This window comes from Halomonas qinghailakensis (assembly GCF_025820815.1).
In the GTDB taxonomy this organism is placed as follows: domain Bacteria; phylum Pseudomonadota; class Gammaproteobacteria; order Pseudomonadales; family Halomonadaceae; genus Vreelandella; species Vreelandella qaidamensis.
The window spans coordinates 3,682,744-3,740,414 of sequence record NZ_CP096973.1 but is presented as its reverse complement, the minus strand read 5'-3'; the positions used below and the strand labels follow the sequence as shown (position 1 = coordinate 3,740,414).

Genomic DNA, 57,671 nt, shown 5'->3' with positions numbered 1-57,671 from the left:
TTGCTTAACCGGATGATGCGCCGCTGGAACGCGGTACTTGAAGATATCACGCCAGAAAGTGACCCCGGCCAGGTGCTCAGTGATTTTATTCGCACCAAAATGGTACTTGGGCAGCGCTATCCTGAAGGTTCAAAGCTGTTTGCCGCTGAGATTTTGGCCGGTGCGCCGTTTTTAAGTGACTATTTATCAGGTGAGTTGAAAGAGTGGGTTGCTTCACGTGCGATGATTATTAGGCAGTGGTCTATCCAGGGGAAAATGGATAACGTCGACCCACGCTGGCTTATCTTTCTGATTTGGTCGGCTACCCAGCACTACACAGAATATAGTGCACAAGTAAACGGCATTTTAGGCTCAGAGGCGCTTAGTGAAATGGATCTTGAATCTATTTGCCAATTTTTAGAACAGGTCATTTTGAAAGGGTGCGGTATCCAGCCGCCAAATATATCAAGTAGTTAGCCACTGTCAGCGATCATCTTCATTATTTGACCGTACTTACTTTACGGCACTTATTGCCACAGCGCTTTAGCTCCACAGAAACCATTTCTATGCCTACGCTTCCAATTGAACAGCATCTGGTGCCACTACAAGCTGCTTTGAGTGCGCATAACCGGCTCATACTCGTTGCACAGCCTGGCGCAGGTAAGACGACACGTGTTCCGTTGACACTGCTGGAGTGCCCGTGGGCGCAAGGGCAAAAGCTCTTATTGCTGGAGCCTCGTCGTGTGGCGGCGCGTCTGGCGGCAACATTTATGGCTCAACAGCTGAATGAGCCCGTTGGTGGTACAGTGGGCTATCGTATGCGTGGTGACAGTAAGGTAAGCACGCAAACACGCCTGGAAATTATTACCCAGGGCGTGCTTACCCGAATGCTGCAGGATGACCCGCTGTTGGAAGGTGTTGCCGGGATTATCTTTGATGAATTTCATGAGCGTAGTATTGAAGCGGATCTAGGGTTGGCGCTATCGCTGGATATCCAACAAAGCATTCGCGATGACTTACGATTGATTGTGATGTCTGCCACGATGGATGTCGCAGCCTTAAAAAAGGTGCTGGGCGAAGAAACGCCAGTGATTGAAAGTACTGGGCGGCAATTTCCTGTGGAAACGTATTATCGGCCGGCCTCCGGTGATGAAAGTGTCGCATCGGCCGCTTTACGGGTCGTTGATGAAGCGCTGGCAAGGTCAGATAGTCGCGATCTATTAGTTATTCTTCCTGGGATGGCTGAAATTAACCAGCTGGTTCAGGCGCTGGATAACAGCCCACGAGAGATTGAAGTGCGGGCTCTGCATGGCAGCATGCCAATAGAAATACAGCAAGCCGCCCTCAAACCACATGCAGAGCGCCAACGTGTCATCGTGTCAACGGCCATTGCAGAGTCCAGCGTAACGGTGGATGGTGTGAATGTCGTCATCGATGCTGGTTTAGAGCGGGTTCCTCTGTTTCAGCCGCGCACTGGACTAACTCATCTAACCACGCGGCGGGTTAACCGAGCCAGCGCTGATCAGCGCCGGGGGCGCGCAGGGAGACAGCAGCCGGGGGTATGTTATCGCTTGTGGTCTCAGGAGCAGCCTCTTGTAGCTTACGGTGAGCCTGAGATACTACAGGCTGATTTATCAAGATTAACGCTTGAAGTTGCTATGTGGGGAGCGCGTTCGCCAGATGAGCTCAGTTGGATGACATCGCCGCCTAACGGCGCATGGCAAAGTAGTCAGGCTTTGCTTCGTCAGTTGGGTATGCTGGATTCAGCGGGCCTGTTAACGCCGCTAGGCAAGCAAAGTGCGCGTTGGCCGGTTGAACCGCGTTTAGCGGTAATGCTATCGAAAGCTGAACAGCTCAATACATTGCCACTTGCCTGTGCTTTAGCGGCTTTGTTAGAAGGCAGGAAGCGTATTAATGGCTCGCTGAGAGCTGCGTTAGTTCAGCGGTTTAGTCAACCTTCGCGCTTTCCTCAATGGCTGCGTGATGCAAAGCGCTTGGCAGGCATTGCCGATACGGCGTTGCCGCGAGGCATAGCCGAAGAGTCGTTAGGAGCGCTACTGGCGCTGTCTTACCCTGATCGTATTGGCCAGCTTATTAGCCCTGGCCGGTTCAAGCTTGCCAATGGCAAAACGGCTACACTGTCTATTCACCATCCTCTGGCGAACGAAGCGTACATTGTCGCCATTAGCGTCGAAAGCGCCAGTAGTGAAGCCGCTATTTATCTCGCTGAACCTCTTGCGTTGGCAACGCTTATTGACCTTTATCCTGCAACTCAACAGTGGGAAGAGCGAATTACTTGGTCAGATGTACAAGGAAAGCTTCTCGGCGAAGCTGTTCAGCGTCATGGTGAGCTTATGTTGGCAAGCCGTCCTTTGACGGAGCTATCTGCAGAAGCTGTACAGCAAGCATTGCTTCAGGCACTAAAGCAGCGACCTGGGGTGCTTTTTAATGACAGGTTTAAGCAGTTGCAGGGCCGAATGACGCTGTTGGAGAGTGCTTATCCTGGTGAATGGCCTGATTGGTCCGAATGTGCGCTGCTAGAAAGTTTAGACGTTTGGCTGGCTCCTTACCTAGCGGGTATAACACGCTTCAGCCAGTTAGAAAAAATGCAGTTCCATACTTATTTAATGTCAACGCTAAGTTGGGATGAACAGACGCGCTTTGAATATTTAACGCCGTCATCGATAACGGTGCCTAGCGGTAATCAGGCATCAATTGATTATAGACCGTGCCTAGTGGGGAGACCTCCAGTGCTTGCTCTGAAGTTACAGGAAGCGTTTGGTTGGCAGGATACTCCCCTCGTTGCGGATGGCCATATACCCGTCGTCATTCACTTGCTTTCACCAGCCAAAAGACCGCTTCAAGTGACTCAGGACTTACGCAGTTTTTGGTTGAACGGCTATCCAGAGGTGCGTAAAGAGATGCGTGGTCGTTACCCTAAGCACCCCTGGCCAGAAGATCCATTGACTGCGCAGGCAACATCGCTAACCAAGCGTCGTCTAGATTAAAAATATCGCCTGATAGTAAAAACATAGCAACGATAAGATCACTCTTTTTGAGTGTCAGGATTTTCTCCCGGTAGCCGATAACGAACCCCGTCAGCGCGCTGCTCTTCATAGCGACGGTTTTCTTCCTCTGGGGGCACTCCCAGCACCGTTTCTTGAGACCCATCTGGCCATGTATAAGTAGTGCATCCAGCCAAGGGTAGTAAGCCCACGACTATTAATGGGAACAACGAAAAAAATCCACGACATTTGGGCATATTAGGCTCCATCACCAGTCCAATGCTGCTTATAAAAAGCAGGCATAGTGTGAATGGCACGACAGTCAGCCGCAAGCTTAATCCAAACGGGTTAAATTTCTTCCCACAGACTACGTCTAAATTCGTGGGAAAGTTGAGACACGTTGGATAGGCGCTCAAGATTAGCGTCAGTCAGTGTTTTAACCATTTCTTGATAATGTTCAGTGAGTTCCTGAGCTGTGCAGTTTTCTTTGCTGTCGGTTAGGCACAGCGTCAGTTTTTCATTGCTTTTGGCAATAGCTTGAAAAAGCTCAGCTTCTAACGCCATAGCCTGCGTCACGTTCTCAAGCCATGCAATCTGACAACGCACTATAGGCATGGTGCTCAAAAGCCAATAACGGTGCCACCAAGTCAACAAATCTTGATTTGTTTCAGTAGCGGAGTTGGCCTGTTGTTTGTTTGAACTGTTCATCGCTTGCTCCTAACACGTTATACGATTTATGAGGCATTTTTTACTACGTTGCCTATCTTCAACTATAGCTAAGCAATGAGGAACAGTTGGCTATTTGGCAACGAAATACTTGGCATCGAGGAGCAATTTAATGTGGTCAGTCGTCAAGTCAGTTTTGTCAGCACTTTTGGGTGTGCAAAATGATCACCAGCGTCAGCAAGATTTTTCAAGTGGTAAGCCTACTGTCTTTATTTTGACGGGAATTGCGATCACTTTTCTCTTTGTTTTGATCTTGGTGGGGGTCGCAATGATCGCCTCGCGCTGAAGCGTTGAGTCAAACACGACGGTTGTTCGTGACGAATGCCACATGTTTTCTATACTGACGTTAATCAGTTAATCCTGAGCTAATAAAAGGGTTGGCGAGAACAACAATAATAAAGGAGGTTTCTATGCGCCTAACGTGGCAATGGCTGCTAACCATTATCAGTGCCTCAAGTATCTCACAGGTTTATGCCAATGGCTGGAATATGCCGGTAGGTGTCACTGATATCAGTCGAGATATTTTTGGCCTGCATATGGCCATTTTTTGGGTGTGTGTGGTGATCGGTGTGGTTGTGTTTGGGGTAATGTTTTACTCATTATTTAGATACAGACACTCAAAAGGGGCAAAAGCAGCACATTTTCATGAGCATACCTCTGTCGAGATTCTTTGGACCGCTATCCCGATTTTGATTTTGATTGGAATGGCTGTGCCCGCGACCGCGACATTGAAGAGTATGTACGACTCTTCAGAAGCGGATTTAGACGTGATGATTACCGGCCAACAGTGGCGCTGGCGCTACGAATACCTGGGTGAAGATGTTGCATTTACATCGAACATGAGTACCTCAAGGGAGCAAATTCGAGGAAGCGAAGCTAGAGATGAGCACTACCTGCTAGACGTAGATGAGCCATTGGTTCTACCGATTAACCGGAAAGTACGTTTTTTAATGACATCGGACGATGTCATTCACTCTTGGTGGGTACCAGAACTTGCCGTTAAGCAGGATACGATACCGGGATTTATCAATGAAAACTGGGTGAAAATCAACGAGCCGGGAATCTATCGTGGTCAGTGTGCTGAGCTTTGCGGCGTTAACCACGGGTTTATGCCAGTGGTTGTGCATGCGATGGAGGAAGAAGAGTTCGAAGCATGGTTGGCAGAACGTAAAGAAGCAGCAGAGCAAGAGGCAATGGGGATTGACCGAGAGTGGGAGATGGAGGATTTGATGGCGCGAGGTGAGTCTGTGTACCAATCCATCTGTTCTTCATGTCATCAAAGCGAAGGTCAGGGAGCTCCGCCGGCATTTCCAGCACTAGCCAACAACGACCAATTAATTAACGACCTAGATTGGCATATCGATCGAATTGTCAACGGCGTTTCCGGTGCTGCAATGCCAGCGTTCCGCAGTACCTTAAATCCTGTCGAAATAGCCGCTGTTGTCACTTTTACTCGTAATGCCTGGGGCAACGAGACAGGTGATGTGGTGCAGCCAGCTGCGGTGGCCGAACGTATTGCACAATAATTTAAGGTACTTACAACAATAAATCAGGCGGAGATGCTCATGGTGCCCAAACTACCTCCTCAACACCCGCTGCAACATAGCTCTACTGCAGCCGCTGGCGGTCATTCTCATCACGACCATGCGGCTCAGCCCAAAGGGATATTGCGATGGGTACTGACGACCAACCATAAAGAAATTGGTTCTCTGTACCTGATTTTTTCTCTCACCATGTTTTTTGTTGGCGGCATATTTGCCTTAGTAGTGAGAGCCGAGCTATTTCAGCCGGGTTTACAGCTTATAGAGCCAGAATTTTTCAATCAAATGACCACCATGCATGGTCTAATCATGGTGTTCGCTGCTGTAATGCCAGCGTTTACTGGGCTAGCCAACTGGATGATTCCGCTTCAGATTGGTGCGCCGGATATGGCGCTGCCCAGGCTTAATAATTTTAGTTTCTGGCTACTTCCGGTGGCGTTTACATTGCTACTTTCTACGCTTTTAATGCCGGGCGGCGGGCCAAATTTTGGCTGGACGTTTTATGCTCCTCTATCAACGACTTATGCTCCCGCCTCTACGACATTTTTTATTCTAGCTCTGCACATCGCAGGTATTAGCTCAATTCTTGGGGCTATCAATATTATTGCGACCATTTTGAACATGCGCGCACCTGGTATGCGCATGATGGATATGCCGCTGTTTGTATGGACATGGTTAATTACGGCTTTTCTACTGATTGCAGTAATGCCCGTTCTAGCAGGCGTCATCACCATGATGCTCATGGATATTAACTTTGGGACCAGTTTTTTTGACGCCGCGGGTGGCGGCGATCCTGTGCTTTTCCAACACTTATTTTGGTTCTTTGGCCATCCTGAAGTTTACATCATGATTTTGCCGGCCTTCGGTATTGTCTCAGCTATTATTCCCACTTTCGCGCGTAAGCCTTTATTTGGCTATGCGTCTATGGTGTACGCCACGGCAGCTATCGCACTGCTGTCGTTTTTAGTATGGGCGCATCATATGTTCATTGTCGGACTTCCGTTAACGGCAGAGCTATTTTTCATGTACTCGACCATGCTGATTGCCGTGCCAACAGGTGTGAAAGTGTTTAACTGGGTGACCACGCTGTTTCGTGGCTCGATCAGTTTTGAGCCGCCCATGCTGTTTGCTTTGGCTTTTGTCGTTCTGTTCACCATTGGCGGTTTCTCAGGGCTGATGTTGGCAATTGCACCTGCAGATTTCCAATACCACGATACCTACTTTGTCGTGGCGCATTTTCATTATGTATTAGTACCAGGCGCTATTTTTGCCATTATGGCTGGCGTCTACTATTGGCTACCCAAATGGACCGGTTATTACCCTAACGAGCGTCTGGCTCAATGCCATTTTTGGTGCTCTATCATTGGCGTTAACCTAACGTTTTTCCCCATGCATTTCGCAGGCTTGGCGGGTATGCCAAGGCGCATTCCTGACTATGCGTTACAGTTTGCAGACTTCAACTTGCTTTCCAGCATTGGCGCATTCTTTTTTGGCGCTTCGCAGCTGATTTTTGTAGTGGTGGTGGTGATGTGTGTGAGGGGAGGAAAAAAAGCGCCTGCAAAAGCTTGGGAAGGTGCAGAAGACCTTGAGTGGAGCGTTCCAAGTCCCGCACCGCTGCACACCTTCGAGACACCACCAATTTTTAACCGTACCCATCACCATGACCAATAAGCTGTGCCTCAGTGAATGGTCTAGGGGGATATATGGCATCAAGTAATGCGGTGCAATCAGTGGGGGTAAAACGGACGGTCATTCGCACGGTAGCGGCGCTAATAGGGATGTTTGCCTTCGCATTTGCACTTGTCCCTCTTTATGACGTGTTTTGCCGTGTAACGGGTCTTAATGGCAAAGTGGATACGACGGCTAAGGCCATTATTCATGAAGAAGTTGATCAATCTCGCTATGTCACCGTGCAGTTCATTACCCGAGGTAGCGCAGGCTTACCATGGAGAATGAGCGTCGAAAATCGCCAAATGCGCGTGCACCCTGGCCAAACAGCGGAGGTCGATTTTACCTTTACCAACAATAGTCGGGTTGAAAGTTGGGGACGGGCTGTGCCTAGTGTTTCCCCTTCAAGCGCTACGACTCATTTAAGAAAAGTCAGCTGTTTCTGTTTCCAAGAGCAGCAGCTACAAGGGGATGAGCGTTTGACGATTCCTCTAATATTCCAGCTGGCGCGGGATCTCCCAGAGGACATTAATACGATAACGCTAGTGTATACCTTGTACCCAGTTCATCACTTAGTAAAAGACATCTCAAAGAATGACAACAAGACAATAGGGGATTCAATATGAGTGGCGGCTACTATGTTCCAGCAACGAGTCGATGGCCTATTCTAGGATCGCTGGCGCTCGGGGCTATGATGGTGGGTACAGGGATCAAGTTGGTATACGACACGGGTACTCCGCTAATGCTAATCGGTATGGCTAGCGTGATTATTGTCATGGGTCTTTGGTTCAGAGAGGTTATTCGCGAATCAATGAGTGGCTTGTACGATGCCCAGATGGATCGCTCATTCCGGTGGGGAATGGGCTGGTTTATTTTTTCTGAAGTTATGTTTTTTGCGGCTTTCTTTGGTGCGCTATTTTACGTGAGAACGTTTGCCATTCCTTGGTTAGGAGGGGAAGGGGCCAAGGGGGTGTCTGCGCTGCTTTGGCCAGAATTTGTTGCACAATGGCCGTTGTTTAACCCGCCAGACAGCTCCGTAATTGGGCCTGAGCGGGTATTTAGTCCTTGGCAATTGCCGTTGGTCAATACACTGATATTAGTTACCTCTAGTATTACATTGACGGTTGCTCATGAGGCGTTGAAATCAGGCGAGCGTAAGACATGCAGGCATTGGCTGGCGGGTACAGTATTACTGGGCTGCTGCTTTATTGTCATACAGGGGGTCGAATACTACGAAGCCTATCATCACTACGGTATCACGCTGGAAGCAGGAATTTTTGGAGCCACCTTCTTTATTCTGACCGGTTTTCATGGAGTCCACGTTATTGTCGGCACGATTATCCTGGCGTGCATGTTAGTACGGATATGGAAAGGGCACTTTGCTAACGACCATCACTTTGGTTTTGAAGCATCTTGTTGGTATTGGCATTTTGTCGATGTTGTCTGGGTTGGGTTATTTATTTTTGTATACGTTTTTTAAACAATCAGCCTAATTCTCCAGACCAGAAGCCAATCACTAACAAAGCCATGAGTAAGCATGTTAGTCCAATGCGCCATTTAAGGGATGCTAGTAGCCGTCGAGAGTTGCTGTCATCCTTCAAGAGGAAGCCCGCGCCGGCCGCTAAACTAGCGACTATTCCAATAAAAACTAGGCCAATGAGCAGCTTTAACCACATGACGAAAACCTCTTCTGGGCCGCAACGTTTATACGTCTGGTGTGTATTTTGGGGCGTATTAGTTTCGCTGGGTATCTTACTAGGACTATGGCAGTGGGAGCGTGCCGCTGACAAGCGTGTTTTGTTAGCTGCTCGAGAAGCAGCACCTTTTGTTAAATCGCCTACTGTTATGCCAGAAGAAGGGTCTGAGCTGCATTTACAAGGAGAATACCTTGCTGATCACACTCTCTATTTAGATAACCGCATTGTAGATGGACGTCTAGGCGTTGCTGTGCTGACGCCTTTCCGAGACAGTTTTGATCAATTGTGGCTTGTTCAGCGGGGGTTTATTGAAACAGGGCCAAGTAGAGCAGAGCCTGAAGCAAATACTCCTGAGGGCAGCGTGACAGTCTCAGGAGAGTGGCAGGTTGCTCGCCCAGGTGGGCCGTTGTATGGCGAAAACAGGGAAGGGAAAAGACTGCAGCAGATCAGCTTAACCCCTTGGGAGTCAACATTGCCTGAATTTACTTACTCCGGATGGTTACATGCTGAGCAAGGCGATGGAGTGTTTTCGCCTTGGTGGGAAGCTAACGTAATGCCTCCTAGTCGTCATCTTGGGTATGCATTTCAATGGTGGGGGCTAGCGCTTGCTGCGGCAGTAATCATGGTATTAGGAGGTTATCGCTTGCACAAAGACAGTCTTACTGGTTACTGAGGGGAAAGCATGGAACAACGCCAGCCAGTTCGTTACCCGCGAGTTAAGCTGTTGCTTATTTTTGCAGCATTCGCTGCGCCTATTGTGACTGCGTGGGCGATGTTGACATGGCAAATAGGCATACCTAGTAATGATACTGCCCATGGGCAAGTACACGTCGGAGCACCATTGCTGGATGATTGGCCTTTAAGCGATAAACCTCAAAAAAACGATGTGTGGATATTAGTATTTGACTGCACTTCGCTCTGTGATGAGCGAATGGATGAATTGTGGCGTTTGCATCGTGCGTTGGGTCGAGAGGCCTCACGCTTAGAGCGTCTTAGAATAGGTGGGAGTGCACAAGCGCTACCTGGGGAGGTCGTTAATCGATGGCTAGTGGAGCCTGAATGGCGCGAAGAAAATGGTGTATGGCTAATGGATCCATTCGGCAGACCCGCGCTGTCATTTAACAATGCAGTACCTGCAGCTGATATTCTCGATGATATACGGCATTTGTTTAAGGTTAATCCGCTGTAATTAATACCCTATTGCTATTCTGGATGCTCGACCTAATAGGTCGTAAGGAAACAACGTGCCACATTCTACTGAGCGGCGTTTACAATGGCTGAAATACATCACCTTGGCCGGTACGGCACTGACAGCGCTAGTGATTCTAGTCGGCGCATGGACGCGCTTAGTTGACGCTGGTTTAGGTTGCCCAGACTGGCCAGGGTGTTATGGACGGTTGCTAGTCCCTGATAATGAACATGCTGCGCTACGCCATCCTGATGTGCCTCTTGAGCCTTTTAAGGCGTGGGTAGAGATGGCTCATCGCTATGTGGCGAGTTTTTTAGGGCTTATCGTGCTAAGCGTCGTGGCGATAGGCTGGTCACTACGCAAGAGTTCAGGATACCCATGGAAAGTTAGTCTTGCTCTACTAGTGGTTATATTGCTTCAAGGAGCATTTGGGGCTTTTACCGTTACTTTAAAGCTTTGGCCGCAGGTGGTTACTCTGCATTTGTTGGGCGGGCTAAGTGTGCTAACGCTATTTTTTTGGGTGCATATGCGAATTCGCCTTAGCTTAACGAGGCATTTGACTACCCCTAGCAATGCTATTTCATCTCCCAAAAGCTATGTCTCCCCAACTAGCAGCATGAATTTACTTTGGGTGATAGGGGTATCGGCATTGATTTTGCAGCTTGCCTTAGGTGGCTGGGTAACCAGCAACTATTCAGGCATTGCTTGTCAAGGGTTCCCGACCTGCAATACGCAGTGGTGGCCAGAAATGGATATAAGTGAAGGCTTTCACCTGACACAAACTGTTGGACCTAATTATTTACATGGGCAGTTACATGCCGACGCACGTACTGCAATACACATGATGCATCGCCTTGGAGCACTTCTTCTTGGGATAGCGCTATTGGTATTATGGTGGCGCTATCGAACGACTGTCTCTGTTGGTCGAGCGCTTACGCTGGTGGTTATGGCTTACGTTATACAAGTCATACTTGGCGTTGCCAACGTTTTGTTGTGGCTGCCGTTATGGCTGGCGCTGTTACATACCGCTGGTGCGGTTGCATTGACAATAAGCATGGGGTGGGCGGTTTGGTGCTGGCGTTATCAAGATAATACCGACTGAACCACGGGACGGCTTGTAAGAGCTGTAAGCCCCCATATTATGGGCAGCGCGCATTTTTATATACCCATAAATTGCTGGCTAATGATAAATAGGCCGAGTTGCCGTTAACTAATATTTTTTATTTTTATCATGCGGCATAAAATTTGCTTGCATCAATGAAAAAATAATTTTTATTAAGTGTGCTTCATGGTTGTTAATCTAACGAATGTGTTTCAAGATTTGAAATTAGTCTACTTGGTTCAATAGGGTGTATAGTTATTGTCAAATTCTTTTAAGACTTTGCGAGGACCGTTATGAGTACCACGCTAGCGTTAATATTGCTTGCGGCTGCAGTAGCGATGATTGTGGCTCTTGGTATTTATGCCTTTAAACTTCGTCAAGAAGTAAAGCGTCGAGAAGCCTTCAGAATCGATGAAGACCGACGAGCCCACCAAAATAGCTTGGAAAATCTCGATTACGTCGTCAGTGCGCTTGTTCAAGAGCAAGTCGACATTACGGAAGGTTCTTGGCGCTGCAAGGTGCTGCTGGAGATTGTCGATCCAAGCCTAGCGGAGCGGCCGGAATTTCAAGCATTTGCAGAAGTATATAACCGTACACGTCATCTAAAAACACACTCTGCACGAAATCAGCTAACACCACGAGAACGGATGCAAGAAGACAAAGAGCGGCTTGCTGTTGAGGATGAAATGCGTTCTGCAGTTCTGGCAGCAGCGCAGCAGGTAATCAACTGGAGATCTAAAGGGGGAGCAGGGCTTCATTAACGTTGTTTAACGAGCGTTATGATTAGTAAATGCGTTACCCTACGTTTTTTGACGCTTATTGCGTCAGCTTTGCTATGCTGAAATTGTCGGTATTGGCAAGAAGTTGATATCTCGGCATTGTTGCCTTCTCGTGATTAAAGGTTAATCATAGGCAAACGCCCAGCCTTACGGTGACCGTAGAATATCGCCATAGCGCTGGGCAGCGAAAAATGGATGCTCTCGCAATAAGAAGCATTGGATAGATTTGGTCTCATGACCATGTCAGCATTGGATCAAGAAGGAGTCTTGCATGAAAAAATCAACGACTGGCTTGCTAATCGGTTCCGCACTGGTAGTTGGCTTATCAGGCTGCGCCAGCTCAGCATCACAATCATCTGGCCAAACCAGCGCAAATAGTGACCGCGATTGGTATCAACATCCTTTCGTTTGTGGCTTAGCTGGCAGTGTCATCGGCGGCAGTATTGCCTACGCTACTAGTGGCAACTCTGATGAAGATGAAAATACCGCTATTGGTGCAACAGCTGGTGCAGCAATTGGGGGCTTGCTATGTGCAGACCGCACGCCTGAGCCAGTGGCTCCGCAGTGTCCGAGCTATGGTGAAGTGCCTGCAGGCGTTGCAGTTGATGCTGAAGGCTGCCCGCTGGACTCCGATGGTGATGGTGTTCCTGATTACCGTGACCAGTGCCCAGGAACGCCTGCTGGCGTATCTGTTGATGCCAATGGTTGCCCGCTGGACTCTGATAATGATGGCGTGCCGGATTATCGTGATCAGTGCCCTAACACCCCTGCAGGTGTTGAAGTTAACTCACTTGGCTGCCCAGAGAGTCTAGTGCTTCGTGATGTTAATTTTGAATTTGACTCTGCTCAGCTAACGCCGAACGCGCAGAACGTGCTCAACGGTGTTGCCGAGCGTTTGGTTAACAACCCGAACGTACGCGTAAGCATCGAAGGCCACACTGATTCGCGTGGTTCTGATCAGTACAACAAGAACCTTTCACAGCGTCGTGCAGAGTCGGTTGCTGCTTACCTGGCTCAGCGTGGCGTAAGTGCAAACCGTATGCGCGCCATTGGTTATGGCGAAGAGCGTCCGGTTGCTTCTAATGACACAGAAGAAGGTCGCTTCCAGAACCGCCGTGTTGAATTGGATGAGTGGAACTAAGCTACTCATTGATTCACCTTTATTAAGGGGCTAAATACGGCTGTTGATACTTGCCCTTTAAGTACGAAACGGGAGGCTTTTTGCCTCCCGTTTTATTTTACGGCTTGCTAAATTCTGGTAGGCTGAACGACTTTAAAAAACTCAACACTTTCCACCATTGATAGCGAAATGTGATCCTTGGTATGGATCACCACTGCGCTCAAGGAATACCTTAATGCCCATAGTAACATTGCCTGATGGCAGCCAAAGAACGTTCGAAACACCACTTTCTATCATGCAGCTCGCAGAATCGATTGGCCCTGGTTTGGCCAAGGCCTGTGTGGCTGGCAAGATTGATGGTGTGTTGGTCGATGCTGCTGATTTAATCGAGCATGATGCTGAAATAGCGATAATTACCGCCCGTGATCCAGAGGGCCTGGAGATTATTCGTCACTCTTGCGCTCACCTGATTGGGCATGCGGTTAAACAGCTATATCCTGATGCTAAAATGGCCATTGGGCCGGTGATTGATGATGGTTTTTATTACGATATTGACTTTGGTAAGTCTGTAACGCCTGAAGACTTAGATGCCATTGAAAAACGTATGCAATCGCTCATTGAGCGTGACTACGATGTGATACGCGAGTACGTTGATCGCGACAAAGCGATGAGTACATTTGTTGAGCGTGGCGAGACATTCAAGCAAGAAATTGTTCGCGATATACCCAAAGATGCAACAATTCGTTTGTATCACCATGAAGAATATACGGATATGTGTCGTGGGCCGCACGTGCCAAATACGCGACACCTTAAAGCTTTTAAGCTGACAAAGTTGGCGGGTGCCTATTGGCGTGGTGATGCTTCTAACCCAATGCTGACACGTATTTATGGCACCGCATGGGGCGATAAGAAGCAGCTCAAGGCTTATTTAAAACGCCTAGAAGAAGCTGAAAAACGAGATCACCGTAAACTGGCGCGAAAAATGGATCTTTTCCATTTGCAAGAAGAAGCGCCTGGAATGGTGTTTTGGCACCCCAATGGCTGGACGATGTACCAGGCCTTGGAAGATTACATGCGTAAAATTCAGCGTGCGCATGGCTATCAAGAGATTAAAACGCCGCAGGTGGTAGATCTTTCATTGTGGAAGAAATCTGGTCATTGGGGGCATTATAGTGAACTCATGTTTACCACTGAGTCGGAAAAGCGTGAATATGCCGTTAAACCGATGAATTGCCCCTGTCATGTGCAGGTATTTAATCAGGGGTTGAAAAGCTACCGCGATTTGCCGTTGCGCCTAGCAGAGTTTGGTAGCTGCCACCGAAATGAACCATCGGGTTCCTTACATGGTCTGATGCGTGTTCGTGGTTTTACTCAAGATGATGCGCATATCTTTTGTACTGAAAGCCAAATTCAGGCAGAAGCAGAAGCATTTATTGTGCTTACCTTGCAGGTTTATAAAACGCTCGGCTTTGAAGACGTTGAGCTTAAACTCTCAACACGGCCTGAAGATTTTCTTGGCGAAGCAGAGATGTGGGATCGAGCAGAGCATGGGCTTGAGGCTGCACTTAATGCAACGGGGCTTGATTGGGAACTTCAGCCAGGAGAAGGGGCTTTTTATGGGCCGAAAATTGAATTTGCCCTGCGTGATTGCCTGAATCGTGTTTGGCAATGTGGTACTCTACAGTTAGATTTTAATTTGCCAGGGCGGTTAGGCGCGCAATATGTAGATGAAGATGGGACGCGTAAGACCCCTGTTATGCTTCATCGTGCTATCTTAGGGTCCTTTGAGCGGTTTTTGGGAATCCTAATTGAGCACTATGCTGGCGCTATGCCATTGTGGTTGGCGCCTCAGCAAGTCGTTTTGATGACCATTACTGATGCGCAGCGTGATTATGCGCTTGAGTTGGAGCAACGGCTGCAAAAAAATGGTTTACGTGTCAAAGCGGACTTGAGGAACGAGAAGATCGGCTTTAAAATCCGTGAACACACATTACAGAAAGTTCCCTATCTCCTTGTGGTGGGAGATAAGGAAGTCGAAGCTGACTCAGTGGCCGTGCGAACTCGCAGCGGCGAAAACCTCGGCACAATGACAGTCGATGAATTCATTGACCGTTGCAGTGCGGAGCGAGCAGCCCTGGCGACATCGTCAATTGCCTAAGGAGACGGAGCAATCAAGCGAAGCAATCAGCGCGGGCGTCCACAAGACAAACGCCCACCAATGAACGAGAGAATTATCGAAGAAGAAGTACGTTTAATCGATGCTGAAGGTGAGCAGTTGGGTGTTGTGCCCACCACCGAAGCACTTGAGCGTGCCGAAGCTGCCGGTTTAGACCTCGTACAAATTTCGAATGCCGATCCGATCGTGTGTAAGATCATGGATTATGGCAAATTTGTTTTTGAGACGAAGAAACAAAAAGCGGCTCAAAAGAAAAAGCAAAAGCAAATCCAGGTTAAGGAAGTTAAGTTCCGTCCTGGCACCGATGAAGGCGATTATCAGGTCAAGCTTAAAAACCTGACACGCTTTCTAGAAGGTGGTGATAAGGGCAAAGTCACATTGCGCTTCCGTGGTCGTGAAATGGCGCATCAAGACATTGGCCGTAAGCTAATGGAAAGGATCGCGGCAGACCTGGAAGAGATCGGAGCGGTTGAGTCTTTCCCCAAAATGGAAGGACGCCAGATGATCATGATTATTGCCCCGAAAAAGAAGTGATCCAACGGCGAAGTTAACGGATCAGCGTGAAAGCGCTGATCGGCCCTGGGTTTTCTAAAAAATATCGAGCGGAGTTTTCTCATGCCGAAAATCAAAAGCAACAGCGGCGCTGCCAAGCGCTTCAAAAAGACCGCGAATGGCTTCAAGCACAAGCAGTCTTTCCGTAGCCACATCTTGACCAAGAAGTCGACCAAGCGTAAGCGTCAGCTGCGTGGCATGAAACAGATTCATGCTTCTGATAAAGCGCTGATCCAGCGCATGCTGCCGAATCTGTAAGGTCGAATTTTCTTATCTGAGAGCATTCAGCCTCAGTCATAAAGTCAGGAGTGTGTTATGACCCGTGTTAAGCGTGGCGTAGTTGCCCGTCGTCGCCATAAAAAAGTATTGAAGCAGGCCAAAGGTTACTACGGTGCCCGTTCGCGTGTTTTCCGCGTAGCCAAACAGGCTGTTATCAAAGCCGGTCAGTATGCTTACCGTGACCGTCGCAACCGCAAGCGTCAATTCCGCGCTTTGTGGATTCAGCGTATTAACGCTGGCGCGCGTATCAATGGCATGTCTTACAGCCGCTTTGTTGGCGGTCTGAAGAAAGCCGGTATTGAAATTGACCGTAAAGTATTGGCCGACCTGGCAGTACACGAAAAAGCTGCGTTTGCAGCTATCGTGGAAAAAGCCAAGGCTGCCCAATAAAGCATATAACGCTGAGCTAAATCAGTGTGATGTGTCTGAGGTCATTTTAGTGTGACCCATGCAGGGGAAGAGCAGCCGCTCTTCCCCTGTTTTTTTGTCACCTTCAACATGCCAGCCATCTTTAGAGATGGAAACCGCTTAATTCGGAGTGAATCGGATGGACCATCTTCCTACTCTGGTCACAGAGGCCCGCGATGCGATTCAGGCAGCGCAAAGTGTCTCTGCCCTAGATGAGTTGCGCGTACGTTACTTAGGTAAAAAAGGCGAAGTGACGGCCTTGTTGAAAGGCTTAGGAAAGCTATCAGCAGAAGAGCGTCCTGCCGCCGGTGAGCAAATTAATCAGGCAAAACAGACCCTGGCTACTGAAATTGATACAAAGCGTCAACAGCTTGAAAGCCAAGCACTCAACGCTCGCTTGGCGGCAGAGAGAATTGATGTAACATTACCCGGTCGTGGTCAAGAGAGTGGTGGTTTGCACCCTGTTACCCGCACGCTTGAGCGCATTGAGAACTTATTTACCAGGATTGGCTACGATGTGGCGGTAGGGCCAGAAATTGAAGATGATTATCACAATTTTGAGGCGCTAAATATACCTGCCCATCACCCGGCGCGCGGTATGGCCGATACCTTCTATTTCGATGCTACCCGCCTGTTGCGTACCCATACGTCGCCAGTTCAAGTGCGTACGATGAAGAGTAGCGAGCCGCCAATTCGCATTGTCTGCCCCGGTCGCGTCTACCGTAGCGATTCAGATCTCACCCATACGCCAATGTTCCATCAAGTGGAGGGTCTGTTGGTTGACGAAGGTGTGAGTTTTGCAGATCTTAAAGGCACGATTGAAGATTTCCTCCAAGCTTTTTTTGAACGCAATGATCTTTCAGTGCGCTTCCGTCCCTCTTACTTTCCATTCACTGAACCTTCTGCAGAGGTCGATATTCAGTGCGTGATGTGTAGCGGTGATGGCTGTCGTGTTTGCTCGCATAGCGGCTGGTTGGAAGTGATGGGCTGTGGCATGGTGCATCCCGAGGTATTTCGGCACTCAGGTATTGATGCTGAGCGCTACACAGGGTTTGCATTTGGAATGGGTGCCGAGCGGCTTGCAATGTTGCGCTACGGTGTTAACGACCTGCGTTTGTTCTTTGAGAACGATCTGCGTTTTCTTCGCCAATTTACCTAAGACCGCTGCCAACGACGGGAACCCTTATGAAATTTTCAGAACAGTGGCTGCGTGATTGGGTGGCACCGCAGCTTGATACACAGGCAATCGCCGATCAGATCACCATGGCAGGCCTTGAGGTTGATGGCATTGAGGCCGTTGCATCCCCATTTAGCGGGGTAGTGGTCGCAGAGGTATTGACCAAGGCGAAGCACCCAGACGCGGATAAACTCAACGTCTGTACCGTTAATGATGGTACGGGTGAACCTGTGCAGGTGGTGTGCGGCGCTCCCAACGTTGATGTGGGCCAAAAAATTCCATTTGCTCAAGTGGGTGGTGTGTTACCTGGCGACTTCAAGATCAAGAAAGCCAAATTGCGTGGCGTAGAGTCTCGCGGAATGATTTGCTCCGCCTCTGAGTTAGGTTTGGCGGAGGAGGTGTCACCAGGTATTTTTGTGCTACCTGCCTCCGCGCCGGTAGGCGTAAATTTTCGTGAGTACATGCAACTCGATGATATGACTATTGAAGTTGATCTCACGCCGAACCGTGGTGATTGCCTCAGTATTAAGGGGCTAGCCCGAGAAGTGGGTGTGCTCAATCGTCTTCCGGTAAGTGGGCCTGAAATGGCCACTGTTGATGCTAGTATCAGTGATACTTTTTCAGTGCGTATTGAGGCGCCAGAACAGTGCCCGCGCTACTTGGGGCGTATTATTAAAGACGTTGATGTTAGTGCCGAAACCCCGTTGTGGATGGTAGAACGTTTACGTCGCAGTGGTGTTCGATCTATTGATCCTGTGGTTGATGTCACTAACTATGTGATGCTGGAGCTTGGTCAGCCGCTGCATGCATTCGACCGCGATAACCTTCATGGCGGTATCACCGTTCGGTTGGCGGGCAAGGATGAGCGTTTGACTTTGCTGGATGGGCAAGAAGTAGCGCTGAGGTCGGAGACGCTGGTTATTGCAGACGATAATGGCCCGCTAGCAATGGCTGGTGTCATGGGGGGTGAGAACTCAGGTGTAAACGAGAAAACAGACACGATTTTCTTGGAGTCTGCCTATTTCACGCCGTTGGCTATCGCAGGGCAAGCGCGTTCATATGGTCTTCATACGGATGCATCTCACCGGTTTGAGCGTGGCGTTGACCCGGCACTTGCCAGAGTGGCAATTGAGCGAGCCACCAAGCTTTTGATGGAGATATGTGGCGGCCAGGCAGGGCCCGTTGTTGAGTCATCTAGTAGTGAATACTTGCCAGCGCCACGCAACATCGTACTGCGCGAAGCACGTCTAGAAAGTGCGCTTTCAAAGCGGCTGCCAGCTGAAGATGTAACTGACATTCTTCAGCGTTTAGGGCTAGCGGTTGATAAACAGGGAGATGGCTGGTCCGTTACAGCACCAAGTTGGCGCTTTGATTTGGCAATTGAAGAAGATCTCATTGAAGAGATTGCCCGGATTCATGGCTATAATAATCTGCCTGTCCGGCGCCCCGCAGCGCGTTTAGCGCTACGTCCCGCTAACGAAGCAATGCTGACACAGGCTCAATTGCGTAATCAGATGGTGGCGCGTGGTTTTCAGGAGGCGATAACCTATAGTTTCGTTGCGCCTGACCTACAGACGGCGCTGCTGCCAGACGCGGTATCGCCAGTGTTGGCAAACCCGATTTCGTCAGATTTGTCAGTGATGCGCGCTAGCCTGTTCCCGGGCTTGGTGCGTGCGCTTGAACATAATCTTAACCGCCAGCAGACCCGTGTCAGATTGTTTGAAACCGGTTTAGTATTTAATGGTCATTTAGACAACCTGTCGCAGGTGCCCATGATGGGAGCCCTGGTGTGTGGGAGTCGTGAGCCAGAAGGCTGGAGCGGGGCTAAGGCTCAGGTCGACTTTTATGACCTAAAAGGGGATTTAGAAAGTCTATTAGCGCTTGGTGGCGCGTTTGATGCTTGGCGCTTTGAGCCAGATGAGCACCCTTCGCTACATCCTGGGCAAACGGCTAAGCTGTTGCACAATGGTAAGCCTGCTGGTTGGATTGGTGCGTTACATCCTCAGGTGCGAGCTAAGTTGGGACTGAAGGTTGATGCTGTTATGTTCGAAGTTCGCCTAGATGCACTCAGTGAGGGCGCCATTCCAGCGTTTGAGCCACTGTCTCGCTATCCAGAGGTTCGTCGCGACTTGGCTTTCACCGTCAAGGCAGAAACACCAGTTCAGGCACTGCTTGATTGTGCAAAAGCACAAGCGGGCGATTACTTAAAAGACATTAGACTGTTTGATGTCTATGCTGGTAAGGGCGTGGCCGATGGTGACAAGAGTATTGCGTTGGGCTTGACGTGGCAGCATGCATCGCGCACGCTAAATGATGATGAAATCAACCTGTTGGTAGATTCCATCATAGCGCAAGTACGATCTGAACTAGGCGCCGAGCTACGAGCATAGCCGTTGTAGCCAGGACGGTAGGTGATGTTTGGGATCAGTTCTTGCGAATAACTAAATAGCGCCATAACGCGACGCTTATCACGTTCTTGGCAATGCGTTTGCTACATGGAGGGGGCCTTATGGGTGCGTTGACCAAAGCAGAGCTAGCAGAACATTTACACACTGAGCTTGCGCTGTCGAAGCGAGAAGCAAAAGCCATGGTTGAGGCTTTTTTTGAAGAGATTCGTGCCTGCTTACGCGAAAATGAGCAAGTTAAGCTGTCGGGTTTCGGAAACTTCGACTTGCGTGATAAGCGCGAAAGACCAGGGCGTAACCCCAAGACAGGTGAGGAAATTCCAATTTCTGCCCGCCGCGTCGTTACTTTCCGTCCCGGCCAAAAACTGAAGCAACAGGTAGAACGCTACAAGTAGCTATTGATTGGTTAAGTAAGTAAAAAGGAGTGCCGAACGGCACTCCTTTTTCATCTGTTGGCTAAACGCCACGCCCTTCGATCAGCCAGGTAATCACCACCTTAATAACGTAGCCCAGCATGCCAGCTCCCAAAACAACAAAAAGCATGATGGTGCCGAATTTTCCAGCGTTCGATTTTTTCGCTAAATCCCAAATAATAAAACACATAAATACGATTAGACCACCAACCATAATGGGTGTGATCCATGCCTCAAAAAGTTGTTGCATAACATTTCCTGTGCAAAATTAATGATCCCACCTGGGGAGGCGTGTGCCGTCTTTACAAGTCGTGTTAATATTTGACCAAATTAATCGGGTATTTGTCGACTGAACGACGTGTAGTGCGACACTTTTACAGAGGAGTACGAGCATGCCAACGCTAACAATCTTAGTCGGTACTATGTACGGTGGTGCGTTAGATGTCGCAGAGCAAGTAAAACCGTTGTTTGAACAGGCGGGCTACAAAGTTGATATTTCAGAACAGCCAACCATCAATGACTTGACTCATTCTGCAGATCTCACGCTTTTTTGCGTATCGACAACGGGGAGTGGCGATTTTCCAGGTAATTTTGTTTCCTTTGTGCGTGGTTTGCAGGAAAAAAGTCCTTCACTCGCATCGTTACGCTACGGCTTGATTGCGTTGGGCGATAGCTCGTATGGAGAAACTTTCTGTGGAGCGGGAAGGGCACTAGATGCTCTATTAGAAGAGCACGGTGCCACGCGTCTAGGAGATCGTCTTGAAGTCGATGCAATGGAAACCTTCATGGCAGATGACGCCGCTGTTCCATGGGTGGAAGAGTGGATAGTGGCTCAGCAGCTAAAGGTTGCCTAATAATGCAGCGGGTCCCTTATTCTCCGGAACGTATAAGTGTTGCCATCGGACTTTGCATCGTAATGTTGGCAGCTATACCACGCTATATGGTAGAAGGGCATGAAACACGCCAAACACTGCTGCTTATCGCACTCGCTATCGTACTAGGGGCCGCTGCTGTTCAGTGGAAAATGCTCTCTGTTAGTGCACGAAAAGAGTTACCTAAGTTATGTCAGCGTTTAGCGTTGATGTTGCTAATGGGTGCCCTCGTGATGGGGGCATGGCATGCTTTATTCACTGACTGGATTAGTTGGCAAGTATTTATTTCGCACGCAGCGACGTGCGGGCTACTATTTCATGCCATTTCCCTATGGTGGGGAAAACGCGAGTAAAGACCATTGCGTTGGGTTAGCTAATTAGGCTACAACGCTATCTTTAACGTTTCGAAAGGGTTTTGGTTGCCTTGCAACCAAAAAAACGGCCTAAAACGGCCGTTTTGCTAGTAATTACTCTTGTATTTGTGGGTTGTGCCCCCATCTTGCGAGTATGGCGCTTGCCACGATGCGCTAGGGTTCTTAAAATTGCCCCCTTGAACTTATTTTACGCAATCAACATAACGCCCAGCCGCTAGAGGACAATTCATGCAAGTTTCCGTCGAGACGACCTCCCAGATCGAACGCCGTATCACTATTCAGGTGCCGGCCGCCGAAATCGACGAGGCCGTCAGCGCTCGCTTGAAAGACACCGCGAAAAACGTTCGCTTGAATGGTTTTCGCCAGGGCCGAGTGCCGATGGCTGTAGTTCGTCAGCGCTATGGCGACAGCGTGCGCAACGAAGTGGTAGGTGAAGTGATGCGTGAGCGCTATGTGCGCGCCATCACAGAGGAAGGCCTTAATCCTGCCGGTTTCCCCCAGATTGAGCCAAAAGTAAATCAAACTGGTAAAGATTTAGAGTTTGTAGCGGTAATGGAAATTTATCCGCAGGTCGAGCTTGCTTCTATCGAAGGGACTGAGGTTGAGCGCCCAGTAGTAACTGTTAGCGATAGTGATGTTGATGAAATGATCGACACACTGCGTAAGCAAAACGCTGCCTGGGAAGAAGTAGACGCTGCTGCCGCTGATGGCGATCAGGTCACTATCGATTTCCAGGGCTTCCTGGGCGATGAGCCGTTCGAAGGTGGAAGTGCAGAAGGCCATGCTCTGGTGATTGGCTCTAACAGCTTCATTCCAGGCTTTGAAGAGCAGTTAATCGGTGCGAAAGCAGGTGATGAGAAAACGATAACTGTTACGTTCCCTGACGATTATCAGGCGGAGCATCTTGCAGGCCAAGAGGCGACTTTTAAAGTTACTGTTCATAAAGTCAGCAGCCAAACGCTGCCGGCCGTAGACGCTGAGTTTATTGCTCGCTTTGGCGTTGAAGATGGTGATGAAGACAAGTTCCGTGCTGAAATCAAAAAGAACATGACGCGCGAAGCTGCTCAAGCGGTTGATAACCGTGTTAAGCAGCAAGTGCTAGATGCACTGAAAAAAGCGAATGATATCCCTGTGCCTAGTGCGCTTGTTCAGCAGGAAACTGATGGCATGAAACGCCAAGCAGCGCAGCAGTTTGGTTTGGGTGAAGACTTTGACGTTAGTCAACTGCCAAATGAATTGTTCGAAGCGCAAGCGAAAGGCCGTGTTCAGGTAGGCTTGTTGTTGGCTGAGGTTATCAAAGCGAATGAGTTGGACGCTGACGATGACGCGATTAAAGCTAAAGTTGAAGAACTGGCAGAGCAGTACCAGGATCCTTCCGAGGTGGTTGAGTACTACATGAGTAATGAGCAACTCAAAACTCAAGTGAAGTCTGCCATTCTGGAAGAGAAAGCAGTTGATAAGCTATTAGAGCAGACGAACGTTAAAGACGTTGAAATGTCCTATCAACAGGCATTGGCAGCAGCTCAGCAACAAGCCGAGCAAGATGAAGATGTTGAAGAAAGCGAGCAAGCTAGCGCCTAACTTCATCGAGTGGCGCACCCTTTCATCGGGTGCGCTTTCCCTTACCGGACGCAAGGAATCACGAATGAGTGAGTTTGATATTCAAAACGCCGGCGGTTTAGTGCCCATGGTGGTTGAGCAGAGCGCCAAAGGGGAAAGAGCCTACGACATCTACTCACGGCTTCTAAAAGAGCGTGTTATTTTCCTGGTAGGACCAGTTGAAGATTACATGGCAAATTTAGTGGTGGCGCAGCTGCTATTTCTTGAGTCAGAAAATCCTGATAAAGATATCCATCTTTACATCAATTCGCCTGGTGGATCGGTTACGGCTGGTATGTCTATTTATGACACCATGCAGTTTATTAAGCCGGATGTATCAACGGTATGTATTGGCCAAGCGGCTAGCATGGGTGCGTTGTTGTTAACAGCGGGTGCTGCGGGTAAACGTTACTGCTTACCTAATTCCCGTGTAATGATTCATCAGCCGTTGGGTGGCTATCAAGGTCAAGCGTCTGATATTGAAATTCACACCCGTGAAATTCTAGGTATTCGTGAAAAGTTGAATCAAATTTTAGCGCACCACACTGGCCAAGATCTTGATACCGTTGCTCGGGATACTGACCGTGACAACTTTATGAGCGCCACGAAAGCCCAAGAATATGGCTTGATTGACGCAGTGCTGGATAAGCGGCCTACATCCTGATAGCGTGATAGGATTCTGCTTTTCTAACGAGCTTTTCCGGCGGCGTAAGCCGCCGCAGTGATAGAGGTACGCGAATGGCCGACGGCAAAGGCAAGGACGAAGGTGGCAAGCTTTTATACTGCTCGTTTTGTGGTAAAAACCAAAACGAAGTGCGCAAGCTAATTGCAGGCCCGTCCGTGTATATCTGCGATGAGTGTGTCGACTTATGTAATGACATCATTCGCGAAGAAGTTCTCGAAGCCGATGCCGAGAGCGATGAAGAGCGTTTACCTACGCCGCGCGAAATACGTCATACGTTAGACGACTACGTCATCGGACAGGATCGCGCCAAAATGGTGCTTTCTGTGGCGGTTTATAACCACTACAAACGTCTCAAGTCAGAAGTGCGCGAAGGCGATGTAGAGTTAGGTAAATCAAATATTCTGCTTATTGGTCCTACAGGTAGTGGTAAAACGCTGCTAGCGGAAACCATGGCACGGCTACTTAATGTACCTTTTACCATTGCCGATGCCACCACGCTGACAGAAGCGGGTTACGTGGGTGAAGATGTTGAAAATATCATCCAAAAGCTTCTGCAAAAGTGTGATTACGACGTTGAGAAGGCTGAGCGTGGCATTGTCTATATCGATGAAATTGATAAGATTTCACGCAAATCCGATAACCCTTCCATCACACGTGATGTGTCGGGTGAGGGCGTTCAACAGGCGCTGCTCAAGTTGATTGAAGGGACAACCGCCTCTGTGCCGCCCCAAGGTGGTCGTAAACATCCCCAGCAAGAGTTTGTTCAGGTCAATACGGCCAACATTCTGTTTATTGTGGGGGGGGCTTTCGCGGGACTTGATAAAGTTATCCGTGATCGGGCTGAGAAAGGTGGCATTGGCTTTAATGCCAGCGTGAAGAGCAAAGAGTCCTCGCGTGGCGTTGGTGAGCTGCTGGCTGATGTAGAACCAGACGACTTGGTGAAGTTTGGGTTAATACCTGAATTTGTTGGCCGTTTGCCAGTGATTGCAACACTCACCGAGCTAACAGAAGATGCACTGGTACAAATCTTAACTGAGCCAAAGAACTCACTGGTTAAGCAATACGCTAAGCTCTTCGAAATGGAAGATGTGACGCTGGAGTTTAGAGATGATGCGCTGCGTGCAGTGGCTATCAAAGCGATGGAGCGTAAGACCGGAGCGCGAGGGCTGCGTTCTATCCTTGAGTCCGTTCTGCTAGATACCATGTATGAAATTCCTTCGCTTGAAGGTGTTAGCAAAGTGGTAATTGATAGTTCAGTGATTGCTGGTGAAAGCGAACCGTTGCTGATTTATTCAAAGCAGGAAGAAACACGTGTTGATGGTACCGATGGCTAGTGGTTAAGCATTTACGATGGCCTAGTCTTGCTCGCTTGCGCCAAACAAAGGGGTCGCCTAGGCGGCCCCTCGTTATTCATCTGTTACTCGTAAAGTTTCTGCCTAGTTGCCCAGCGCCATGCTTTTCATACTGTGAGGTACTTGATTAAGTACCCTTTCAAGTACTCATCCGATTTTGAGGAACGTCTGCGATGCAGCAGAACGCCGATCAGACACAATGTCTACCCCTGTTGCCTTTGCGGGATGTCGTTGTGTATCCGCAAATGGTTATTCCACTTTTTGTTGGTCGCGAGAAATCCATCCAAGCATTGGAAGCAGCGATGGATGCCGACAAACGTGTGCTGCTGGTAGCTCAGCGCGAGGCCTCACAGGACGAGCCTGACAATGCTGATCTTTATGCCATGGGCACCGTGGCTGATATCATGCAGTTGCTAAAATTACCCGATGGCACGGTGAAAGTGCTGATAGAAGGTAATTTTCGCGCCGATGTCATGAAGATTGAAGAAAACGAAGCTGGTTACACCCAGGCACATCTAGTGCCGCGTGAGAGTCAGCCATTGACTAGTCGTGAGCAAGAAGCGTTAGTGCGCGTATTGCTCAATCAATTTGAGCAATACGTCAAACTGTCCAAAAAAGTGCCTAACGAGGTTCTCAATTCGCTTTCTGGAATTGAAGATCCAAGCCGCTTGGTGGACACCATTTGCGCACACCTGTCGTTAAAGATAGGTGATAAGCAAGAGCTGCTTGAAATGGATCGTGTCCGCGACCGTATCGAGCACTTAATGGCACTTATTGAATCAGAAATTGATTTGTTGCAGGTTGAAAAGCGCATCCGCTCACGCGTAAAAGAGCAGATGGAAAAGACCCAGCGCGAGTATTATCTCAATGAGCAGATGAAGGCCATCCAGAAAGAAATGGGTGAGCTGGAAAATGTGCCAAATGAAGCTGAAAAATACGAGCAGGCCATTGCCGCTTCTGGAATGCCTAAAGAGGCAGCTGATAAAGCGACCCAGGAGCTTAATAAGCTCAAGATGATGGCTGCTAATTCTGCCGAAGCAACGGTTGTTCGCTCCTATCTTGACTGGCTAATTGCGGTCCCGTGGAAGAAGCGCACACGTGTAAAGCACGACCTAGTGAAAGCACAGGAAGTGCTCGATCAGGATCACTACGGCTTAGAAGAAGTAAAAGCACGTATTCTTGAATATCTTGCTGTGCAGAAGCGTGTTCGTAAGATGAAAGGGCCTGTATTATGTTTGGTAGGGCCGCCAGGGGTGGGGAAAACCTCTCTTGGACAATCTATCGCTCGGGCAACAAATCGTAAGTATGTTCGTTTGGCGTTAGGCGGTGTTCGTGACGAGTCTGAGATTCGTGGTCACCGCCGCACCTATATTGGCTCACTGCCGGGTAAGTTAATGCAGCGGATGAGCCGTGCTGGTGTTAAAAACCCGCTTTTCTTACTGGATGAAGTCGATAAGCTAGGGATGGATCATCGTGGTGATCCTGCCTCAGCGCTGCTAGAAGTGCTTGATCCAGAGCAAAATAATAGCTTCAGTGATCACTATCTGGAATTGGACTACGACTTGTCTGAAACCCTATTCATCTGTACTGCTAACTCGATGAATATTCCAGGTCCGCTTTTGGATCGCATGGAAATAATTCGTTTGCCGGGTTACACAGAAGATGAAAAGCTAGCAATCGCGAGACGATATTTGTTGCCGAAGCAGCAGGAAGCGAATGGCCTAAAGACGGAAGAGCTGGCACTTAACGACGACGCATTGTTAGAACTAGTGCGTTATTACACCCGTGAAGCTGGGGTGCGAGAGCTAGAGCGTCAGATCGCTAAAGTATGCCGTAAAGTGCTGCGTGAACGTCTAGAAGCCGAGCAGACAACTGGTGGTAAGCAGGGTAGCCAACTACAGGCACAGCAGGTACTAGCAGCTGAAGATATTGAAGCCTATGCTGGCGTACGTCGTTATAGCTACGGGTTGGCTGAACAGGAAGATCAAGTTGGTCGCGTGACGGGGCTAGCATGGACATCGGTTGGCGGCGAATTACTGAATATCGAATCTGTTGTGACACCTGGTAAGGGGCGTATTAACAAAACCGGCTCGCTGGGCGATGTTATGAAAGAGTCAGTGAGTGCGGCGCAAACGGTCGTTAAGGCCCGTGCGAAAGAGTATGGGATTGACCCTCAGAGATTTGAGAACGAAGACTTGCATATTCATGTGCCAGAAGGTGCCACGCCAAAAGATGGCCCTAGTGCAGGCGTTGCCATGGTAACCGCTATTGTTTCTGCCTACACTCAACGCCCTGTACGCTGTGATGTGGCGATGACTGGAGAAGTTAACCTGCGTGGTGAAGTGATGCCTATTGGGGGGCTGAAGGAGAAATTGCTGGCAGCTCGTCGCGGTGGTATAAAGATAGTCTTGATCCCCGAGGAAAATCGTCGAGATCTTAAGGAAGTGCCAGAAAATATCAAAGGGGCCCTTGATATTCGCCCAGTGCAGTGGATAGATGAGGTACTAGCGGTAGCCTTGCATAATGATCCGGTTGATGAGAGTTCTGCGTTAAAAAGTTCTGACGCAGCTTTTGGTTCAACCACTGTAGCAAGTACCCATTAAGCGTTAATGCTCCGTTGAGTTTTTGACATTAATTAATAAGTTTGTCCAAGACATTGAGTTTTGGGCATTTCACGGCTCTGTCGCTTGACAGGTGTTTCAATGCATTGCTATAAATCGCAGCCATGCTTTGAAGTTATATCTTACGGTGGCAGTGCCGTTCAGAGCCATTTTTTTGAAATAGTCAAGGGGTGAAGTGTGAATAAGTCTGAGCTGATTGAAGCTATTGCCGCGTCTGCTGATATTCCCAAAGCAGTGGCAACCCGCGCATTGGATGCCATGGTGGAGTCTGTCACCGATAGCCTCAAAAAGGGCGAAAGTGTTTCACTGGTAGGCTTTGGCACTTTCGCTATTAAAGAGCGTGCTGCACGTACTGGTCGTAACCCGCAGACTGGTCAGCCGATTGAAATTAGCGCTGCGAAAGTACCTAGCTTTAAAGCCGGTAAAGCGCTGAAAGACGCCGTCAACTAATTGGCTCGCGTTTGCTGTAAGCTAATGGGCGCATCGCATCCGCGATGCGCCCATGTTTTTTTCTGGCCCGATAGTTGGGGCGATAGATGGCTGTGATGATCTGAGGCTAGCATGCTGCAAAGTATTCGAGATGGCTCCAGAAGCTGGGGTGCCAAAATAATTATTGGTGTTATGGTTGCTGCCATGGCACTTTTTGGTGTGGAGTCGCTGTTTAGTGTTTTTGGCGACGATCCTAATCAAGTGGCGAGCGTTAATGGCGAGCCAATCATGCGCCAGCAAATTGAGCTTGAAGTGCAACGTGCACTTCGCTCTGGACAGGTACCACCAGAGCAAGAACGGGCGCTTCGCAATGATGTCCTTGACCAGTTGATAACTCAGCAACTGCTAACGCAGTATGCTGAAGACGGTGGTGTGTTCGTCTCCGATGCCCAACTAGATCAAATGATTGTTGGTTTGCCAGAGTTCCATGATCAAGATGGTCGTTTTTCATCTGAGATATTTCGCAACCGTCTCGCCGGCGCAGGGTATACCCCAGTGGCGTTTCGTGAAGAGCTGCGTGCTGACATCAAACGCCAACATTTACAACAAGGCCTTGCGTTTAGCGACTTCAGCCTGGAAAGCGAGCAGGAGCGTTTAGCTGAGTTACAACGTCAGCAGCGTAGCTTTCGGTATGTTTTATTAGATGCTGATGATGTAAGTGTTGACGTAGAGGTTACTGATGCGCAAATGCAGGAATATTTCGATGTCAATCAAGCACGTTTCGAACGACCTGAACAGGTGCGCGTTGAGTATGTGTTAGTTGACCGCCAAGCCATGGCGGAGGGCGTTGACATTGATGAGGAAAAGTTGCGCGATGCGTGGCGTGAACAGAATCGCAATGCTGATCGTCGTGTTTCTCATATCATGGTGACGTTTGGTGATGAACGTAGCCGTGAAGAAGCGCAAGCAGAAGCTAACGAAGCATTAGATGCGTTGAACAACGGTGAATCGTTTGCCGATACCGCATTGCGTTACTCAGATGACACGGCAAGTGCCGAAGAGGGGGGTGACTTAGGCGTTATTAGCCGCGGTTTCTTTGGCGATGCTTTTGATGAAGCTGCTTTTGCTCTTGATGAGGGAGAGACATCTCAGTTGGTAGAGATGGATGGTGCATTTCATATTCTCCAGGTAACTGAGCTTTCAGCGCCACCTTTTGAGGAGCAGCGTGAAGCACTTCAGCAAGATGTTGCACTGCGTGATGTCAGTGATGAATTTAATCAAAAAGTGCAGCGCTTAATTGATGAGAGTTTTGCCGCAGATGACCTACAGAGTGTGGCAGATGATCTTGGTCTAACGCTGAACAAAACCGACTGGTTGGCACGTGGCGAGGGCGAAGGGGTACTTTCTGAACCGGGCGTACTTGATGAAGCCTTTAGTGATGACGTGCTAGAGGAAGGCTACAACAGCGAAGTAATCGAGCTTGATGATGATCGTCGTCTTGTGCTGCGTGTTGCAGAGCATCGTGAAACAACACAGCTGGCACTAGATGATGTGCGTGATGAAGTTGCTAACGCGGTTGCTGCTCAACAGCGTCAAGAAGCGCTTGAGCAAGAAGCAGCTCGTATGATTGCAGCATTAACATCAGGTGAAGCCAATAACATTGAATGGCTTGAGGCTAACAATATCTCACGCCAATCTAACAGTGTGCTTCCCCAAACATTGGTGCAGGAGGTATTTCGAATGCCTCGCCCCGAGGATGGTAGCGTTTATCGCTCAGTGTCACTGCCAGAAAGTGTCGCGATCATAGCGCTTGATAGCGTCTCGGTGGGTGACGTTGACGAGCAGCTTACCTCTTTTGTCGCGCAAATGGCTGAACAGCTTCGTGCCCAGTCTGTTATCCAGGGCTTGGTTGACGATCTGCTTAGTGATGCGGAAATTGAACGTTAATTAAAGCTATATCAGCACGATAAAAAAGCCGGCCATCTTTTTTTGGTCGGCTTTTTTGATGATGTTGCAAATGTTAGCAATTAAGGTGGGTTATCTAAGGTGAATTGGCGTAAAACAGGCATGGGGTAATGGTCTGCGGTGCGCTCAACTACAATATCCCAGCCGTGCTGATCATCCCAGTCACCAAGTACAAATCGTTTTGCCGGCACATCTTCGACCGTTAAATCATGTACCTTAGGCCGGTGAGTGTGGCCATGAATCATAGTGGTGACACCGGCGTGCGACATCAGTGTCACTACTTCTTCAGGCGTTACATCCATGATCGCCTCTGCTTTGCTTGCGTTAGCATCGCCTGACTGCATACGGAGACTCTTAGCAAGTTCTAACCTCTGATCAAGAGGCAACGATAAGATTTGCGCTTGCCACTGAGGGTCTCTCGATTGTTGGCGGAATGCCATGTAGGCTTCATCTCTAGTGCAAAGGCTATCGCCGTGTAGAATAACGGCTGGCACGCCCTGGAGTTCCACCGTTTGGCTTTCGGGTAGCAGGGAGGCTTGGCACTCATGGATGAAGCGCTCGCCAATCAGAAAGTCTCGGTTGCCGTGTAAGAAGTAAACGGCGGTTCCGTTACTGCTCAATTTGCGTAACCGCTTGACCACTTCCCAGGCAACGTCGCCAAGAGGGTGTGGTGTATCAAGAAGATCATCTCCGATCCAGGCGTCAAATAAGTCGCCTAATAGATACAGAGCATCAGACCCTGTAGCGGTGTGCTCTAAGTAGCGATAAAACCCCTGATTAATCTCAGGGGTATCACTGCTTAGATGCATGTCAGCTATCAGCAGAGTGCGCATAGGATTCCTAAAATTAGTCGGTTTCTTTTACGTAAGCGCGCTCAATAATGACATCGTCAGCAGGTACGTCGGCGTGCATGCCGCGTCGGGTAGTGCTGACACCACGAATGGCGTCTACGACGTCCATACCCTCGACAACTTCTCCAAACACTGCGTAGCCCCAACCTTGAAGGCTTTTACCGCTATGGTTCAAGAAGCTATTGTTGCCAACATTGATAAAAAATTGCGCGGTAGCAGAGTGAGGGTCTTGGGTGCGCGCCATCGCAAGTGTGCCAACGGTGTTTTGTAATCCATTGTCGGCTTCGTTTTCGATTGGGTCCCGTGTTGGCTTTTGGTTGAACTCTTGATCGAAACCGCCGCCTTGCACCATGAAACCATCGATAACACGATGAAACAGAGTGCCATCATAAAAACCATCACGGACATATTGCTCAAAGTTAGCGGCAGTTATCGGCGCTTTTTCGTGATTAAGCGCAATAGTGATGTCACCGTGGTTGGTCTGTAATACGATCATAAATAAATTCCTGTTCAATAAAGGCGTTCGCCTTGGCGCTGTGCATCGGCGTCACGTTATAATAGCGGTTTTGCTTGGCACCGCGAAGCGCAAACCCTAATAGCGTAGGCATTGGTTGCCTAGTACGCCATCCACCATGAGGTTATCAACACCACCATGACCAACGAGACCACCCCAGCGCCGAACTTCATTCGCAACCAAGTACGCGACGAGATAGAGGGCGGCCAGGTCACCAAAATTGTGACGCGCTTTCCCCCTGAACCCAACGGTTTTTTGCATATTGGACATGCAAAATCGATCTGTTTGAACTTCGGGTTGGCGGAACAGCTAGGGGGTGACTGTCATCTACGCTTCGATGATACCAACCCAGCGAAGGAAGAGCAGGCATATATCGACGCGATTAAGGAAGACGTTAGCTGGTTAGGCTTTCAATGGGCAGGACCTGTGCGTTTTGCGTCAGATTACTTTGACCAGCTTTATGCCTGGGCACAGCACCTGATCCGCGAAGATAAAGCCTATGTTGATGATCTTTCACCGGATGAAATTCGTGAATACCGCGGCACGCTTACGGCACCAGGTAAGCCAAGCCCCTACCGCGAGCGTAGCGTAGATGAAAATGTAGACTTGCTTGAGCGCATGCGTAACGGTGAGTTTGGTGAAGGTGAAAAAGTGCTTCGGGCTAAAATTGATATGGCGTCGCCCAATATCAATCTTCGCGACCCGATCCTTTATCGTATTCGTCACGCAAGCCACCATCAAACAGGCGATAAGTGGAAAATATACCCGTCGTATGATTTTACCCACGGCCAGTCGGATGCCATTGAAGGCATAACGCACTCCATTTGTACGCTGGAGTTTGAAGACCACCGTCCGCTTTACGAGTGGTTTTTGAATAACTTGCCAGTCCCCGCTAAGCCGCGCCAAATCGAGTTTGCTCGACTTAATTTGGATTACACCCTCACGTCGAAGCGTAAGTTAAAGCTGCTGGTTGATGAACAGATCGTCGATGGCTGGGACGACCCGCGTATGCCAACCATTTCAGGTATGCGTCGTCGCGGTTATACCCCAGCATCTATTCGCAAGTTCTGTGAGATGATTGGGGTTACTCGCGCCGATGGTGGCTTGGTGGATATTGCCATGCTAACCCATGCGATTCGCTCAGATCTTGAGGACAATGCGCCGCGGGCAATGTGCGTATTGAACCCCCTTAAGGTGGTTCTGACTAACGTCCCTGAAGATCATGAAGAAGTATATGACGTGCCTGGTCACCCCGCACGTGACGATATGGCTGTGCGTAAAGTGCCATTTAGTCGCGAGCTGTACATTGACCAAGACGACTTTATGGAAGACGCACCCAAAAAGTTCTTTCGTTTAGCGCCCGGCAAAGAAGTTCGCCTGCGTAACAGCTATGTGATTCGCTGTGATGACGTTGTTAAGAACGAAGCCGGGGATGTAACAGAGCTGCACTGTTCAGTTGATTTCGATACTCTGGGCAAAAATCCGGAAGGCCGTAAAGTGAAAGGCGTGATTCACTGGGTGAGTGCAGCCCATGGTGTACCGATGGAAGTGCGCCTGTATGACAATTTATTCACGGTTGAACAGCCGGACCGTGATAAAGATGTCGACTTCCTCGAACACTTAAATCCAGACTCTTTGACGGTGTGCCACGCTATTGGTGAGCCAAGCTTAGCGAATGCTGCTCCAGAAGACCGTTTTCAGTTTGAGCGGGTGGGCTATTTCTGTGCTGACCGTCATGCGTCTAAGCCAGGGCAGCTAGTGTTTAATCGTACCGTTGGGTTGAAAGATAGCTGGGCGAAAATCAAACAGAAGGGCTAAGGAATCGTCATATGCACATTTATAATACGCTGACACGTCGCAAAGAACCGTTTACTCCGCTAGTGGCGGGTAAAGTCAGCATGTATGTCTGCGGCATGACGGTGTATGACTACTGTCACCTTGGCCACGCGCGGGTGATGGTGGCTTTTGATGTGATAACTCGCTACCTGCGTCATCGTGGCTATGATGTTACTTATGTGCGTAACATCACTGATATCGACGATAAAATCCTCAAGCGGGCCGAGGAAAATGGCGAATCCATTAGTGAGCTTACCGAGCGTATGATCCAGGCGATGCATGAAGACGAAGCACGTCTTAATGTATTGCCGCCAAGCCATGAGCCAAGGGCGACGGGGCATATCGACGATATCATTGCCATGATTGAGACGCTGATTGAAAAAGGCTTTGCCTATGCCGCGAGTAATGGTGATGTGTATTACCGCGTTCGCAAGTTCGCTGATTACGGCAAATTGAATAATCGCCAACTGGATGATATGCGCTCGGGTGCCCGGGTTGAGGTTGATGTTCATAAAGAAGACCCGCTCGATTTTGTGCTTTGGAAAGCCGCGAAACCGGGCGAAGCTCACTGGCACTCACCCTGGGGCGATGGCCGACCAGGGTGGCACATTGAGTGCTCGGCTATGTCGACGTGTTGCCTAGGCGATACTTTCGATATTCATGGAGGTGGGCCTGACCTTACATTTCCACATCACGAAAACGAAATTGCCCAATCAGAGGCCGCGACTGGTAAAACCTACGTTAACACCTGGATGCATGCTGGGGCTGTGCGGGTTAACCAGGAAAAAATGTCAAAGTCGCTGGGTAACTTTTTTACCATCCGTGATGTACTTGCTGAGCATGATCCGGAAGTGGTGCGCTACTTGCTGGTCGCTAGCCACTACCGCAGCCCCATTAACTATTCAGTCGATTCTCTCCATGAGGCTCGTAAATCACTGACACGTTTTTATACCGCTCTTGAAGGTGTCGAGGCGTTTAATGGGCTAAGCAGCGACAGTGGTGGATATGCCGAACGTTTCGCAACGGCAATGGACGATGACTTCAATACGCCTGAGGCGTTAGCGGTATTATTCGACTTGGCTCGGGAGCTTAATCGTGCCAAGAGTGAATCGCCCGAGAAAGCACAGGGTTTAGCGGTTGAGTTAAAGCGTTTGGCAAGTGTATTGGGGCTTTTGCAGCAGGTTCCGCAAACCTTTTTAAAGGGAGCGCAGCAGCAGGTGGCGCTGAGCGACGCTGACATTGAAGCTAAGATAGCGCAGCGCAAGGAAGCGAAAGTAAACAAAGACTTTGCTCAAGCAGATGCTATTCGTGACGAGTTAGCGGGCATGGGCATTATTTTGAAAGATTCCCGTGAGGGAACAACGTGGGTAATTGAAGCGCCTTAAGCGTTATCAATGTTAAGCGTGTTATTCAAGACGAGTATCATCAAATAAAGCACCGTAGACGTTAGGCGCCGTTAATAGGGCGTCTGACGTCAGCGTTATTGGCTCTTATACTAAGATGATACTTTCAAGACGCTAAATAATAGGATGACCACTATGCGCTTTATTTTAAAACCGACCATTGTCACTTGCTTATTCGCCTTTGCTGTCTCAACCGCTTATGCAAGAGACCCTGTTGTCGTGTCTTCTAAAATCGACACTGAAGGTGCCGTGCTGGGTGAGCTGATTATTCAAACGCTGGAACGAGGTGGCGTGGATACGGAAGACCGCCTACAGCTAGGTGGCACCAGTGTTGTGCGAAGTGCGCTTGAGGCTGGAGAGGTTGACCTTTATCCTGAGTATACTGGTAACGGTGCTTTCTTTTTTGATATGACCGATAGCCCAGTTTGGAATAACGCTGATGATGCTTATCAGACTGTGCGGGAGCGTGACGCAGAGCGAGGGTTAGTATGGCTAAAGCCTGCCAGTGCTAATAACACGTGGGCGATGAGTGTTCGTAAAGACGTGGCTAACGCCAACGACTTAACGACTCTTGATGACCTTGCCAACTACGTTAATAAAGGCGGTGAATTTAAATTCGCAGCGAGTGCAGAATTTGTAGAGTCTGCTCAGGCATTACCTGCATTCCAGGATGCCTACGGTTTCGAGCTTAGCGATGACCAATTACTCGTGCTCTCCGGAGGTAACACGGCGGCGACTATGCGCGCTGCTGCCCAACAAACGAGCGGTGTTAATGGTGCCATGACCTATGGAACCGATGGTGGCTTGAGTGCTCTGGGGCTAGTTGTTTTAGAAGATAGTCAGGGTGTTCAGCCGGTATATCAGCCGTCGCCAGTGGTGCGTGCCGAGGTGCTGGATGCCTACCCTGAGATTGAGACGCTACTCAATGACGTATTTGCAACGCTTGACCTTGAGACGTTGCAAACGTTGAACGCTGATGTAGCGGTGAATGGTTTCTCTCCTGATCAAGTCGCAAGCGACTATCTTGATAGCCTGGATGACTAATGAATGTCACAGATAGACGCCTTGCCATTGCCAACCCGTCAATATGGGCATTTAAATTCAGTACTGATATGTTTAAGTGCCGCTATGTTAGGTGCTTCTTGGCTATTAAGTCTTGTTAGTATCGCGCCCAATAGAATTGTAGCGGGTACCTCTTATGGCCTAGTGCCCGCGGTTGGGTGGCCCGGCGCGCTGCTTGTCTCCTTGCTATTTATCGCTATGGGCGGCTTGGCTATTAGGCCAAGTCGTCTTCACTACTACGCCCAGTTATGCATTGTCATCCTTACCCTGCTATTGATGCCGTTTGGGCTTATGGTGGCAGGTCACTGGCTGATTGATCCGGCTATGCCGCAAGCGCGTTTAAGTATTGGTGGTGCCTATTGGGTCGTGCTTTTTTTGCTTTTGTTGTGCTTGGTGGAGCTACGCCTACGCTTGGGGTTGTCGCGTCTTTGGACCACCTTATTGCTGGGCAGCGTAGCGGGCGCATGGCTGGTTTGTGCGGTGTTATGGCTTGATAGATTAGCCCTAGTGCAGGAATTTCAGGCGCGAGACCAGCAGTTTTATGATGCCATGCTGCAACATGTGTTGCTGGTCGGTACGGCGGTTAGCGTTAGTGTGGTGATAGGCTTAGTTCTCGCTATGCTTATGCGACGCTACCAAGGGCTGCAACGAACAGCTTTTGGCCTGCTAAATTTCCTGCAAACGATTCCGAGCTTAGCCTTGTTTGGTTTATTGCTAGCCCCCCTTGCCTGGTTAGCCGCCAACGTGCCTTTTTTAGCACAATTAGGCGTCAGTGGTATTGGCACTACCCCCGCGCTAATTGCGCTAATTGCCTATAGCTTATTGCCTATGGTGCGTAATACCTATATTGCGCTTGATGAGGTAGATCCTGACGTTCTAGAGGCAGCAAAGGCGATGGGGATGCGTGCCCGTCAGCGCTTCTGGCAGGTGAGGTTTCCGCTGGCGCTGCCAATACTGCTAGAAGGCGTGCGGATTACGGCCGTGCAAGCGATTGGATTAACTGCCGTTGCCGCGTTGATAGGGGCAGGTGGACTAGGTACGTTTATCTTTCAAGGGTTGGGTCAAGCGGCCATGGATATGGTGCTGTTAGGTGCACTACCTATTTTAGTGATGGCTCTTATTGTAGATGCTAGTTTAGGGGCATTAGCCGACGCGCTGCGCCCTGGAGAACATGAATGATAGAACTTTCCCATGTGTCAAAGCACTTTGGAGAAGACACAGCGGTTGACGATATATCCTTACACGTCGCGAAAGGAAAGTTCTGTGCGCTGGTAGGAACATCTGGCTGCGGAAAATCAACAACCCTACGTATGCTCAATCGCTTGATTGAGCATACTAGCGGCGACATTATCATCGACGGCCAATCAATAGAGCATTATGACCCGGTTAAGCTTCGTCGTCGTATTGGTTATGTGATCCAGAGTACCGGCCTATTTCCCCATTGGAACGTAGCTCGTAATATTGGGCTGGTGCCGCGTTTACTTAAATGGTCGGCCGCTGATGTCAATGCCCGTGTCGAAGAGCTCATGCGTTTGTTAGGCCTCCCCACGCACGAATTTGCCCATAAGTACCCTCACCAGCTCTCTGGTGGACAGGCGCAACGGGTTGGCGTTGCCCGTGCATTGGCGGCAGATCCCGATATTTTGTTGATGGATGAGCCTTTTGGGGCGCTAGACCCCATTACCAGAGAAAAGCTTCAAGATGAGCTGGCAAAGCTGCAGGCGCGGCTACATAAAACGGTGCTGTTCGTAACTCACGATATGGATGAAGCGCTAAAGCTTGCTGATCATCTCGTCGTGATGCGTGAAGGCCGTATTGTTCAGCAGGGGACGCCGCTGGAACTGCTTCAAACCCCTGTCGACCCGTTTGTGGAGTCCTTACTAGGAGGGTTGGAGCGTGGTTTAAAGCAGGCAGCATTAACCCGTGTGAAAGATCATATGTCATCGCTTGGACAGTCTTTGCCCGCTCAGTCACGCATTCCCGCCGATTTTTCATTGCGCCAAGCGCTTTCTATGATGCTGCGTGATCATTGCGATAGGTTAACAGTGGTTGATCAACAAGATATGCCAATTGGTGAGCTATCTCTGCGTAAGATTGTGAAAGAGGCTCAGCTTGTTGGTAAGCCATCGTGATGCGTAGCGGCTTTCGTGGTAACCCGCCAATAATGACTGGATCTCCATGGCTCTGGCCTGCTGGGTGGGCGCTCCTACTGATGGCAGGCATCTGGGGGATGCCGATGCTAGAACCCAGCTTTCGTTGGTTAGAGCCCGAAGCGCGTCAAGTTATATACTCTCGCGCTGATTTTATTTCACTGCTTACTAGGCATGTGTTTGTTGTAGGAATAGCGGCTATTGTCACGATAAGTGTGGGGGTCTTGGCAGGCATCGCGGTAACGAGGCAGTGGGGGCAAGACTTCTTACCTCTCGTTGGGCAGGTAGCCTCGCTTGGGCAGACATTTCCGCCTGTGGCTGTGCTTGCGTTAGCGGTTCCTATTTTGGGCTTTGGCACCATTCCTATTATCGTGGCGTTAACTCTCTATGGCTTATTGCCCATTGTGCGAAACACGCTAGCAGGACTGCAAGATGTCGATGCCAGCCTTAAACAAGCGGCGATTGCCATGGGAATGACATCGTGGCAAGTGTTAACCCGCGTTGAACTACCGCTTGCTGCGCCTGTCATTTTGGCCGGCATTCGCACATCGGTCACTATTAACATTGCCACAGCAGCGTTAGGAGCGACAGTTGGGGCTAGTAACTTAGGTGACCCCATTATTGCGGGTATCGTTAATAGTAATGTGGCCTACGTCGTTCAAGGTGCAATACTGATTGCATTACTCGCGTTGGCAGTGGATAGCCTGTTTGAGGCAATCCAACAGCGTTTGCGCATGCGTCTCTCTGCGTCTTAAGTTGTATCCCTAAAAGTAGCGTACTGCGTTACTGTCCTTGTGTTGCGTTGATCGAGGTGGCACTAACCTCGTCAGGCTTGACCTATGCTAGATAAATCCACTGGCACAAATGGTCAACACCAACAACACTGCCCTCAAAAGGGGTAATACAAGGATAATAAACATGACAAAGTACGTACATCAGCCGCTCTTTATGACCGGCGACGAATTCTCAATGGCTACCTTCAGCCTGCTCGATCCAGAGGGTGAGCTTTATGAAGGTGCCAAAGAGCCAGACCTCCCACGTGATCATGCTCGACGGCTCTATCAAGCCATGCTGGGCACCCGCATCTTAGATGAGCGTATGATGGCTGCTCAACGCCAGGGGCGGCTTAGTTTTTATATGCAAAGTACGGGAGAAGAAGCCGCCGTTGTTGGTGCAGCGGCTGCGTTAGACGATGCCGATATGATCATGGCGCAATATCGCGAGCAAGGCGCACTAATGTACCGCGGCTTCACCATTGATGAGTTCATGAATCAGCTATTCGGCAATGAGCTGGATTACGGCAAAGGCCGTCAAATGCCGATTCATTATGGTTCGCGCAAACTGCACTACATGACTATCTCTTCGCCGCTTGCAACGCAGATTCCCCAGGCGACAGGTTACGCTTACGGTCAAAAACTAGCGGGTGATGGGCACTGTACCTTAACGTTTTTTGGTGAAGGCGCTGCCTCTGAAGGGGATTTTCATGCCGCACTGAATATGGCGTCCGTTCATCAAGTGCCGGTGATTTTTTTCTGCCGTAACAATGGCTATGCCATTTCGACGCCTTCTAACGAGCAGTTTGCCGCTGACGGCATTGCCCCCAGAGCATTTGGCTACCACATGCACGTTATTCGTGTGGATGGCAACGATGCGTTAGCGGTCTATGAAGCGACACGTCAAGCGCGCAAGATTGCCGTTGAGCAGAATCAGCCGGTACTCATTGAAGCAATGTCTTATCGGCTTGCTGCCCACTCTTCTTCTGATGATCCTTCGGGTTACCGGGCTAAGAGTGAAGAAGAAGCTTGGCGCTTAAAAGACCCCATACTGCGCATGCAAAAGTGGCTAACAAAAAAAGGTTGGTGGAGTGACGAGGAGGAAGCCAGCGAACAGGAAACGCTGCGCCGAGAAGTATTGGACACCATGAAACGGGCAGAAAAACGCTCTCCACCCTCCCTGGACTCGCTGATTACTGATGTCTACGCCGACATAACCCCAGAGCTACAGCGTCAATACGACCAACTTAAGCGTCATATTCGTCGCTACCCAGACGCCTATCCGCGTGGCGCGCGGTCGCTAGACCTTGAGGTGAACACGTCCACAGAATCCCAGGGGGAGGCGTAATATGCCCACTATGAATATGCTGCAGGCGATTAATAATGCCCTTGATATCGCCATGGCTGAAGATGAAAAAGTTATCTGTTTTGGTGAAGACGTGGGCGTCTTTGGTGGTGTTTTCCGTGCCACTAGCCATTTGCAGGAAAAGTACGGTAAAGCGCGCTGCTTTAACACGCCGCTGGTAGAACAAGGCATTATTGGTTTTGCCAATGGGTTGGCGGCCCAAGGCTCAGTGCCCGTTGCTGAAATACAGTTTGCCGACTACATTTTTCCCGCCTTTGATCAAATCGTTAATGAGTCAGCGAAATTTCGCTACCGCTCTGGAGATTTATTCAATGTGGGTGGATTAACTATCCGCACACCCTATGGCGGTGGCATCGCAGGTGGTCTCTATCATTCACAATCACCAGAAGCTTACTTCACACATACACCTGGCTTAAAAGTTGTAGTGCCGCGTAACCCCTACCAAGCGAAAGGGTTACTACTTGCCGCAATTCGTGACCCAGATCCGGTACTTTTCCTAGAACCTAAACGCCTATACCGTGCCTCGGTGGGTGAGGTGCCCCAAGAAGATTATCAGCTTCCTATTGGTGAAGCGGAGGTCATCAAAGAAGGTACGGATATCACCCTGGTAGGCTGGGGGGCGCAAATGGAAGTCATTGGCAAAGCCGTTGAGCTCGCTGAAGAGCAGGGCATTGCCTGTGAAGTGATTGACCTGCGTTCGCTACTGCCTTGGGACGCCGATACCGTTGTTGAGTCTGTGTTAAAAACAGGACGTTTGGTCGTTAGTCATGAAGCGCCGTTAACGGGGGGCTTCGCGGGTGAGATCGCTGCGACAATTCAAGAGCGCTGTTTTCTCTACCTGGAATCGCCGATTACTCGGGTAACGGGATTAGATACGCCTTTCCCGCTAGTGCTGGAAAAAGAGTATCTGCCCGATCATCTGAAAATTTTTGAAGCGATTCGCGAAAGCGTTAACTTTTGACGCCAGGGAGAAAAATAATGAGCGATTTTATGCTGCCGGATATTGGCGAAGGCATTGTCGAGTGTGAAGTGGTGGAGTGGCGCGTTGCGGAAGGTGATCGGATTGAGGAAGATCAGCCAATTGTTGAAGTGATGACCGACAAAGCGCTAGTGGAAATTACCGCTCCCGAAGCAGGCGTTGTTACCAAACTGTATGTTGCCCAAGGGCAAATTGCTAAAGTCCACGCACCACTGTATGCCTACCAAGCAGAAAACGACACGCAAGAAGCGGGCACGACGGATCAAGCTAATGAGCCGCAAACACCCGAAACTGTCACGGTTGATAGTTCACCCAAGGTAAGTGAGCCAACCACTGTGGCGACCAGCACTAGCACCACTTGGACGAGTGCTGGCAAGGTGCCTGCCAGCCCAGCCGTGCGGCGTCTTGTGCGTGAACATCAACTTGAGTTAAGCGCCATTGCTGGCAGTGGGAAAGATGGCCGGGTATTAAAAGAAGACGTGCTGGCGCACCTGAATCAACCTTCCAAAGCCCCTGCCCAAGCATCATCTCAAGTAACCCAGCCGCCTAGGGTTGAACCGCTTCGCGGTGTACGCGCGGTGATGGCGAAAAGAATGGTTGAGGCAGCCAGCTCTATTCCGCATTTTCACTATGGCGAAGAGATTGATGTGACCGATCTGCTGGCATTGCGCGAGCGCCTAAAGCCACGGGTAGAGGCTCTTGGTGAGAGGCTAACACTCATGCCTTTTTTTATGAAAGCCATGGCGCTTGCGGTAAATGAGACGCCGATCATCAATGCTCAACTAAATGCGGAAGCTAATGAGCTGCACTACTACGAACAGTGCAATATTGGCATGGCAGTGGATAGCAAAGCCGGTTTGCTGGTGCCTAATGTGAAAAGTGTTGAGCGCCTAACGCTGCTGGAAATTGCTCGTGAAGTGGGTCGTTTGACCATTGCAGCACGAGAAGGGCGTGTCGATCAGGCGGATCTCAAAGGGGGCACCATTAGTATTTCTAACATTGGTGCGCTTGGCGGAACCTATGCGGCGCCTATCATCAATGCGCCGGAAGCGGCGATAGTGGCCATTGGTAAAACTCAATGGTTACCGCGCTTTGACGAGCAAGGTGAGGTTCAGCGGCGGGCGATCATGACCATTACCTGGGCAGGCGATCACCGCTTTATTGATGGCGGCACCATCGCCCGGTTCTGCAATGCCTGGAAAGGCTACCTGGAAGCGCCTGAAACCATGCTGCTGCACTTGGGGTAAGGTTGTCAGAAGTTGAGCACCCAGAGGTTAAAGAGCCAGAGGTTAAATAGCCAGAGGTTGGTGAGAAAGGAATGAGAAATGTCTCAGGCACCGCTCCAGCAGTTTTATATACCAGAAGAGCAGTCGGTATACCTGCTAAGCCATCACGATGCCCGTAAGCTTAAAGACTGGGTTGCACTGTGTCAGGCACAGCTTGCCCAGTTGGGCTACGCGGGGATTGAGCTGGTCGGTAAAGGTGCCTATGGCTTTGTTTTTGCGGGCAGTGCACAACAGCAGGGTGTGCCTGCCCACTACGTGTTCAAATTCTCACGCATTACGCTACCTACTCATTTACAAGAACGCCTCGAAGAGGAGGCGTTTATGCTTGATCAGGTTTCCCACCCCCGCATACCAAAGTTAGTGGCTTATCAACGTTCCCGCGGTCAGTCGATTCTGGTGATGGAGCGTGCGCCTGGCTGGAACCTTGAGCAGGTGTCGCTGAAAGAAGGACGTCTTTCTCCTCGTTTGGTGGTCCACATTGCCAACCAGTTAGCCGATATTCTCTCAGCGTTGCGCCGAGAGTCAGGCCCTAATGCGCGCCCTGTGGTGCATGGCGACATCAAACCCTCAAATCTGGTATTTGATCCTGCTACTGAGTCCATTGCATTAATTGACTGGGGCTCATCTGTGTTTGCCCAGTTAGATGAAAAGCTCCAGTTTGTTGGGGCAAATGTGATGGAGTTGATGTCCGATAATCTGCAGCAAACCAACGCCCGGCTGGGCGATGTCTACTTTATTGGTGAAGAGCAGCTCAATGGAGCGCTATCATCGCCCCGCTTCGATGAGCAAGGGGCTGCAGGAACGCTATATGCATTAGCTTCGGCGCAATCTTGCCGTTTTGGTCATCGTGCTATTCCCGCTAGTTCGTTGGGGCTACCCTTAGAATTTGCCCGTACCCTGGATGGCATGCTTGATCCCGATCCCCACATACGCCATAAAGCAGGAGATCACTATTTACAGGCAATGTCCCGGATGGCAAAGGTGGTGATGTTAGATTTACCCATCCCACCACAAGTGCCGCTAGTGCCAGTCTGGGGCCGGCCGGCACATCAAGAAATTGATACAGTGGTGTACAGTTCTCGGAAGGCGTTTTTGCGCGAAGCTAACGCCGAAGAGACGCTAAATGATGTCAATGATGTGCAGCTAGACCGTTATTACAAACAGTTTATGCAGGGCATGGGGGAAACCGAAAAGGCTTTTTTGGCCTCGGTGAGTCGTTTAGGAAAATACCCGGTTGTAGGTGGCTTAGCCGTGCGCTGGGAGCGGGAAGGCGTGTATATCGACTCGTCGCTTAACCTGCATGACCCGGCGTTAAAACCGGCGTTTATTCAAGCGGTCAATAATATGGTTCATTTAGCACGTGCTATTCACCGCCAAGGGGTGTTTAAAAGCTGCTTATTTAATGCGCGACAAACGCTGCATTTAGAGCGTGCGAGTGTAGAAGAACCTTTTAATTGTGAGCCTGGCACGGCTATTGACTATGAGCTGAGCGCGGTTCCGGAAATGGAAGACCGCACCCGCCAGCATAGTTACTTTGAAGACGGCCCTGATCCAGAAGAGCTACTTGTCCTGCCTGACACTATTATGCACATACTGCAACGGCTGAATGAGATTCATCACACCGGCATGATTATTTTTGAGGCACTGCCGAAGCATCTTAAAATCCATAGCTATTACCGACTTCTAGACCCTAGCCGAGAGTCAGAGTTTCGTGCCTTGCTGGCGCGAATGCTGGCGTCGGTAAGCCAGATAGAAGGGCTGGGAGTCTCCGGCTTTATGAAAATGCCTTATAAGGATACGCGATTTTTTACCCATCTAGAGCGTCAACCTGAGCACTTTTATCCTAAAGACCCGCGTGATTTTTTAAGAAGGACGCCGTCAATCGGCGGTTCTCAGATCGCTTGATTGTGCCACGAGCCATGCCGAAAGCTGCTCTGCTAGCATGTCGCTTGCGTTCCCAAACGCATTCACAACATCCGGTATTTCTGTACTTTCCGCACGGGTGCGGATAACAAAACTGCTCGCTGCTAGCGGTTTTCGCTGCTGTGTCGTTAACAACTGTACATCTAGCTGGAGATGAACACTTGGTGGAGAGGTGTCGTACTCACTTTGAAAATGGCGCAGCTCGCTCAGCAGAAGTACATCGTGGGGCAATCGGTCGCTACTCACACCAGTGAATAGCTGGCGCTGCTGCAGGTCAGAAATTAAGCGTGCTTGAAGCATTTCAGGGGCGTCTTCATGCCAGCGTACACCCTCATAGACATTAACTACATTGCCTTCTGGATATACCACAATACGGTTGCTGTTAAGCAAGTGGCCTGCCCCGGGGGTAGCAATGCCTAGTCTTACAGGGAAGGTGGCGGCCGTGTGTTCAGACAGCGTGGCAGCCGATGGCAGCCGATAGAGCGTTGCAGGATTACTTTCGGGCAGTATTGAACAGCCTGTGTTTAATAACAGCACCGCTAATGTGATGCTACCCAACGTTATGCGCAAACTCATGGACGAAACTCCTCTATCTGATCCCGGCCCAAGAAAAAGTCCGCGGGGCTCTCCTCAAGCTGACGAGTAATGCGGTCAAGATTAGTAAGTGTAGAGCGCAGGGCTGAAAGCGCTGGGGCTATGTCTTGTGCCCCCTGTAGCGTACTGTCGACAGCACCGGCATTGTCGTTAACGAGCTGTTCAATTCGTCGGGCGGCGCTGGCGACATCACGACTGGCGCTTTCAGCGCTTTGCATCATTTGCTGACCATCTTGTCGCAATAGCAGGGTCGCCTCTTGGCTGAGGGTGTCGATGCTTGCTAGCGTAGCGGTTGCTTGGCGTGATACCTCACCAAACAGAGCCATATTTTGATCAAGCGCTGTCTGTTGCGACGCGATCATCTCAGTGATTTGCGCAATACTCGTTAAAATAGTGCCAGCTTGTTCGCGATTGCCGTCATTAAAGAGTTCATTAACGTTTTGCAGAATAGCATTGATGTTTTGAATCACTGCTTCACCTTCATCAAACAGCGTAGCGATAGGCGAAGGATCAGCACTAATAAATGGTGCAAACTCGTCAGTTTGATTTATCAAACGCGGGCTTTCGGGTGTGCCACCATATAGCTGAACTGACATACTGCCGGTAATGCTGGCAAACGCTAGCTTGGCACGGGTATCTGTTTTGACGGGGGTGTCTTCATAGACACGCACGCTGGCAATCACTTGGCGGGGATCGTCAGGATTCAGCGTCAGTTCGGTGACATCGCCAACTTCAATACCGTTGTACTGCACCTTACTGCCAATCGATAAACCACTGACATTGCGCTCAAACAGTATCCGGTAGGGTTGGTAATCGCGTTCCCCAGCGGCGTAGCTCATCCACAGCGCAAACAGCAGTGCTGCTGCGGCAGATAATAGGGTAAATAACCCTATAACGACGTGATGGGCACGGGTTTCCATTGTTAACTTACTCCTTTAAACCGGCCGTTGATGCGTTAGTGGCGTATTGAGCGGCACGTCCGCGAGGTCCATTAAAGTAGGCTTGCACCCACTCATCGTCAGTATTAGCGACATTTTCAAGCGTATCTGCTACTAACACGCGTTTCTGAGAAAGCACGGCGACTCGGTCGCAGGTAGCATAAAGCGTATCTAAATCGTGGGTAACTAAAAAAACGCTAAAGCCTAACGCGTCGCGCAGCGTAACTAATAGCTGATCAAAGGCGGCAGCACCGATAGGGTCAAGACCCGCTGTTGGCTCATCAAGAAACAAAATATCGGGATCAAGCGCCAGCGCTCTTGCGAGTGCTGCACGTTTTACCATGCCGCCAGAAAGAGACTCAGGAAACTGAAGCGCTGCCTTGGTGGGCAGCCCAACTAATGAGAGTTTGATGCGTGCGAGGTATTCTGCATCTTTTCGCGACAGTTTGGCGTGTTCAATCAGTGGCAGGGCGACATTTTCTTGTAAATTTAGCGAGCTAAATAATGCGCCGCGTTGAAACAGCACGCCAAAACGGCGTTCTATCTGGCTACGTTGCTCATTGTTTAACTCACTAAGGCGGTTACCCAGTACATCAATCGTACCTCCGTTTGGGCGCTTTAAGCCCACAATGCTTCTTAACAGCACAGACTTGCCGGTTCCTGAGCCGCCCACTACACCGAGAATCTCCCCCCGCTTTAACGACAAGTCGAGGTCGTCATGAACCACCACCGGGCCAAAGCGATTGATTAACCCTTCAACATGGATAACGGTTTGGTCATTTTGTGCGTGCTGAGTATGTGTCGTTGTCACCATCCCAGCTCCATAAAAAACAGTGCAGCTAGCGCATCAATAAGGATGACCATAAAAATGGATTGCACGACGCTTGAGGTAGTGTGGGCACCAACCGATTGCGCGCTACCGCTAACTTTAAAGCCTTCTAGACACCCAATGACGGCAATAACAAACGCAAACACGGGTGCTTTGCTGAGGCCTACCAAGAAATGGTTGACGGATACATCTTTTTGTAGCGTGGTCATAAACTGGCTAATCGAGATATCCAACGAAAGCGTAGCCACCATGGCCCCGCCTATGAGTCCGCTGAGCATTCCCACGAACGCGAGCAGCGGCAGGCTAATCAGTAGGGCGATGACTCGGGGAAGTACTAAAAGCTCTACGGGATCAAGCCCTTGAGTTTGAAGCGCATCAATTTCTTCATTAGATTTCATGGCTCCAAGTTGGGCGGTAAAGGCACTGGCAGTGCGGCCTGCTAACAAAATTGCCGCGAGCAACACACCAAATTCACGTAAAAAAGAGAAAGCCACTAAATCAATTGTGTAGACCGTGGCACCAAAGTCTTGAAGCACGGTAGCACCCAGAAAAGCCACTACCGCGCCCACCATAAAGGTCAGCAGCGCAACAATCGGTACTGCATTTAGCCCGCTTGAATGAATGTGTGCCACTGTCGCAGTGAAACGCCAGCGATGAGGGCGAAGTAGTAAAGAAAATAGTGTTGCTAGCACAAGCCCAATAAACGCTAATAGCTGGCGCTGTTGCGACCATAACCCCATCATTTGCTGGCCAACTGTTGCCAATGCATCGGTTATTCGATTGTGCTTAGGGGGTGTGACATCGAGAGACGTCTCCATCGCCTCAGCAACCCGCACTAAAAGCGCCTGCTGTTTTTTAGGTAATGAGCTTTCTGCTTGCTGTTTGGCGTTTTCGATGCCCAATAGCTCAACGATTAACGCGGCACCCGCTGTGTCGAGTTGGGTAATACCTTCCAAAGAGATCGTGAAATTGTTGGCAGTATTTCTATGCTGTGCCACTAACGATTTAAGCGCCTGATAATGAACAAGGGTCCACTCATGCTGGAGCGATAGAGTGCCGCTGTCGCGTGTTATCCATTCGTTTGGCATCCTTGCTCCTCATCGTCATTCACAATAGTGAAAACACTATGATGCATTCAAACAAGCGTTAGTTAAAGTTGCATCAACAAACCTAGGCAAATCAACTCTATGAAAATTCGCGCCAAGCCGCATAAGTGCTAAGAAAAACGCGCCCAGTCAGAGCGTCTAAAAAATCGCTTTTTTTAAGCTGGTCCATGACGGGACCTTTCACTTCGGATAGGTGTAGTTTTACATCGGAATCTTTTAAACGGGCGTTGATGGCATCCAGGCTCTCAAGCGCAGACGCATCAATTAAATTAACGGCTGAACAAATAAGGACGACGTGCTCAAGTTCTGGATAACTGGCAACTAAATTATAGACGGTATCCTCAAGATAGCGGGCGTTAGCAAAATAGAGACTTTCATCGATTCGCAGTAGCGCCACATTATTGACGGTTTCAACATCATGACGTTCTGTATTACGGAAGTGCTCAGTGTCCGGCACTCGGCCTACCAGTGCGCTATGAGGGCGACTAGTGCGGTACAAAAATAACGCGATAGAGAGGCTTACGCCGCCAATGATCCCGGCTTCTACTCCTTCAACCAGTGTCAGTATAATTGTGACAGCCATTGCGGCGAAATCACTGCGAGAGTAGCGCCACGTTTGGCGCAGCATGGGGATATCGACCAGGGTCAAAATAGATACGGTGATGGTTGCCGCTAACGTTGCAATCGGTAGGTAGTAGAGCCAGCCGGTAAAGGTCAGCGTTACTATGCCGATTCCGAGTGCTGCAAAGGCACCAGCAGCAGGTGTCTGTGCACCTGCATCATAGTTGATGACCGTGCGCGAAAGGCCACCGGTGACTGGCATGCCACTGGTAAACCCAGCCGCTAGATTGGCGGCACCTAAGCCAATCAGCTCTTGATTGGGAGAAATACGCTGGCGCCTTTTCGCGGCCAACATTTGACCCATGGAGACAGACTCTACAAACCCTACCAGGCTGATAAGCAGTGCTGGAATCAGCAGTGCGCGCCAGAGTGAAGCATCACCCCACGGAAGGCTCAGCGCAGGCAAACCACTGGGTATCGTGCCGACAACAGCAACGCCTTGATCGGCCAACTGCCAATGCCAGGTTACCAGGGTGGTGATAACAACCGCAAAGACAGGCCCAGCTTTGGTAATTAAATCAGCAAGCGTTTTAGACAAGCCAATGGCACGAAGGCTTTGCTTACCAAAACGACGCACAATGACGAGAAACAATAGTGTGCCAACACCGATAGCAACGGTGTAAGGGTTTACAGTGGAGAGATTAGGCAGGAGTGTCATGATGCGTTCGATTAACGTAAAGCCACTACTAGAGACGCCCATTAGGCTGCCCAACTGGCTGACGGCAATAAGAATGCCGGACGCTGTTAAAAAGCCAGAGATAACCGGATGACTTAAAAAATTGCTAAAAAAGCCCATCTTCAGTGCGCCCATCGCAACCAGTAGGCCGCCAGAAAGTAACGAAAGCACCAGCGCAGCTTGTAAATACTCAGGGCTACCGGGCATGGCGACAGAAGAGAGCGCAGCACCCGTCATTAATGCAATGATGGCCACCGGACCAACGGCCAAAGTGCGGCTTGTACCTAACAAGGTGTACAGCAGTTGAGGCAAGATGCTGGCATACAAGCCTACAACTGCAGGTAAACCCGCAAGTAGGGCATAGGCTAACGACTGAGGAATTACCATTGCAGTTACGATGAGTCCCGCTACTACATCGGCGCCTAACAGGCGCTTATGGTAGTGGGGCAACCATGTAAGAATAGGAAAATAGCGCTTAAACATAAGCTCCTGGCGTCAGCCTTATCTTTTAGAGTAGTTGAAACCGCCAGTTTAACGCGTTGCACAGCTTCTGACGGCTTTTGCTTTCTATCTTGGGTTTAGGCTACAGAGAGGTTCTCCCCCGAAAGTGCTACTTCATTAATTAGTGTAAACCGTTAATCTGGTTCAAAAGCAGCGCCTGGCTCTTTCGATCCATGTTGATCCACCGCTCAATAACGTCAAATAAAAAAGAGTACACCTTCACATGCGACTATTTCGGCTGTTAGTGCCTCTAACATTGCTTAGCGTTTCTGCCTGGATGATCTCTCACCCTGGTGCGCTATCTTATGTTGCACTTCTTCTGGCGACGGGGGCTGGAGCGAGCTTGATGCTCGTTCCAATCACAACGGTTTATTCAGCCGATCAAGCGCGTTTAATCAAACCTATTCACGGTCCAAAGCCCATTCGTGATTATGGCTCGCTTCGGTCGATGGCTTATCGATTAATGAATCGAGCTAGTAGCACGGCAATTGCATCGGCAGAGGTATCTCACTATGCCGACCTCATGGCCCAGCGGCTTGCCAAACAGGAAACCATGGCCAGTGAGGCCTCATCGAGCATGAGTGCCATTAATACTGCCATTATGCAGGTGAGCGCCAGTGCTTCTCAGGTTGCTTCACTTGCGGAAAGTGCCCGTCAGGCAAGCCATCACAATCATGATGAGTTGGCCGATATCATCCATGATATGAGCGATGTTGCGGAACGTTCTAATCAGGCGCTTGAGATGCTATCTGCGTTAAACGACAAAATCGAGCGTGTGCGCAATGTCACCTCCATGATAGAGGGTATTGCTGAACAGACCCACCTGCTATCGCTAAATGCTTCCATTGAAGCGGCACGGGCGGGCGAACATGGCCGTGGTTTTGCTGTTGTCGCGGGTGAAGTACGCAATTTGGCACTGAAGACCTCAACGGCAACGCAAAGCGTCGATGAACTTGTAAAAGATATGCATCAAAGCGGGCAAAGTGTTGTTAGTACAATGGGAGCGCTAATGAGCCGGGTTCGGGAGCGTTCTCAAGGGATGCAGAAGGTCGGCAGTAGCCTGGCTACTATTACCGAGCAGTTTGATCACGTTGAGCAGGAAATTACTAGCGTCGCAGAAGCCATGGAAAGTACTAAAACGCATAGCCAAACGGTTGCCGATAGCCTTCGCCAGCTGGAAGATGATGTTGATGAGGGCAATTGCGATATGCGCGATTTAGCCCAGCAAGCTAGGGCGTTAATGGAGGCTGCAGAAGCGGTTGATGGCGAGTTGGCACAGCAGCGTTTACAGGGGCGGCACCAGCATGTATTTAGCGCTGCTCGCCAAGCAGCTGACCGTATTGGAAAGCTGTTTGAGAAAGCGATTGCCTCCGGTGAGTTATCAGAAACGTCGCTGTTTCAACCTGAGTACAGGGTCATGCCAGGGACACAGCCACCGCTTTATCACACCGGCTTTGATACGTTCACAGACCAACGGCTACCCAGTTTACAAGAACCTTTACTCATTGGGCATGGGTTAAGTTACGCTATTGCCTGTGACCGTAATGGGTATGTGCCTACTCATAATGCGGCTGTCAGCCGCGAGCCTACCGGTGATTACGATCACGACCTCAAGTATTGCCGCAGCAAACGCATTTTTGATGACCCAACTGGTAGCCGTTGCGGCGCCCACGAGAAACCGCTGCTGCTACAAACCTACAAGCGAGATACTGGCGAAATTATGCACGATCTTTCGGTGCCTATTTACATTCATGGTAAACATTGGGGAGGCTTTCGCGTGGGTTATCAGCCTGAGCAGCCAGCCGATACCACTGTCTCAGCTGTTGAAAAAAAAGTAGTTTCAGAAGCCTCAAATAGCCGCCTTTTGGCGCGGACGTGACTGCCAAGAGGACCAAGAATACAGTGCTAAGCCTGTCCAGATCATTGCAAAGGTAATTAACTGGATGAGTCCTAGAGGCTCATCGAAAATAATAATCGCAATTAAAAATTGAATGCTGGGGTTGATGTACATTAGAAATCCCAGCGTTGCCAGCCGCAGGCGTCGTGCTGCTCCAGCAAAGGCCATCAATGGTAGGGCGGTTAACACGCCACTAATCATTAGCAATACGCTCATCGGCACATCAGATATAAAGTGAGACTCCCCCTGCCAGCTGAGCCACGTGAGCGCTATTAAGGCTAGTGGAAAAAGCAACAGTGTCTCTACGAATAGGCCTGAGAGCCCATCGAGTGGCACCTGCTTGCGAAATAATCCGTAGCTACCAAAGCTGAGAGCAAGCGCCAGGCTGATCCAAGGCAGCTCCCCAAGCATAACGAACTGTATTGCAATTGCTAAACTTGCCAAGCCAAGGGCGATTAGCTGGAGGCGTGCCATTACTTCACGTAGCACCAACACACCTAAGGCAACGTTGACCAGTGGGGTTAAAAAGTAGCCTAAACTGGCTTGTAATACCTGCTTACTTTCGACAGCGTAGATATAGAGTCCCCAATTAAAGGCAATTAGTAGCGCGCAAGCGAGCACGCGCCCTAAGCGCTTAGGCTCAATAAGGGCTGCGATTACTGGTGGCCACCGGCGTAAAAGGCTGATTAGGCCTACCAGGAAAATACACGACCACAGGATCCTGTGTGTCAGGATTTCAAACGCGGGAATGCCGTCAAAAAGAGCGAAAAATAGCGGAAAACAGCCCCACATGGTGTAAGCAGTTAAGCCAAACATAACGCCCTTAACCGCTTCAGGATCCCTTGATGCAGGTGAAAGCATAGCAGCCTCATTAATTAAAAATGCTAATCTAGCACACTATTGACGAACACACTGATGCAAAGGAGACATGGCATGAGCCAACTGAAAACGAGCTTAGTGCAGTGCGATTTGCGCTGGGAAGATCCTCAGGCCAACCATGCGCATCTTGAACGGCTATTGGGCGAGTTAGATAGTCGCGATACCGATTTAATTGTGTTGCCAGAAATGTTTGCGACTGGTTTCACCATGAACTCTCGGGAAATGGCCCAGCCCATGAACGCGAGCCAGAGCGTTGCCTGGTTACAGATGCAGGCCAAAGCGAGAGGCTGTGTCATGACCGGCAGTATGGCAATTATGGATGGAGGTCAATACTACAACCGTATGGTATGGGCTACCCCCAGCGGCGACTTGCAGTACTACGATAAGCGCCATTTATTTCGTATGGCCGGAGAGCATGAACGCTATGGTATGGGCAACAGCCGGAAGATAGTTGAACTGAAAGGCTTCAGGCTGCTATTGAGCGTATGCTACGACCTGAGGTTTCCCGTTTGGATGCGCCAGCAGCCAGCAGAGGGCGAACATTTCGAGTATGATGCCGCGTTGTGTGTAGCGAACTGGCCTGCACCCCGGCGTCATCCTTGGCGCACGCTTTTACAAGCGCGTGCCGTTGAAAACCTAGTTTATGTAGTGGGTGTAAATCGCGTCGGTGAAGATGCCAAAGGACTCGCCTATAGCGGCGATTCCATGCTGGTCGATTTCAAAGGGGAACCGATGATCGACCACCCTGCAAACTCTCCGTTTATTGAAACGGGGACGCTAAATAAAACGGACCTAGATGCTTTTCGAGAAAAATTTCCTGCCTGGCAAGATGCCGACCGCTTTTCGCTTCTGCCAGGAGTGGGTCAATAATGCGCCTTGATCGCTTTTTGAGTGAAACAACCCCGTTGACGCGCAGCCTAGCAAAGCGTGCGTTAAAGAATGGCGAGGTGACCCTGAATGGCGAACCCATTAAGCAGTCTGCGACTCAAGTTGACACTCAGCACGATGAGGTGAAACTTAATGGTGAGACGCTAGCGCTAGTTGGGTTACGTTACCTGATGATGCATAAGCCGCTGGAAGTAGAGTGTACTGCCCGCCGAGGGCTCTACCCAAGGGTGATTGACCTAATTGATTTACCCAAAGTAGAGCGACTGCAGCCGGTAGGACGGTTGGATGTAGATACCACCGGCTTGTTATTGCTCACTGATGATGGCCAATGGTCCCATCGTGTTACCTCGCCGCGCCATCGCTGCGCCAAGGTGTATATAGCCGAGTTGGCGGAACCTATGGAAAGTGAGGCTGCTCAGTGGGCGATTAACCAAGTCGCGGAAGGGGTTCTTCTCGACGGCGAGGAAACGCCAACGCAACCTGCCGTGCTAAGATTTATTACTCCACAGCAAGCAGAGCTGACGATCACTGAAGGTCGCTATCATCAAGTGAAACGCATGTTTGCTGCGTTGGGGAATCATGTCAATGCATTGCATCGCCAGTCGATTGGTGATGTAGCCTTACCAGATGATCTAGCGCCTGGTGAATGGCGGGAGCTAACGCCTGAAGAAATTGCCAGCTTCTAAACACACTTAGCGTCACTGCTAGTGGATAAAACGCCCCGGTCAGCACACCCGTGCCAAGGCCGGGGCGTTTTTATTATGAGTAATGAATTTTTATACCGTTATCTTGCTTCTGCGTTCATACGTGGTCAACTTGAAAAAGTTGCCGAGACAAACGTTTATGTTAACTAGGTAGCTAATGCAAGTGGGCAGCTTCTATCAACGCTTTGGTATAGGGATGCTGCGGCGCAGCGAGCAATTCCAGGCAGTCTCCTTGTTCTACTACCTCACCATCTTTTAACACCATAATGCGGTGGGCCATAGCGCGCACTACGGCAAGGTCGTGGCTAATAAATAGATAGCTTAGCTGGCGGCGTGCCTGAAGTTCGCGTAGCAGTGTGACCAGCTGCTTTTGCACTGTACGGTCTAATGCAGAGGTTGGTTCGTCGAGTACCAGTAACTCAGGCTCTAAGATAATTGCTCGGGCCACCGCTATGCGCTGGCGTTGGCCTCCCGAGAACTCATGAGGATAACGGGCAGCACAGCTTTCCGGTAGGCCCACTTCGCTCAGTGTGCGATGCACGTGCTCGGTGACTTCGGCATTGCTTAGGCTGGGGTAGTGAAACCGTAGGCCTTCACTGACAATATCAAACACTGGCATACGTGGGGAAAGCGCCCCGTATGGATCTTGAAAAACCATTTGCAGCCGATGGCGCTGGCGTCGAAGCGCGTCACCAGAGAGTTGGCTTAAGATGGCGCTGCCCAGTGTCACCTCGCCTTGGCTAGCGACTAAGCGCATAACCGCCGAAGCCAGCGTTGTTTTTCCAGAGCCTGATTCGCCAACAATGCCAAGCGTTTCGCCAGGGGCAATCGTTAAGTCGGTAGCTTTTAAGGCCTCAAATGGCGGCGGCTGACGCTGAAAAAGACCTGCCCTCGGGCGCTTGAAGCTCACGCTAAGCTGGCGTGTGATCAAAAGCGGCGTAGCGTCGGCAGGTTCATCAGGCCGTCCTTCTGGTTCGGCGGCAATGAGGGCTTTGGTGTAGTCGCTTTGGGGATTATTAAATACATCGGCAACGCTACCAGTTTCCTGGATTTTTCCTTGATACATGACACAAACACGGTCTGCATGGCGACGCACCAAGTTTAAGTCATGACTGATAAACAGTACGCCCATGCCGTGTTGATCACGGAGTTCTTTCAGCAGCGCTAAAATTTCTTGCTGAACGGTCACATCGAGTGCTGTAGTCGGCTCATCTGCAATCAATAGTGCCGGATTGTTGGCAATGGCCATGGCAATCATTACCCGCTGGCGCTGGCCGCCCGAAAGTTGATGTGGCCATGCGTCAAGCAGTTCGTCGGGGCGCGGTAGTTTGACGTGTTCTAATAGTACTTTGGCCCTGGAGCGTGCAGCGTTCCCGCTAAGGCCCTGGTGTAAACGCAGGGTTTCGCCAATTTGTTTGCCAATACGGTGCAGCGGGTTTAGCGATGTCATTGGCTCTTGAAAAATAAAACCTACCCGATTGCCGCGTATCCCGTTCCAATCTCGTTTGCCTAGCTGACTGAGATCCGTTTCTTCTAACCAACGTTGACCACTTACCGAGGCATTGTCCGGCAATAAATTAATCGCCCCTAGTGCCGAAACCGACTTTCCAGAGCCAGATTCCCCCACGATAGCGAGGGTTTCACCGGCATTGACGGTGAGCGAAAGGGAATCGACAACTACGTTGCCATCGAAGGAAACCGAAAACTCGTTCAAGCGCAGTAATGGTATAGCGCTGTTTGCGTGATTAGGCATGTTTGGTTTCCTGAACAGGTGACTGATGCTGCTTCACATGGCGTGGGTCGAAGGCGTCGCGTAATCCTTCACCAATAAACACCAACAGTGAGAGCATGATGGCAAGCGTCATAAACGCGGTGATGCCGAGCCACGGGGCGTGCAGGTTGTTTTTGCCCTGTGCTGCCAGTTCGCCCAGTGAAGGAGCTCCAGGCGGCAGGCCAAAGCCTAAGAAGTCCAGCGCAGTGAGCGTGCCAATGGCACCAGTGAACAGGAAAGGGATAAACGTCAGTGTGGCTACCATAGCGTTAGGTAAAACGTGCCGCCACATAATCAGCCTAGAAGGGAGCCCCATGGCCTTCGCTGCACGAACGTACTCAAGATTGCGTGCACGCAAAAACTCGGCGCGTACGATATCAACCAGCCCTAGCCACGAAAACAGTAACATTATCCCCAGTAACCACCAGAAGCCTGGCTGCACAAAACTAGCTAAAATAATCAGTAGAAATAGCACAGGTAACCCAGACCAGATTTCAGTGATGCGCTGGCCGATAAGGTCTACTTTTCCGCCGAAGTATCCCTGCACACCGCCTACCAGCACGCCCAGTACCAAAGAGCCGGCGGTGAGCACCAAGGCAAAAGCAACCGATAGTCGAAACCCGTAAATGACTCGCGCTAATACATCACGGCCCTGATCGTCGGTCCCCAGCCAATGGCGCCTATCTGGCGGTGCAGGCGAAGGTTGTGTCATCTGCATATCGAGGGTTTGATAGGAGTAGGGAACGATCGGCCAAAGCGCCCAACCGTGATCGCTAATTTGCTGTTGAACAAAGGGGTCTAAGTAGTCGGTACGAGTGGGTAAAAAGCCACCGAATTCGGTTTCCGGATAATCGACCAGTAACGGCACATACCACTGCCCATCATATTTCATTACAAGGGGCTTATCGTTGGCGATGAGTTCGGCAAATAAGCTGACAATAAACAGAACGCTAAACAGCCACAACGACACCCGAGCGCGGCGATTGGCTTTAAATGCAGCCAGACGGCGTAACGTAATCGGTGAAAGACGCGAGCTAATAAATGTCATATTTATGACTCCCTCGACGCAAAATCAATGCGTGGGTCAACCCACACATAGGTCAAGTCGGATACTAGCTTGAGCAGCAGACCGATCACTGTATATAGAAATAGTGTTCCGAAAATGACGGGGTAATCACGCTGCATTACCGCCTCAAAACCTAGCAAGCCGAGGCCATCCAAGGAAAAAATTACTTCGATGAGCAGTGCGCCAGTAAAGAAAATGCCAATCATTGCAGAGGGCAAGCCAGCAATGATAATTAGCATAGCGTTGCGGAAAACATGGCCATACAGAATACGCTGCTCGTCAGCGCCTTTGGCTCGGGCTGTCAGTACGTACTGCTTATGAATTTCATCTAAAAAACTGTTTTTCGTCAGCATGGTGAGGGTGGCAAAACTGCCAATCGCAGCAGCCAGTACTGGCAGGGTGATATGCCAGAAGTAATCTTTAATTTTGCCCCATGCAGATAGCTCGGAGAAATCGGGTGATGTTAGGCCGCGAAGAGGAAACCAATCTAGGTAAGTACCCCCAGCAAATACAACAATAAGGAGGATGGCGAATAAAAAACCTGGGATGGCGTAGCCCACGATTACTAGACCTGAGGTCCAGACATCAAAGCGAGATCCATGTCGTAGTGCTTTGCTGATGCCTAACGGGATAGAAATGAGATAGACCAACAGCGTTGTCCATAAGCCTAGTGAAATAGACACGGGCAGGCGTTCGATCATTAGTTCAATGACCGGACGGTCGCGAAAAAAACTGGTGCCGAAATCGAAGGTGAGATAGTCCACCATCATGCCGATAAATCGTTCGTGAGCGGGTTTGTCAAAGCCAAACTGCTGCTCTAACTGCTCAATAAAGCGCGGATCAATCCCTCGTGCACCTCGAGAATCATCGCTAACCTGCACATCCGCACCACCCATATCCAGGCGTGTGCTTGCCATAGCATCCGCTCCTTCAAAGCGGGCTAGC

General features: G+C 49.9%; 55 protein-coding genes (2 of these 55 only partly in view). 40 read left to right on the top strand and 15 right to left on the bottom strand.

Annotation, left to right across the window (positions count from 1 at the left end):
* On the top strand, nt 1–456 hold the 3' portion of the coding sequence (locus M0220_RS17080; RefSeq protein ID WP_264018315.1) for a TetR family transcriptional regulator C-terminal domain-containing protein. It extends 195 nt beyond the left edge of the window; 456 of the gene's 651 nt are visible here — the last part of the coding sequence; its start codon lies off the left edge, out of view; the stop codon is at nt 454–456.
* An 89-nt stretch (nt 457–545) separates the two neighbouring features.
* Nucleotides 546–2,987 (top strand): ATP-dependent helicase HrpB, encoded by a 2,442-nt coding sequence (gene hrpB / locus M0220_RS17075; RefSeq protein ID WP_264018313.1) that lies wholly within the window; start codon nt 546–548, stop codon nt 2,985–2,987.
* A gap of 38 nt (nt 2,988–3,025) precedes the next feature.
* On the opposite strand, the gene M0220_RS17070 is transcribed toward hrpB, so the two are convergent.
* Both M0220_RS17070 and M0220_RS17065 read right to left on the bottom strand, forming a co-directional pair.
* Nucleotides 3,026–3,241: a hypothetical protein gene (locus M0220_RS17070; protein ID WP_030073198.1), complete on the bottom strand. Its 216-nt coding sequence runs from the start codon at nt 3,239–3,241 to the stop codon at nt 3,026–3,028.
* 91 nt (nt 3,242–3,332) lie between these two features.
* Nucleotides 3,333–3,692, bottom strand: coding sequence for a hypothetical protein (locus M0220_RS17065; protein ID WP_264018311.1), 360 nt, complete (start codon nt 3,690–3,692; stop codon nt 3,333–3,335).
* A 130-nt stretch (nt 3,693–3,822) separates the two neighbouring features.
* Between M0220_RS17065 and M0220_RS17060 the strand changes: the two genes are divergently transcribed.
* The 5 genes from M0220_RS17060 to M0220_RS17040 all read left to right on the top strand — a co-directional run bounded on the left by M0220_RS17060 (nt 3,823) and on the right by M0220_RS17040 (nt 8,399).
* Complete coding sequence (locus M0220_RS17060) at nt 3,823–3,996, top strand: DUF2970 domain-containing protein (RefSeq protein WP_084180459.1); 174 nt, start codon at nt 3,823–3,825, stop codon at nt 3,994–3,996.
* A 124-nt stretch (nt 3,997–4,120) separates the two neighbouring features.
* Nucleotides 4,121–5,236 carry a cytochrome c oxidase subunit II gene (gene coxB / locus M0220_RS17055; protein WP_030073193.1) on the top strand — a complete coding sequence of 372 codons (1,116 nt, stop codon included), beginning with the start codon at nt 4,121–4,123 and terminating at the stop codon, nt 5,234–5,236.
* A 39-nt stretch (nt 5,237–5,275) separates the two neighbouring features.
* Nucleotides 5,276–6,922 carry a cytochrome c oxidase subunit I gene (gene ctaD, locus M0220_RS17050; protein ID WP_030073192.1) on the top strand — a complete coding sequence of 549 codons (1,647 nt, stop codon included), beginning with the start codon at nt 5,276–5,278 and terminating at the stop codon, nt 6,920–6,922.
* A 32-nt stretch (nt 6,923–6,954) separates the two neighbouring features.
* Entirely contained in the window at nt 6,955–7,545 is a 591-nt protein-coding gene (locus M0220_RS17045) for a cytochrome c oxidase assembly protein (RefSeq protein WP_264018309.1), read from the top strand.
* A complete protein-coding gene (locus M0220_RS17040) occupies nt 7,542–8,399 on the top strand; it encodes a cytochrome c oxidase subunit 3 (protein WP_264018308.1) in 858 nt (285 codons plus the stop codon). The genes M0220_RS17045 and M0220_RS17040 overlap by 4 nt, the downstream gene beginning before the upstream one ends.
* A gap of 4 nt (nt 8,400–8,403) precedes the next feature.
* On the opposite strand, the gene M0220_RS17035 is transcribed toward M0220_RS17040, so the two are convergent.
* On the bottom strand, nt 8,404–8,595 hold the full coding sequence (locus tag M0220_RS17035; RefSeq protein ID WP_030073188.1) for a DUF2909 domain-containing protein: 192 nt from the start codon (nt 8,593–8,595) through the stop codon (nt 8,404–8,406).
* On the opposite strand from M0220_RS17035, the gene M0220_RS17030 reads away from it, so the two are divergent.
* From M0220_RS17030 to M0220_RS16975, 12 genes are all read left to right on the top strand, one after another.
* Nucleotides 8,594–9,289, top strand: a complete 696-nt coding sequence (locus M0220_RS17030) for an SURF1 family protein (RefSeq protein ID WP_264018307.1) — start codon at nt 8,594–8,596, stop codon at nt 9,287–9,289. The genes M0220_RS17035 and M0220_RS17030 overlap by 2 nt on opposite strands.
* Nucleotides 9,290–9,298: 9 nt before the next feature.
* Nucleotides 9,299–9,805: a hypothetical protein gene (locus tag M0220_RS17025; RefSeq protein WP_264018306.1), complete on the top strand. Its 507-nt coding sequence runs from the start codon at nt 9,299–9,301 to the stop codon at nt 9,803–9,805.
* A 55-nt stretch (nt 9,806–9,860) separates the two neighbouring features.
* Nucleotides 9,861–10,907, top strand: a complete 1,047-nt coding sequence (locus M0220_RS17020) for a COX15/CtaA family protein (protein WP_264018305.1) — start codon at nt 9,861–9,863, stop codon at nt 10,905–10,907.
* A 293-nt stretch (nt 10,908–11,200) separates the two neighbouring features.
* Nucleotides 11,201–11,668, top strand: a complete 468-nt coding sequence (locus M0220_RS17015; RefSeq protein WP_264018304.1) for a DUF2489 domain-containing protein — start codon at nt 11,201–11,203, stop codon at nt 11,666–11,668.
* Between the two features lie 289 nt (nt 11,669–11,957).
* On the top strand, nt 11,958–12,827 hold the full coding sequence (locus tag M0220_RS17010) for an OmpA family protein (protein ID WP_030073177.1): 870 nt from the start codon (nt 11,958–11,960) through the stop codon (nt 12,825–12,827).
* A 214-nt stretch (nt 12,828–13,041) separates the two neighbouring features.
* A complete protein-coding gene (gene thrS, locus M0220_RS17005; protein ID WP_030073176.1) occupies nt 13,042–14,964 on the top strand; it encodes a threonine--tRNA ligase in 1,923 nt (640 codons plus the stop codon).
* A 60-nt stretch (nt 14,965–15,024) separates the two neighbouring features.
* A complete protein-coding gene (gene infC / locus M0220_RS17000) occupies nt 15,025–15,516 on the top strand; it encodes a translation initiation factor IF-3 (RefSeq protein WP_030073174.1) in 492 nt (163 codons plus the stop codon).
* Between the two features lie 81 nt (nt 15,517–15,597).
* Nucleotides 15,598–15,792 carry a 50S ribosomal protein L35 gene (gene rpmI / locus M0220_RS16995; protein WP_009724291.1) on the top strand — a complete coding sequence of 65 codons (195 nt, stop codon included), beginning with the start codon at nt 15,598–15,600 and terminating at the stop codon, nt 15,790–15,792.
* A gap of 57 nt (nt 15,793–15,849) precedes the next feature.
* Nucleotides 15,850–16,203 carry a 50S ribosomal protein L20 gene (gene rplT / locus M0220_RS16990; protein ID WP_009097607.1) on the top strand — a complete coding sequence of 118 codons (354 nt, stop codon included), beginning with the start codon at nt 15,850–15,852 and terminating at the stop codon, nt 16,201–16,203.
* Nucleotides 16,204–16,360: 157 nt separating this feature from the next.
* Nucleotides 16,361–17,380: a phenylalanine--tRNA ligase subunit alpha gene (gene pheS, locus M0220_RS16985; protein ID WP_264018303.1), complete on the top strand. Its 1,020-nt coding sequence runs from the start codon at nt 16,361–16,363 to the stop codon at nt 17,378–17,380.
* A gap of 26 nt (nt 17,381–17,406) precedes the next feature.
* The gene (gene pheT / locus M0220_RS16980; RefSeq protein ID WP_264018301.1) at nt 17,407–19,788 is read left to right on the top strand and encodes a phenylalanine--tRNA ligase subunit beta; all 2,382 of its coding nucleotides are present in this window, start codon (nt 17,407–17,409) and stop codon (nt 19,786–19,788) included.
* Between the two features lie 119 nt (nt 19,789–19,907).
* Nucleotides 19,908–20,198 carry an integration host factor subunit alpha gene (locus tag M0220_RS16975; RefSeq protein ID WP_264018300.1) on the top strand — a complete coding sequence of 97 codons (291 nt, stop codon included), beginning with the start codon at nt 19,908–19,910 and terminating at the stop codon, nt 20,196–20,198.
* Nucleotides 20,199–20,259: 61 nt separating this feature from the next.
* On the opposite strand, the gene M0220_RS16970 is transcribed toward M0220_RS16975, so the two are convergent.
* Nucleotides 20,260–20,466, bottom strand: a complete 207-nt coding sequence (locus tag M0220_RS16970) for a DUF2788 domain-containing protein (protein ID WP_030073162.1) — start codon at nt 20,464–20,466, stop codon at nt 20,260–20,262.
* A 142-nt stretch (nt 20,467–20,608) separates the two neighbouring features.
* Between M0220_RS16970 and M0220_RS16965 the strand changes: the two genes are divergently transcribed.
* From M0220_RS16965 to M0220_RS16930, 8 genes are all read left to right on the top strand, one after another.
* Complete coding sequence (locus M0220_RS16965; protein WP_030073160.1) at nt 20,609–21,070, top strand: flavodoxin domain-containing protein; 462 nt, start codon at nt 20,609–20,611, stop codon at nt 21,068–21,070.
* A gap of 2 nt (nt 21,071–21,072) precedes the next feature.
* The gene (locus tag M0220_RS16960; RefSeq protein WP_264018297.1) at nt 21,073–21,441 is read left to right on the top strand and encodes a hypothetical protein; all 369 of its coding nucleotides are present in this window, start codon (nt 21,073–21,075) and stop codon (nt 21,439–21,441) included.
* A gap of 249 nt (nt 21,442–21,690) precedes the next feature.
* Nucleotides 21,691–23,043: a trigger factor gene (gene tig / locus M0220_RS16955; RefSeq protein WP_030073156.1), complete on the top strand. Its 1,353-nt coding sequence runs from the start codon at nt 21,691–21,693 to the stop codon at nt 23,041–23,043.
* A 64-nt stretch (nt 23,044–23,107) separates the two neighbouring features.
* On the top strand, nt 23,108–23,725 hold the full coding sequence (clpP, locus tag M0220_RS16950; RefSeq protein ID WP_030073154.1) for an ATP-dependent Clp endopeptidase proteolytic subunit ClpP: 618 nt from the start codon (nt 23,108–23,110) through the stop codon (nt 23,723–23,725).
* Nucleotides 23,726–23,799: 74 nt separating this feature from the next.
* On the top strand, nt 23,800–25,080 hold the full coding sequence (gene clpX, locus M0220_RS16945; protein ID WP_030073153.1) for an ATP-dependent Clp protease ATP-binding subunit ClpX: 1,281 nt from the start codon (nt 23,800–23,802) through the stop codon (nt 25,078–25,080).
* Between the two features lie 191 nt (nt 25,081–25,271).
* Nucleotides 25,272–27,701, top strand: coding sequence for an endopeptidase La (gene lon / locus M0220_RS16940; protein ID WP_030073152.1), 2,430 nt, complete (start codon nt 25,272–25,274; stop codon nt 27,699–27,701).
* Between the two features lie 195 nt (nt 27,702–27,896).
* Nucleotides 27,897–28,169, top strand: coding sequence for an HU family DNA-binding protein (locus tag M0220_RS16935; RefSeq protein WP_030073150.1), 273 nt, complete (start codon nt 27,897–27,899; stop codon nt 28,167–28,169).
* Between the two features lie 111 nt (nt 28,170–28,280).
* Complete coding sequence (locus M0220_RS16930; RefSeq protein ID WP_264018296.1) at nt 28,281–30,095, top strand: SurA N-terminal domain-containing protein; 1,815 nt, start codon at nt 28,281–28,283, stop codon at nt 30,093–30,095.
* Nucleotides 30,096–30,175: 80 nt separating this feature from the next.
* Here M0220_RS16930 and M0220_RS16925 read toward each other — a convergent pair whose 3' ends face one another.
* Nucleotides 30,176–30,946 carry a UDP-2,3-diacylglucosamine diphosphatase gene (locus M0220_RS16925; protein WP_264018294.1) on the bottom strand — a complete coding sequence of 257 codons (771 nt, stop codon included), beginning with the start codon at nt 30,944–30,946 and terminating at the stop codon, nt 30,176–30,178.
* A gap of 13 nt (nt 30,947–30,959) precedes the next feature.
* Nucleotides 30,960–31,460 (bottom strand): peptidylprolyl isomerase, encoded by a 501-nt coding sequence (locus tag M0220_RS16920; protein WP_030073142.1) that lies wholly within the window; start codon nt 31,458–31,460, stop codon nt 30,960–30,962.
* Nucleotides 31,461–31,616: 156 nt separating this feature from the next.
* Between M0220_RS16920 and M0220_RS16915 the strand changes: the two genes are divergently transcribed.
* The 10 genes from M0220_RS16915 to M0220_RS16870 all read left to right on the top strand — a co-directional run bounded on the left by M0220_RS16915 (nt 31,617) and on the right by M0220_RS16870 (nt 44,238).
* A complete protein-coding gene (locus M0220_RS16915) occupies nt 31,617–33,296 on the top strand; it encodes a glutamine--tRNA ligase/YqeY domain fusion protein (RefSeq protein ID WP_264018293.1) in 1,680 nt (559 codons plus the stop codon).
* 11 nt (nt 33,297–33,307) lie between these two features.
* Nucleotides 33,308–34,699, top strand: a complete 1,392-nt coding sequence (gene cysS / locus M0220_RS16910; RefSeq protein ID WP_264018292.1) for a cysteine--tRNA ligase — start codon at nt 33,308–33,310, stop codon at nt 34,697–34,699.
* A gap of 153 nt (nt 34,700–34,852) precedes the next feature.
* Nucleotides 34,853–35,761, top strand: coding sequence for a glycine betaine ABC transporter substrate-binding protein OsmF (osmF, locus tag M0220_RS16905; protein ID WP_264018291.1), 909 nt, complete (start codon nt 34,853–34,855; stop codon nt 35,759–35,761).
* 3 nt (nt 35,762–35,764) lie between these two features.
* Entirely contained in the window at nt 35,765–36,958 is a 1,194-nt protein-coding gene (locus M0220_RS16900) for an ABC transporter permease (protein WP_264018290.1), read from the top strand.
* Nucleotides 36,955–37,911, top strand: coding sequence for an ABC transporter ATP-binding protein (locus M0220_RS16895; protein WP_030073132.1), 957 nt, complete (start codon nt 36,955–36,957; stop codon nt 37,909–37,911). The genes M0220_RS16900 and M0220_RS16895 overlap by 4 nt, the downstream gene beginning before the upstream one ends.
* A 32-nt stretch (nt 37,912–37,943) precedes the next feature.
* Nucleotides 37,944–38,684, top strand: a complete 741-nt coding sequence (locus M0220_RS16890) for an ABC transporter permease (RefSeq protein ID WP_035536629.1) — start codon at nt 37,944–37,946, stop codon at nt 38,682–38,684.
* Between the two features lie 163 nt (nt 38,685–38,847).
* Nucleotides 38,848–40,050 (top strand): thiamine pyrophosphate-dependent dehydrogenase E1 component subunit alpha, encoded by a 1,203-nt coding sequence (locus tag M0220_RS16885; protein WP_264018289.1) that lies wholly within the window; start codon nt 38,848–38,850, stop codon nt 40,048–40,050.
* Nucleotide 40,051: 1 nt separating this feature from the next.
* Entirely contained in the window at nt 40,052–41,029 is a 978-nt protein-coding gene (locus M0220_RS16880; protein WP_030073126.1) for an alpha-ketoacid dehydrogenase subunit beta, read from the top strand.
* A gap of 17 nt (nt 41,030–41,046) precedes the next feature.
* The gene (locus M0220_RS16875) at nt 41,047–42,294 is read left to right on the top strand and encodes a 2-oxo acid dehydrogenase subunit E2 (protein WP_030073124.1); all 1,248 of its coding nucleotides are present in this window, start codon (nt 41,047–41,049) and stop codon (nt 42,292–42,294) included.
* 78 nt (nt 42,295–42,372) lie between these two features.
* Nucleotides 42,373–44,238, top strand: a complete 1,866-nt coding sequence (locus M0220_RS16870) for a protein kinase domain-containing protein (protein WP_264018288.1) — start codon at nt 42,373–42,375, stop codon at nt 44,236–44,238.
* On the opposite strand, the gene M0220_RS16865 is transcribed toward M0220_RS16870, so the two are convergent.
* From M0220_RS16865 to M0220_RS16845, 5 genes are all read right to left on the bottom strand, one after another.
* Entirely contained in the window at nt 44,212–44,832 is a 621-nt protein-coding gene (locus M0220_RS16865; RefSeq protein ID WP_030073122.1) for an ABC-type transport auxiliary lipoprotein family protein, read from the bottom strand. The two genes, M0220_RS16870 and M0220_RS16865, sit on opposite strands and share 27 nt — an antisense overlap.
* Nucleotides 44,829–45,770, bottom strand: a complete 942-nt coding sequence (locus M0220_RS16860) for an MlaD family protein (protein ID WP_030073120.1) — start codon at nt 45,768–45,770, stop codon at nt 44,829–44,831. The genes M0220_RS16865 and M0220_RS16860 overlap by 4 nt, the downstream gene beginning before the upstream one ends.
* A 7-nt stretch (nt 45,771–45,777) precedes the next feature.
* Nucleotides 45,778–46,602, bottom strand: coding sequence for an ABC transporter ATP-binding protein (locus M0220_RS16855; protein WP_030073118.1), 825 nt, complete (start codon nt 46,600–46,602; stop codon nt 45,778–45,780).
* Nucleotides 46,596–47,705 (bottom strand): MlaE family ABC transporter permease, encoded by a 1,110-nt coding sequence (locus M0220_RS16850; protein ID WP_264018287.1) that lies wholly within the window; start codon nt 47,703–47,705, stop codon nt 46,596–46,598. Before M0220_RS16850 ends, M0220_RS16855 begins: the two co-directional genes overlap by 7 nt.
* A 97-nt stretch (nt 47,706–47,802) precedes the next feature.
* Nucleotides 47,803–49,503: a SulP family inorganic anion transporter gene (locus M0220_RS16845; protein WP_264018286.1), complete on the bottom strand. Its 1,701-nt coding sequence runs from the start codon at nt 49,501–49,503 to the stop codon at nt 47,803–47,805.
* 241 nt (nt 49,504–49,744) lie between these two features.
* Here M0220_RS16845 and M0220_RS16840 point away from each other — a divergent pair, with 241 nt between their 5' ends.
* On the top strand, nt 49,745–51,400 hold the full coding sequence (locus M0220_RS16840; RefSeq protein ID WP_264018284.1) for a methyl-accepting chemotaxis protein: 1,656 nt from the start codon (nt 49,745–49,747) through the stop codon (nt 51,398–51,400).
* Here the strand turns inward: M0220_RS16840 and rarD are convergent.
* Nucleotides 51,371–52,279: an EamA family transporter RarD gene (gene rarD / locus M0220_RS16835; RefSeq protein WP_030073111.1), complete on the bottom strand. Its 909-nt coding sequence runs from the start codon at nt 52,277–52,279 to the stop codon at nt 51,371–51,373. The genes M0220_RS16840 and rarD overlap by 30 nt on opposite strands.
* Nucleotides 52,280–52,351: 72 nt before the next feature.
* On the opposite strand from rarD, the gene M0220_RS16830 reads away from it, so the two are divergent.
* On the top strand, nt 52,352–53,167 hold the full coding sequence (locus M0220_RS16830) for an amidohydrolase (protein WP_264018283.1): 816 nt from the start codon (nt 52,352–52,354) through the stop codon (nt 53,165–53,167).
* On the top strand, nt 53,167–53,871 hold the full coding sequence (locus M0220_RS16825) for a pseudouridine synthase (protein WP_264018282.1): 705 nt from the start codon (nt 53,167–53,169) through the stop codon (nt 53,869–53,871). The genes M0220_RS16830 and M0220_RS16825 overlap by 1 nt, the downstream gene beginning before the upstream one ends.
* 172 nt (nt 53,872–54,043) lie before the next feature.
* Here the strand turns inward: M0220_RS16825 and M0220_RS16820 are convergent, their stop codons facing one another.
* The 3 genes in view from M0220_RS16820 to M0220_RS16810 are tightly spaced (at most 2 nt apart) and all read right to left on the bottom strand, a layout consistent with a single transcriptional unit that may run on beyond the window.
* The gene (locus M0220_RS16820) at nt 54,044–55,642 is read right to left on the bottom strand and encodes an ABC transporter ATP-binding protein (protein ID WP_264018281.1); all 1,599 of its coding nucleotides are present in this window, start codon (nt 55,640–55,642) and stop codon (nt 54,044–54,046) included.
* A complete protein-coding gene (locus tag M0220_RS16815; protein ID WP_030073104.1) occupies nt 55,635–56,708 on the bottom strand; it encodes an ABC transporter permease in 1,074 nt (357 codons plus the stop codon). Before M0220_RS16815 ends, M0220_RS16820 begins: the two co-directional genes overlap by 8 nt.
* Nucleotides 56,709–56,710: 2 nt before the next feature.
* Nucleotides 56,711–57,671: the 3' portion of a microcin C ABC transporter permease YejB gene (locus M0220_RS16810; protein WP_030073102.1), read on the bottom strand. The gene runs 113 nt beyond the window's last position; only the last 961 of its 1,074 coding nucleotides appear in the window; its start codon lies beyond the right edge, outside the window; its stop codon occupies nt 56,711–56,713.

Bases quoted from the DNA above. Each gene is read 5' to 3' on its own strand.
- hrpB (WP_264018313.1), top strand. From the start codon at position 546: ATGCCTACGCTTCCAATTGAACAGCATCTGGTGCCACTACAAGCTGCT.
- M0220_RS17070 (WP_030073198.1), bottom strand. From the start codon at position 3,241: ATGCCCAAATGTCGTGGATTTTTTTCGTTGTTCCCATTAATAGTCGTG.
- M0220_RS17065 (WP_264018311.1), bottom strand. From the start codon at position 3,692: ATGAACAGTTCAAACAAACAACAGGCCAACTCCGCTACTGAAACAAAT.
- M0220_RS17060 (WP_084180459.1), top strand. From the start codon at position 3,823: ATGTGGTCAGTCGTCAAGTCAGTTTTGTCAGCACTTTTGGGTGTGCAA.
- coxB (WP_030073193.1), top strand. From the start codon at position 4,121: ATGCGCCTAACGTGGCAATGGCTGCTAACCATTATCAGTGCCTCAAGT.
- ctaD (WP_030073192.1), top strand. From the start codon at position 5,276: ATGGTGCCCAAACTACCTCCTCAACACCCGCTGCAACATAGCTCTACT.
- M0220_RS17045 (WP_264018309.1), top strand. From the start codon at position 6,955: ATGGCATCAAGTAATGCGGTGCAATCAGTGGGGGTAAAACGGACGGTC.
- M0220_RS17040 (WP_264018308.1), top strand. From the start codon at position 7,542: ATGAGTGGCGGCTACTATGTTCCAGCAACGAGTCGATGGCCTATTCTA.
- M0220_RS17030 (WP_264018307.1), top strand. From the start codon at position 8,594: ATGACGAAAACCTCTTCTGGGCCGCAACGTTTATACGTCTGGTGTGTA.
- M0220_RS17035 (WP_030073188.1), bottom strand. From the start codon at position 8,595: ATGTGGTTAAAGCTGCTCATTGGCCTAGTTTTTATTGGAATAGTCGCT.
- M0220_RS17025 (WP_264018306.1), top strand. From the start codon at position 9,299: ATGGAACAACGCCAGCCAGTTCGTTACCCGCGAGTTAAGCTGTTGCTT.
- M0220_RS17015 (WP_264018304.1), top strand. From the start codon at position 11,201: ATGAGTACCACGCTAGCGTTAATATTGCTTGCGGCTGCAGTAGCGATG.
- M0220_RS17010 (WP_030073177.1), top strand. From the start codon at position 11,958: ATGAAAAAATCAACGACTGGCTTGCTAATCGGTTCCGCACTGGTAGTT.
- thrS (WP_030073176.1), top strand. From the start codon at position 13,042: ATGCCCATAGTAACATTGCCTGATGGCAGCCAAAGAACGTTCGAAACA.
- infC (WP_030073174.1), top strand. From the start codon at position 15,025: ATGAACGAGAGAATTATCGAAGAAGAAGTACGTTTAATCGATGCTGAA.
- rpmI (WP_009724291.1), top strand. From the start codon at position 15,598: ATGCCGAAAATCAAAAGCAACAGCGGCGCTGCCAAGCGCTTCAAAAAG.
- rplT (WP_009097607.1), top strand. From the start codon at position 15,850: ATGACCCGTGTTAAGCGTGGCGTAGTTGCCCGTCGTCGCCATAAAAAA.
- pheS (WP_264018303.1), top strand. From the start codon at position 16,361: ATGGACCATCTTCCTACTCTGGTCACAGAGGCCCGCGATGCGATTCAG.
- pheT (WP_264018301.1), top strand. From the start codon at position 17,407: ATGAAATTTTCAGAACAGTGGCTGCGTGATTGGGTGGCACCGCAGCTT.
- M0220_RS16975 (WP_264018300.1), top strand. From the start codon at position 19,908: ATGGGTGCGTTGACCAAAGCAGAGCTAGCAGAACATTTACACACTGAG.
- M0220_RS16970 (WP_030073162.1), bottom strand. From the start codon at position 20,466: ATGCAACAACTTTTTGAGGCATGGATCACACCCATTATGGTTGGTGGT.
- M0220_RS16965 (WP_030073160.1), top strand. From the start codon at position 20,609: ATGCCAACGCTAACAATCTTAGTCGGTACTATGTACGGTGGTGCGTTA.
- M0220_RS16960 (WP_264018297.1), top strand. From the start codon at position 21,073: ATGCAGCGGGTCCCTTATTCTCCGGAACGTATAAGTGTTGCCATCGGA.
- tig (WP_030073156.1), top strand. From the start codon at position 21,691: ATGCAAGTTTCCGTCGAGACGACCTCCCAGATCGAACGCCGTATCACT.
- clpP (WP_030073154.1), top strand. From the start codon at position 23,108: ATGAGTGAGTTTGATATTCAAAACGCCGGCGGTTTAGTGCCCATGGTG.
- clpX (WP_030073153.1), top strand. From the start codon at position 23,800: ATGGCCGACGGCAAAGGCAAGGACGAAGGTGGCAAGCTTTTATACTGC.
- lon (WP_030073152.1), top strand. From the start codon at position 25,272: ATGCAGCAGAACGCCGATCAGACACAATGTCTACCCCTGTTGCCTTTG.
- M0220_RS16930 (WP_264018296.1), top strand. From the start codon at position 28,281: ATGCTGCAAAGTATTCGAGATGGCTCCAGAAGCTGGGGTGCCAAAATA.
- M0220_RS16925 (WP_264018294.1), bottom strand. From the start codon at position 30,946: ATGCGCACTCTGCTGATAGCTGACATGCATCTAAGCAGTGATACCCCT.
- M0220_RS16920 (WP_030073142.1), bottom strand. From the start codon at position 31,460: ATGATCGTATTACAGACCAACCACGGTGACATCACTATTGCGCTTAAT.
- M0220_RS16915 (WP_264018293.1), top strand. From the start codon at position 31,617: ATGACCAACGAGACCACCCCAGCGCCGAACTTCATTCGCAACCAAGTA.
- cysS (WP_264018292.1), top strand. From the start codon at position 33,308: ATGCACATTTATAATACGCTGACACGTCGCAAAGAACCGTTTACTCCG.
- osmF (WP_264018291.1), top strand. From the start codon at position 34,853: ATGCGCTTTATTTTAAAACCGACCATTGTCACTTGCTTATTCGCCTTT.
- M0220_RS16900 (WP_264018290.1), top strand. From the start codon at position 35,765: ATGTCACAGATAGACGCCTTGCCATTGCCAACCCGTCAATATGGGCAT.
- M0220_RS16895 (WP_030073132.1), top strand. From the start codon at position 36,955: ATGATAGAACTTTCCCATGTGTCAAAGCACTTTGGAGAAGACACAGCG.
- M0220_RS16890 (WP_035536629.1), top strand. From the start codon at position 37,944: ATGACTGGATCTCCATGGCTCTGGCCTGCTGGGTGGGCGCTCCTACTG.
- M0220_RS16885 (WP_264018289.1), top strand. From the start codon at position 38,848: ATGACAAAGTACGTACATCAGCCGCTCTTTATGACCGGCGACGAATTC.
- M0220_RS16880 (WP_030073126.1), top strand. From the start codon at position 40,052: ATGCCCACTATGAATATGCTGCAGGCGATTAATAATGCCCTTGATATC.
- M0220_RS16875 (WP_030073124.1), top strand. From the start codon at position 41,047: ATGAGCGATTTTATGCTGCCGGATATTGGCGAAGGCATTGTCGAGTGT.
- M0220_RS16870 (WP_264018288.1), top strand. From the start codon at position 42,373: ATGTCTCAGGCACCGCTCCAGCAGTTTTATATACCAGAAGAGCAGTCG.
- M0220_RS16865 (WP_030073122.1), bottom strand. From the start codon at position 44,832: ATGAGTTTGCGCATAACGTTGGGTAGCATCACATTAGCGGTGCTGTTA.
- M0220_RS16860 (WP_030073120.1), bottom strand. From the start codon at position 45,770: ATGGAAACCCGTGCCCATCACGTCGTTATAGGGTTATTTACCCTATTA.
- M0220_RS16855 (WP_030073118.1), bottom strand. From the start codon at position 46,602: ATGGTGACAACGACACATACTCAGCACGCACAAAATGACCAAACCGTT.
- M0220_RS16850 (WP_264018287.1), bottom strand. From the start codon at position 47,705: ATGCCAAACGAATGGATAACACGCGACAGCGGCACTCTATCGCTCCAG.
- M0220_RS16845 (WP_264018286.1), bottom strand. From the start codon at position 49,503: ATGTTTAAGCGCTATTTTCCTATTCTTACATGGTTGCCCCACTACCAT.
- M0220_RS16840 (WP_264018284.1), top strand. From the start codon at position 49,745: ATGCGACTATTTCGGCTGTTAGTGCCTCTAACATTGCTTAGCGTTTCT.
- rarD (WP_030073111.1), bottom strand. From the start codon at position 52,279: ATGCTTTCACCTGCATCAAGGGATCCTGAAGCGGTTAAGGGCGTTATG.
- M0220_RS16830 (WP_264018283.1), top strand. From the start codon at position 52,352: ATGAGCCAACTGAAAACGAGCTTAGTGCAGTGCGATTTGCGCTGGGAA.
- M0220_RS16825 (WP_264018282.1), top strand. From the start codon at position 53,167: ATGCGCCTTGATCGCTTTTTGAGTGAAACAACCCCGTTGACGCGCAGC.
- M0220_RS16820 (WP_264018281.1), bottom strand. From the start codon at position 55,642: ATGCCTAATCACGCAAACAGCGCTATACCATTACTGCGCTTGAACGAG.
- M0220_RS16815 (WP_030073104.1), bottom strand. From the start codon at position 56,708: ATGACATTTATTAGCTCGCGTCTTTCACCGATTACGTTACGCCGTCTG.